Genomic DNA, 57671 nt, shown 5'->3' on the forward strand with positions numbered 1-57671 from the left:
CGGTTAAGCGGGGGGAGGTCAATCCCGCTGTGTCGTAATTTTTGTCGGCACCCACCGTAATCGGCCTATCGGCAAGGCGCGCCGCATCGGCGAGCATGTCGGCTGCTGCGTCGCGTTCGGCCGTACCGTTGGCCTGCGTCACCTGCGCGTTGACCACCAGTCCGTGCCGGTTGTCCGTAAGCACGTGCCCCATATAGCAAAGTATCGCGCCGGTGTTGCGACTCTTGCGGAACAACTTCGCCTGGCTATCGCTGCTCGATTCATGCGTCTCGTTGCTGCGCTTCTCGCCGTGCCAATCCTCGCGCTGGCGAACACCGCCCCCAGGCGGCGTATCGTCATCGGACTTGCTCTTTCGCACGAAGCTTTTATGGCCCGCCCACGCCTGAATCAACGTGCCGTCGACGCTGAAGTGCTCGCCCGAGAGATGACCGCGTGCATGCGCCGTCTCCACCGTCTCGTTGAACAAGCCCACGATGACATCGTGCACGAGCAGTCGGTCGCGGTTCTTGCTGAACGTCGAGTGGTCCCACACCGCATCGTCCATCGCCAAGCCGACAAACCAACGAAACAGCATGTTGTAGGAGATTTGCTCCATCAGCATGCGCTCGCTGCGAATCGAATACAGCACTTGCAGCAACAGCGCGCGAATCAGCTTCTCGGGCGCGATGCTCGGCCTGCCGCCTTTTGCATCGCTCTCGTACATGCGCGCAAACACGCCGTCCATGCGCTTGAGAGCGTCGTTCAACCAGAGGCGAATCGGTCGCAGCGGGTGATTGGCCGGCACGAAGTCGTCGAGCTTCGCCATCGTGAACATCGTCTCGGTGTAGCCGTCCGCTCCGCGCATCCCTTCGCTCTCAGTGTTGGTCGATTCCTTCGTTCAACGTATACCCCTCACGCTCCGATGACGTCTGCGGGAGGTATTTCAACAGCCTGCTAGACACTGAAGATGATGACCCCGGCCGAGGCTTTTGCTTTAGCCGCCTGACCTGAGCAAGTTCTGCTGGGTCATTACAGGATCATATTAGACTTGGCGGATGGTGACGCAGCCGGTCATTCGGTGGTTGCATCCATAAATTCCTTCATGGTGCGCTCGAAGACGGAAAGCACCTCCGACTCCACGTCATGCATCTCGGGGCTTCCATACTCACGTGGTCTTGGAAGGTCAATTTTTATAATCGACGCGATTCTAGTCGGTTTAGGCGTATAGACAACAATGCGGTCCGCCAGATAGCAAGCTTCGATGATGTCGTGGGTGACAAAGACGACTGTCCTGCGTCGCTTGGTCCACGTCGCAACTAGCTCGGCACGTAGCTTTCGCGCGGTAATTTCGTCGAGTGCCCCAAACGGTTCATCCATCAAAAGAAGGCCGGGGTCACGCACGTAAGCGCGTGCAATACCGACGCGATGTTGCATGCCACCAGAGATTTGGTGAGGATAGAAGCGTTCATAGCCAGTCAGATTGACCAACTCAAGTACGGAGTCGATCTTGAGTTGTTCGTCCGGCACTTCTCGTCCGGTCTCTGCTCGCAGCGCGAACCGCAGGTTGTCTTCCACCGTGCGCCAGGGCATTAGACGCGGCTGTTGGAATACATAGCCGTAGTTCGGCCTCTTCTTGGTGACGGGCATTCCGTCGACCATCACGTTTCCGTCCGTTGGCTTGAGGAAGCCGGAGATACAGTTAAGCGTGACAGATTTTCCGGAGCCGGATGGACCGAGCAGGCATATGAACTCCCCTTCGTTGATCGTCAGGTCAACGTTGTCGAGAATCGTAATGGGACCGCTCGGTGTTTCGAACGCCTTGGTCAGGCCGGAGATAATGATATTACTCATGGCGAAAGTTCACGATTTCTTCCAGCGGTTTGCCAGCCGTGCAATCGGCGCAATTACTAGCCAGTCGGTTAGCAGCATCAGGACTACAAGCCAGACAGTCCACGCGAAAACCTCATTTGTGCGGTTGAACTCCCACCCCACATAGAGGTTGTAGCCAATACCGCCGCCGCTAGCTCCTCCGGCGAACAACTCAGCCAGAACAACGATTTTCCAGCAAACAGCCACCATTGTTCTCGATCCGCTCACCAGATAGGGCGTAAGACTTGGCAGAGTAATATGTCGGAATGTCATGAACGAATTTGCTCGCACGGACACACCCATCTCGATCAGTTGCTGATCGACCTGCTGAAGTCCTGCGGCGACGTTGAACGCGATGATCGTGAACCCGGCAATGAAAATCGTGAAGATCACGGACGCTTGCGTGAGACCGAACCATATCATTGACATCAAGGCCCAGACGACGTACGGAACTGTCTGAGCGAAGTTCAACAACGGCCCGAAGAAGGATTCGTACTTTTTCAGAGCGAATCCTGCAAGGGTACCAATGACAAGGGAGGCGAAGGCACCGGCAGCGACGGACTTAACGGTAGCAAATGTCGCACTCCAAAGAATACCATCGCTTGCAAAACCAGCGATGTCTTGAAAGACGTGAGGGAGTGAAGGAAACACATACGCCGGTTGAGATAATGAGAAAAGCTGCCAACCGATCAGTAGAAAAGCAAATGCCGCTGCACTGGCGATAAGCCGGTTTCGTTGTGCGCGACGCAGACTGCGCCGATAGGATGCACTCGGTACGGCGGCCGGTGATATTGCCACTTTCATGATGATTCCCTCAGGGCATTATCCAAAAGTCAGATGCGTTGATCTGGCGTGGAACCTGCTTGATTTCGTAAAGATGATCGTAATAAACCTGCACCTGCTTGAGAAATACCGGGTCGTTCTGATCTGTGATGTAGTCGCCCGCGTACGGTTTAAGGAGCGCTTCAACCTGTGATGGCGACGCCTTCAATGCTGGGACGGATTCGGACAGCGCCGCCGAAGCGTAAGGAAGGTTAGTCGGGAGGTTGCGCGCCTCGGTTTCCAAGATGGTCAGGAATTTTTTGACAGCAGGTTTATTGGCCTCGTAGAAGTCTTTGCGTGCCGTCACGTTGAGCGCGAACAGCGTCGTGCCGTAGCGACGGCGGTAGAGAGAATCTGGACGAAAGAGTTCTTTTGCGGCGCCTGAGCTAATCGCCTGGCTGAGATACGGCTCATAAAGCGTTGCGCCCGCGATTGACCCGTTTTGTAGCGCTGCGATTAGCCCAGCTGGGGGCAGCACGGATACCTTAACGTCTCGCATCAGATCGACATTTTCGATCTTGAAGGCAAGGTAGGTCGCGCCGAAGTTCGTTCCTGCCAGGGAAACGACGCCGTAAGGCTTGCCTTTAAAGTCCGCCGGGCCTTGGGCTGTAGACGTTGGCTTGACTACCACCGCCCAAAAGTCAGCAGGTTGAATTGCCTTCAGAACAACGAGTGGAACACCGGCTGCAAACAGCTGTGCTGCTTCGACGCCACCGGCATTGATGTCAAGATCAATCGCTTTACCTTTGAAGGCATCATATTTCTGGCTCGATTGAACAAACGGCTGGGGTTGCACGTCGAGGCCGGCTTGCTTGAACAGCCCTTTTTTCTGAGCGCTGAAAAGCGCTGCAGAGGCGATATCTGTGGTTATCGTGTATCCCACGCGTATAGTTTGGTTCTCAGCAAACGCGCCGGGACTCGCACCCAGAACAGCTGTTACCAAAAGAAGCGCTCGAGCCCATCGCGGGCAGAAGGCTGAAGTTTTGCGCATCTGAGTCTCCGTGGTTGTATTCATTCGGCTTTTAGGTCTTTGTTGAAAAAATTAGACGTCTATCTATATCGTGGACTATAAATCAACTTGAGGCTAGTGCACGAAGGTCGGTACAAATACCTAGTAGTCCAGATCAGCTGGTGGATGTCGCTGATTCGGTCATGCCTCGGCTCATGGATGGGGCGTAGCCGGGAGCAACATAAACGTCGAGAAACACTGCGTGGCCGGCATTCACGTCCCGAACCGCCTGTTCGATGGCCAGCTCCAGCTGTTCCATCGCTTTTACCGGGCCTGATGCGATAAATCCTTGGGCGCGCGCTATCGCGGCGAGGTCGATCGGCGGCGAGCTGATGCGCTGGCCAATCCACTTGTTTTCGACGGGTCTGTCACGCTCGAGCGCAACTCGTTCCTGATGGACTTCGTCGTTGTAGAAGGACTGGTTGTTTGCGGCGATGATCAGCATCGGAACTTTCAGCTGGGCAGCGGACCAGAGGGCCGAGTTTCCCATCAGGAAGTCGCCGTCGCCGATGATGGCCACGGGAAGGCGTCCGGTGTCTGACAGCGCCAGCGCGGAACCGACTGCCATGCCGGGGCCCGAGCCGATGCCGGCGCCGCCGTCGTATCCGAGGTAGTCAAGCGGTGAGGTGAACTGCCAGAGCTCCCCGCTCCAGCCCAAAGGCAGGCGGATGAGGGTCACCTGCGAGTCGTCTGTTGCCCTGCGAAGGGCGGAGGCGAGTCCCGCCATTGAAATCGTCTGCGGGTCTTCTGTTGATGTGGCTTGAGCGGGCCGGGTCGTTGCAACGCGCTCTGCGGTCCGCTCATGTTGCAGATTGGCCAGCAGTTCCCGCACGACGACGCCGACATCCGATGCGATGGGCAGATCGACGGGCGGTAAGCCCTGGTGGTCATAGCTCCAGGAGTTGTGGAGTGTGTGGTCGAGCGACACGGAAATGACGGTGGCCTGTACCTGCCCATCAGGCCACGCAGCCTTGAGCGTTCCGCTCAGGTCGACCCAGTCGAGCGAGATGACCACGTCTGCGGCTCTCAATGCTTCGGCTGCAGGACCATTGACGAAGAAGGCGGGGGCGAAAGGGTGTTGTGCGTGATCGGTCGGGAAGCTCGCGGCCGTCTTCAGGTCGGTCAGGACGGTTGCGCCGAGCCGCTCTGCCAAGGCGATGCGTTCCTTCCACTCCACTGTGTCCCTGGAGACCCGGCCGACCAGCATGACAGGCTTCTGGGCGGACTCGAGTGCTTCGACGGCGCGCTCGATGTCCATCGGGCGAGGATGGGGTGCTCCAGGCGGTGCGAAGCGGCTGGCGTCCGGGACAAGCGGCGGTTTCGGCAGCCGAGCCTCCTGGACCGTGACATCGAGGCAGACATAGACAGGGGCGCAAGGGGCGGTGCGCGTGATCTGGAATGCCCGCAGGATGGCCTCGAAGCTGGCGTCGACAGAAAGCGGCTGATTGTCCCACTTCACGAAGGGCCTGACTAGTGCGCCGGTATCTTGCGAGGTGTGGATCCAGTCTATCCACGGTCGGCGTTTGGCGGCGTCGACGGGGCCGTGGGCGCCCAGAATGAGCATCGGCACGCGATCGCACCAGGCGTTGTAGATTGCCATGCTCGCGTGCATCAGTCCCACATTGCTGTGCAGGGCGACGGCGAGCGGGCGTCCTGTGACCTTCGCATATCCGTGCGCAATTGCCACTGCGTGTTCCTCGTGCAGGCAGAGCAGCATCTGCGGGGAGACATTCCCGGTGTGGTTAACGATGCTGTCATGCAGGCCGCGAAAGCTGGAGCCTGGATTGAGGCAGAGATAGGGGATGTGAAAGGCGCGGAGGAGTTCAGCAATACCGTCACTCCCCCAATATTTGTCGCTTTCATCGTGTTGCGGCATTTCTGAACGGTGGAGGGGCGCTTCGATAGCGTCTTTGGAAGTGTTCATCTGTGGTGATGTAGAGAATCAATCAGAGCTGGACATTGACGCTTTTAACGGCGGTGAAATCTAGTAATTCATCAAGGCATTCCTCACGGCCAAGCCCTGAGTTCTTCGCTCCGCCGAACGGCACGCCGAGGTAGTGGCGACTGGTCTGGTTGATCCAGATGTAGCCCGCCTGCACGCAGGATGCGCAGCGATGTGCAGTTTTGAGCGACTGCGTCCAGATTGAAGCCGTCAGGCCAAATTCGGTGCCATTGACAGCGTCGAGCAGAGCACTTTCGTCGTCCCATCGGAACACGGCCATGACCGGACCAAAGATCTCTTCCCGCGCGATGCGCATTGCGGGTGTCACTTCCGAGAAAATCGTTGGTTCGATGTAGAAGCCGGACTGCAGACGTGGATCGTCAGGCGCCTTTCCGCCGGTCACCAGCCGCGCGCCTTCGCGCTTCGCGGATTCGATGAAGGACATGACCTCGTCGCGGCGCGCAGCCGAAATCATGGGCCCCATCGTGGTCGCCGGATCAGTCGGTGGCCCGGGGATGTGGCGCTTGCGCAGTTCATCGGCCACCCGCTCGAGTATCTCGTCATGAATCGATGCATGGAGAAAGACGCGGCTGGTCGAGCCGCAGGACTGCCCGGCCCAGGTGAAATTCATGCCGCGCATGATTCCCGACACGAGCGCGTCGCGATCGGCATCCGGAAAGGCAATCAGCGCGTTCTTGCCTCCCAGTTCAAGCAATGCGGGCTTGATCGTTTCAGCGGCACTGCGCAGAATCGCACGACCGGTCGGGACGCTGCCAATGAGGGTGACTTTCTTGACCAGCGGGTGTGAAGCGAGCACCTGACCGCATTCCTTGCCACCGGGCAGGATGTTCAGAACCCCTGGCGGAAATACATCCTGGAGTACTTCAGCAAGCCGCAGGCAGGAAAGGGGGGCCTGCACGGGGGGCTTGACGATGACGGTGTTGCCTGCCGCGAGTGGGGCCGCAATCTTTCCCGCCGCGAACATCAGCGGATGGTTGTATGCGACGATTCTGGCGACGACGCCGATCGGTTCCCTGATGGTGTAGTGCAGACTGTCGTCGCTTACGGGAATCGTTTCTCCCTTGAGCATCGGGGCGATCCCGGCGAAGTAGTCGAGAGAGTCGGCCGCGACCTGTGCATCGACGAGCATCTCTGCGACGGGATTGCCGGTGTCGATAGCATCGATGAGGGCGAATTCGCGCGCATGAGCGCGCAACCTCCTCGCTGCCTCATGCATCATCGCTTGGCGTTGCTTCATTGGCAGACTGCGCCATGCCGGCCAGGCCGCGTGTGCTGCCTCGATGGCGGCCTCGGTATCTGTCCGCTGAGCCTGTGCGACCGTCGCGATACTGGTGCCGTTCGAAGGATCGATGGAGTCCTCGTATTGACCTTCAACTGGGCGATGCCACTCTCCACCATAGAACAGGTCCCGTGCCTTCGGTAGGGGAAGTGCTTCGGCTTCTTCGAGGCGCGCTGTATTGCAGTTGGACACTATCGTCTCCTATTTGGGGCGTGACTTGAGTGCTGAAATGCGGGGCTATCTTCAGCATCGTAGACAGCTCACGGTGCGATTCTCGTGACGCGTGGGGTCTCTGCGTCAAAACTAGAAGCGCTCTGTTCGGCGGAACGCCGCTTGTATTTTCCCGAACTGCTAGCCTCACAGCTGGGTCGTCTCGCGCCGTCGGACAATCGGCATGTGAATCTATGCCTGGACTGCTTACCGACTGCGTTGGATGTCATTAGAGGTCTAATTATTGATTAGAGTACGTGCGTTGCATTGAGTTGGCAACTACGGGTTTGTACCAGCCGCCTCAAAGGCAGAGATCGTCAGCTTTCGTGGTGTATCTAGTTGTCTGACGAGACAGGCATAATGGACCGGCCAGTCTTTCGTAGACATCTTCGAGCCATAATTTATGGCAACCGAGTAGGTCGGCATGAGTGGCAAGCGGTCCACGTACGCGTTCAAGATCGAGGAAGTCAAACCGGTAACCGAACGGGGGTCATTCCGTGGCGGATGTGGCGCAGCGGCAGGGCATCACGACCCACAGCCTTTTCGCCTGGAAACTGAAGTTCGGCAGGCCCGACGCTTTGCGGAAGGCGGAGCTGGATCAGAGCGCCGAGGTTCGGCGACTGAAGGCCGAGCTCAAGCGCATGACCGAGGAGCGCGACATTCTAAAAAAAGCCGCGGCGGATTCAACCGGTCGTTGCAACACCTGTAATCGAAGAGGTCGAGTGTTTATGAAACTCTGGCCGGTCCAATGTCCTGCGGTCATTCAAGTCGGTAACGGGCCAGAGTTCGTCCGCAAGGCGCTGGACGCCTGGGCCCACGAGCACGGCGTGCGGCTTCAGTTCATCCGTCCGGGAAAGCCAGTCGAGAATGCGCACATCGAGAGCTTCAACGGGCACTTGCGCGAAGAATGTTTGAATCAGCACGCGTTCCGAAGCCTTGACGACGCGCGCAAACGCATTGAGGCATAGCGCAACGATTACAACACTGTGCGCCCGCACAGCGCCCTCGGGCAACTGGCGCCGGACCAATTCCGGCAATTGCATCAACCTCAAATCAGCAACGTCACTAACTTACGATTGGTGTACTCCGCGGGGTAAGGTCATCACCGCCGATGCTGATACAACGGTCCTTCGATTCGCTCTACAAGCGACCGCGCTCCACTCTTGAGAATTTCCACGTGGTATTCACGATCATCGACTGAGACCATGCTCGTTGGGAACGCGTTACCGATCGCTGCTGCCACTTGGCCCGAGTGGGTGATGACAGGAACTGCAAGCGCGCCCATACCCGGTACCCGTTCGCCGTCCGACGACGCATACCCGCGTCTGAACACCTGTTCGAGTTCATGCCGAAGCTGTTCTCGATTGGTGATGGTCCGGCTCGTTATCCGCTCCAGTGTCGTTTCCTGCAGCATTCGCTCACGTACGTCAGGTGGAGCGAAAGCGGCAAGTACTTTCCCCGCAGCCGTTGCGTGAAATGGAAAGTACGAACCGAACGCTGAAGACAGGTCAACGGGGACCGGGCCAGCAATTCCGAGCAGATAAAGAGGCTTCAGATGATCAAGAATTGAAAGGGTGGTATTGAAACCGCTTCGATCAACGATACCTCGCAAAATCGGAATGGCATGCTTCGTCAGCGGATGGGACTGGACGAATCTGGACCCGACTACATAGGCGGGCAGGCCCACGGAGTACCTCCGGGTCTTGGGATCCTGGTAAAGCCATCCTGCTCGTCCAAACGTGCTCAAGATTCGGGACACTTGGCTTCGTGGAAGCTGGCAATGTTCCGCAATTTCGCTTACCGATCGCTGTCCCGCGCCGTCGGCGAACAGGTCCAGGATGCGCAGTGCTGTGGCTACCGTTTTCATGTCGTGTTGCAAATATTGCAATGATTGTCTATGCGGAGCCAATAATCTCCCAGAAAATCGGACAGTATGGGTCTCTGTTACGGGAAAATACCAATAGGAATCAATCAGATCGATTGCAAATAAAGCAACTTTTGAAATTCCCTCGCGCCAATTGCAGTTGCGATGCCAGAATCAACTCACTCGGTTTGACATGAATCAAATGTAAGGTGGCCTGAGCCGCATGGGATCGGCAGCTAGGCGACCGTCCGACATTAATAATTAGATTTCTAATAATAAATGCCTGCTTAATGGCATGCGGACCCTTCGGGGCGGTAGCCCATCAAATAAGTTCTGCTAACAGGAGACGATATGCAGATCACTACATCTTCAGCTGCGGCGCTTCCAACGCCTGAAACGCTGCAATCGATTGGTCGTCGTCACCAGCATGTTGCCCTTGGGTTGACGGTGCTGATGCTGACTGCTTACTTTATTTTTATCCTGTCAATCGCTTTTTTCAAGGATGCCCTGTCTGTACAGATTGTGCCTGGACTTTCGTTTGCCATTCTCGCTGGAGTAGCCGCCGTCGTGTTTGCTCTTGTTCTCACATTCGGCTATGTCACATGGGTTAACCGTGTACATGATGTGGCGGTGCACCGGTTGGCAAAAGGAGGCCGTTGAAATGCAAGCGAACTTTGCAGGCGGTCGCGCTAACGCAGTATCGGTTGTTCTCTTCGTTCTCTTTCTAGTCTCTACTCTCGCCATCACCTGGTGGGCATCGAGGCGCACCAGGACTGCAGAGCAGTTCTTTGCAGCAGGGCGAAGTATCGGACCATTTCAGAATGGAATTGCATTAGCTGGCGACTTCGTCGCTGCGGCAGGCTTTCTTGGAATATCCGGTCTTGTCTCCCTTGCTGGCTTTGATGGCCTCATTTATGCGATCGGCGGCGTCATGGGTTGGCCCGTCATGCTGTTCCTCTTTGGCGAGCCACTGCGCAATCTCGGAAAGTATTCGTTCGGAGACGTTCTCGCGTACCGCCTCGACTCGCCTAGGATCCGCATCATTACTGGCGTCACCACACTCGGAATTACCATTTGCTATCTGGTGATGCAGATGGTCGGCGCTGGAGATTTAATCCACCTCCTTTTTGGAATGGACTACGACATCGCGATCTGGATCATTGGTGGATTTATGCTTGTCTACGTCATCTTTGGTGGCATGCTGGCGACGACCTGGGTCCAGATTATCAAGGCAGTATTGATGTCGTTCGCTGCGGTCGGGATGACCGTCATGGCCCTTTCATATTTTGGCTTTAATCCAGTGAACCTTCTCGCGTCCGCCGGTGCACAGCACGGTGCTGCGGTCCTATCGCCGGGGCGGTTGATTTCAAACCCGCTGGACGCTGTATCGGTTGCCCTCGCACTTGCCTTGGGCGTGGCAAGTTTGCCCCATGTGCTCATGCGGTTCTTCACAGTCCCGGATGGGCGCGCCGCGCGCAAGTCTCTCGTCTACGCGACGACGATCATCAGCGTGTTTCTCATGTTGACGTTTATTCTCGGCTTTGCGGCAATGCAACTGGTGGGCGCGACCGCAATACGGGCCATGGACAAGGGGGGCAATATGGCTATACCGCTACTCGCCGAGAAGCTCGGCGGCGTCTCGTTCCTCGGCTTTGTCTCGGCGGTATCGTTTGCAACGATTCTGGCGGTCGTGTCGGGTTTGCTAATTACCGGGGCGACAGCAGTCGCCCATGATCTCTACGGTACGGTTGTCAGGAAGGGCCGCAGCACTCAGCGGGAAACCCTGCTGGTGGCACGTGTTTCTACCGTCTTACTTGCACTTGTCGCCATTGTGCTTGGTCTCGTACTGAGAGGCCAGAATGTGGCTTTCCTTGTCGGGCTCGCGACTGCGGTAGCGGCCGCTGCAAATTTCCCGGCGATCTTTCTGGCGATCTACTGGAAGCGCTACACGGCTGCGGGAGCTGTGTGCGGCATGCTGGTCGGCCTCGTGGCAAGCCTGCTATTTATCTATTTCTCGCCAACCATCCAGGTGGATGTGCTGAAGCACGCCACCGCACCTTTTGCAATGCGTAATCCGGCCCTCGTCTGCGTGCCGCTAAGTTTCCTGGTCAGTGTCGTTGTTTCGCTTATGACCCAGCATCAGAACGACCACGAGCGGTATGAAGAAATCGAAGAGCGCGTCCTTCTCGGTATCCGGGAGGCGTGAATGACAATTGACTCGATCGCATACGGAAAACGTGCCCGGCTAGGCGTGCTGTTGCCCTCGGGCAATATCGCGGCTGAAGCGGAACTCCGGGCAATTCTGCCCTATGACGTAGGTATCCACGTAACGCGGCTACCGCTCAAAGGTAGCAGCCGCGAAGAGTTGCTCGGGATGACAGAGGGGGTCGAGCACGCGGCGGCGTTGCTGGCTGACACGGAGCCGTCACTGATTGTATTCCATTGCACAGCTGTTTCCACCTGGGACCCAGCCATGGATAGCAGGCTGTGTCAGCGTATTGGCACTTGTACAGCAACGCAGGCGGCGACTACCGCACAAGCGATCATTAACGCGTTGCGTGCTCTGAATGCGAAAAAGGTGGTGCTGATTACGCCCTACGTGGATGAAATTAACGAGCGGGAAGTGCGGTTTCTCTCTCATTTCGGCATCGAGACTTTGTCAGTTCAGGCATTGGGTTTTTCCCATCCGCAGGAAATGTATGCCGTCGCGCCTGGCACATGGCTGGACTTGGCCATCAATGCGAAGCACGAGGATGCGGATGCATATTTCATCAGCTGTACAGCGATTCGTACGCTACCCGTTATTGCAGAAATTGAGCGGGTTCTCGCGCGACCTGTGATTACCAGCAACCAGGTAATGGCCTGGTACGCGCTGCGTCTATGTGGCATAGGCGACGGCCATGTTCGCGCGGGCCAGTTGTTTTCCTTATGACCGCATTCTGAGCGATCTCTCATCGGCAGACTCAGGATATTTACCCAGCTTTTTGAGGAGGACACATCATGTCAGCAGCAGTTTCAGGTGTGGAGTTTGCACCCATTGCCAATAGCGCGAAGGAATGGAGGGAGGCGATGGCGGAAATGGCCAAACGCAAGACGCCAAGCTTTTTCCATATCCGTGCAAAGCTTCCGCGGCAAGGGCGGACAAATCAGGTGCTGGGAGCTTCTCCGTACATGAACGTGGTTCTTAAGACCTATGCGAGCGGCGGCGAGAACGAAATTCACGCCCACACAAACGAAGATCACGTCTTCGTCGTGCTGCAGGGAGGTGCGACATTCTTTGGACCCCGTGGGGAAACAAAGCGTGTTGGGCGTAACGACTGCGTGCTCGTACCGGCAGGTGCTCTCTATTCGTTTCACGCCGACGAGGATGAGCCTCTTGTGATGCTGCGTGTAGGTGCAGCTATCGACCCTGAGTCGGACGTTCTCGCGCGAATCGATGAACACGGGCAGCCGTTCGATGGCTATTCGGAAAAAAACAAGGAGGTATCCGTCATTCTCGACGAGTCGCGAATTTTCGATTAGTGCGCAGGAAACAACCTTGTTCCTGTTGCATCCTGTCACCCGCAGTCTGCCTGCGGGTGCATTCCATGGAGACACCGCCAATGATTGAGCTTTGCCAGCCGCCGGATCCTTCGCCGCGCACGCCGGTACTGAAATGCCCCCCGGGAGCCACGGACTGCCATGTACATGTATATGGCCCTGTGGCCCGGTATCCAGTGGCGAGCACACGTGCGTTTGACGTTCCGGACGCGCTCCCGTCGACACTGAATGAACTCCTCGACACGTTGGGAATTGATCGAGTGGTCTTGGTTCAGCCCAGTGGGTACGGCACGGATAACCGGCGGCATCTTGATGCCTTGTCTGAGGCCGGGCGTCCGGCGCGAATGATCGCTTCGCTTAGAGCCGACGTCAGTGATGCGGAACTCGAGCGTCTAAACAGCGCAGGTGTAAGGGGAATACGCTACACAATCGGTCATGCGGGAGCCGCTCCGCTTGAGGAAATGCCCGAAATGGCTAGACGCATTGCCTCGCTGGGATGGCACGTCCAGCTGCACGTAATGAGTGATTGCGGACGCGACCCGTTGGCGGAAATGCAAGGCGCGCTTAGTTCGCTCCCGGTCGACGTGGTACTCGATCATGTCGGGTCGGTTCGACCGTCTGGAGGTATCAATCAGCCGACCTTCAAGGCGCTGCTTGGGTTGCTTGAGACCGGGCGTTGCTGGGTAAAACTCTCTGCGGCATATCGGGTAGCCGAGGCTCCGCCCTACGCGGAAATGAAGCCGTTTGTCGATGCAATGCTGGAGGTTAATCCGGACCGTCTGCTTTGGGGAAGCGACTGGCCGCACGTCGCGTTCAAAGGTAAGATGCCCAATACCGCCGACCTCCTTGATCAGATGTTGACGTGGGTGCCAGATGAATTGATGCGCACGCGGATTCTTGTCGAAAACCCGGCGCGCCTCTATGGGTTCGAAGAGGCTGCACGGTAATCCGCTAAGGCTTGGTCTACGGACGCCGCCAACCACGCGATTTACAGAAACCAGTGGAACCTATGACGGTGTTACCCGCACAGAGAAGGTGCTGATTTATTGAGCGGAAGTGCTGCCTTGCAGGATACGGATGGGGGAAGTCTTGCTGCCGCTATTGATGTTGTGAATATTGCATCTTTCCCCATCGAACGGACGTGGCGGCCACCGGCCATCGACAAAGTGGAATGATACGGTCGGGAGGTTCGGCTGGGTGACATCAGATCGGGGCATATCCGGAATCGTAGAGCCCCGTGATTGGACCAGTACGTTCAGTCGGCACTGTCTGCGTCTTCCTAAATCGTTGTCGACCATGGCATCTCAGGCTTATATGTCGCTCGCGCATTGGACCGTGAAGGTCATCGGAATAGGCGTCGAGGCCCCGAATTTTTCGGGAGGCGAGGTCGCCGCGTTCAGCGAATCCAGCAACGTCGTAAAGGACCGGGCGCAATGATCCATGCCCCTGCGGCTCGGGCAATAAGTTCAAGAAGTGTCACGGGCGATAGCGCTACTCGTCGCACCGACTGCTACGAGGCGCCTTCGCGGCCTCGTCACGGATGTGACCGGCCGATCTAATGGGGCGAATTCGACAACTCGGATGTTGCTGATGGGATGAAATCGGCCTTAGTGGGTTGAGGCAAAGCCGGCACAGAAGAGCTGGCGGGCCAGCCGGAATAGGCGACAGTGGCAATCCCTTTTTTGTCGGCCATGCGATCAAATAATTTCGGTACAAGCCCGGTACACCCATAACGTTCGCCGTCGTCCTGAAAATTACGCTAACTTATTGACACGTAAATACTTTTCGATGTTTCTGCTTACGGTTGCCTTCCCTTGATTTTCCTGGGCATCGACAGTTAGCTGCAAACTCATAATCCCTTGGTCGCTGGTTCGAACCCAGCACGGCCTACCAAAGAAGTAAAAAAGCCCCTGACGGTGACGTCAGGGGCTTTTTGTTTTGCGCGATGTCACTGCGATGCGCCCGCGGCGTAATCCCGGAAGATCCTACAGGGACAGGGACAGGGACAGTGACCGGTGGCGAAGGCATAGTTCTACGTGCCGACGTTCAATGCACGTATCGCACTACAACCTACCCCTCCATATCTGATCGTGCGCGAACGTCAAGCATGTAGCCTTCTCCGCGTATCGTCCGTAGCAACCTTGGCTCCTTGATGTCCTCTCGCAACTTTTGCCGCAGCCTTGATATCTGTACGTCGATGCTGCGATCAAATGCATCGATCGACTTCCCTCGGGCCGTATCCATCAAATACTCACGACTCAGCACGCGCCCGGGTGCGGAAAGAAATGCGTTCAGCAGTCTGAATTCCGCGTTCGAGAGCGGAATGACGGTGTTGTCGGGCGCAATGAGATGGCGACCGATCAAACTCAGGCGCCATCCCGCGAATCGCCGCTCGTCCTTTGGCTCAGGTGTCGACCTCGTTTGCGCTCGGGTACGACGAAGAATGGTTTGAATTCGTGCCACCAACTCGCGCGGCTCAAACGGCTTTACGACATAGTCATCGGCACCGAGTTCGAGGCCAACAATTCGGTCGGTCATTTCGCCGCGCGCGGTGAGCATGATGATGGGAATTTCCGACGACGTGCGCAATTCTCTGCATAGCGTAAGGCCGTCGCTGTCCGGAAGCATCAAATCGAGTACGACGATGTCGATATCGTTGTGCTCGAGCACGTCGTGCATCTCCTCGCCGCTGGCGGCCTGCATACAGGTCATGCCAAAGCCGGCAAGGCACTCGCAAAGCAGACTACGTATCTGTGCATCGTCGTCGACTACAAGTACGCGCGTTGCCATGGTCATGTTCCTCTCTTGGTCTCTCGCCAGGTCGAATCGAATCCCCCGATTTCCGGATTATCCGCGACAAACGTGCCGACAATCTTGCGCAATTGTTGCAGTCTCGAAACATTCAGTGCCCGTGCACCGCATCTCCTATGTATCAAACCCGATACAAAGTCGAGATGAAACAGAAATACCCGAGCCGTAACGTGACTCCACACAAGACATATGCAAGCAGGAGCCACGTAGTCCATGAATTACGCCCAACCCAAACCGCCCGCGCGGCGACTGCTCGGAATCGGCGTTGCACTGCTCGTGCACGCAGTCATTCTGTATGCCTTGCTCAGTGGGCTGGCAACCCGTGTCGCGACGATCATCCAGGCACCCATTGAGACACGAATCATCGAGGAGATCAAACCTCCCCCCCCTCCGCCACCGCCCCCTCCGGTAAAGAAGATCGCGCCGCCTCCACGCCCCGTGGTCCAACCGAAGGCTTACGTGCCGCCGCCTGAAGTTCAGGTACCGGCAGCGCCACAACCCAATGCGATTGCCGTTCAATCCGACAAGCCCGTCGCCACGACACCGGTGGCGCCACCTGCGCCTCCCGTAAGCAAGCCGGTGGCGGGCAACGTCGGCGTCGTTTGCCCGAACTCCGCGCAAGTCCGGGCCGCCATCCGGTACCCGCGCGAAGCGCTTCGCGACAACATCACGGGCAACGTGCTCGTCGAGTTTGTTGTCGGGACCGACGGGCAGATCAAACAGCTTCGTGTCGCCCGATCGGCTGCCCCGGCGCTGGACCGAGCGGCTGAGAACGCGGTCCGGCAGTTTCATTGCGTCGCGCAGGGCCAGGAGGTACGCGTTCAGGTTCCGTTCGATTTTCAACTCAATTGAGGCTGTCCTCGGCAGCCCATATGCAACCCTGCATTCACGTCAAGGAGACGATCATGTTTCAGTTCCAATCTCGTGCCAAAACGCGTGCGCGCGGCTCGGCGGTCTCGATGGCCGTCGTATCGATGATCGCGGCGTTCCCCTCGCTCAACGCCCATGCGGCCTCGACGGTGACCAACCCGTACGGGCTGCAAGCCCTGTGGGAAGGCGGCGATATGATCGCTCGCGGAACCCTGCTCATTCTCGTGGTCATGTCCATGGGGAGTTGGTACATCATCGTCGCCAAACTGCTCGAACAGGCGAAGGTCCTGCGTCGGGCGCGCGCCGCGGAAACGAAGTTCTGGAACGCCGCTTCCCTGTCCGAAGGCGTCCGGTCACTCGATGTGGAAAGCCCGTTTCGCTACATTGCCGAAACCGGACTATCGGCCCGTGATCATCACAAGGGGGCAATGCTTGACCAGGCCGATTTGAATACCTGGGTCGCGAGCGCCATCGAACGTGCCATGACCGGCGTATCGAATCGGCTCCAGGATGGGTTGTCCTTCTTGGGTACCGTCGGTTCGACGGCCCCCTTCGTCGGACTTTTCGGTACCGTTTGGGGCATTTATCACGCGCTTACCGCCATCGGTATCGCTGGGCAAGCGTCCATCGACAAGGTTGCAGGGCCTGTGGGCGAGGCGTTGATCATGACGGCCATCGGCCTGGCCGTCGCCGTGCCCGCCGTGCTCGGATACAACTGGCTTGTCCGTCGCAACAAGGCCGTCATGGAGCGCGTGCGTGATTTCGGAAGTGAACTGCACAACGTGCTGCTCACCGGAAAAACGACAGCGTCCGCCGTCGTGGCGACCCGCACCTCGCAAGTCGCTCGCGTGGGGTGATGCCATGGCAATGACCGTACCTGGCGGGAGTGGCGGGGCAGAGCACGACGAGGTCATGGCGACCATCAACACGACGCCGCTGGTCGACGTGATGCTGGTCCTACTCATCATCTTCCTGATCACCATTCCTGTGGTCTCGCACACCGTTCCCGTCACTCTGCCGAAGGAAGCGGTTCAACCCCTGCAGACCACGCCTCAGAACGTTGTCCTCGCCGTCACGCGAGACGGTGAGGTCTATTGGGACGAGCGACGCATTCCCGATGCGTCAACGTTGCTGGAGAAACTCAAGACGGTCGCCGTATTGACACCCCAACCCGAAGTGCAGATTCGCGGCGACCTCGATGCTCGCTACGCCGCGATCGGACGCGTTGTCCTGGCATGCCAGCGTGCAGGCATCGCCAAGGTCGACTTCATTACGGAAGCGCCACCGCGCCAATAGCGCTCGACGCGCACCACATCAGGAGACTGCCATGGCAATGACCATGCCATCGGGCGCTGGCGAGAACAGCGACATTTTGGTGGAGATCAACACGACACCACTCATCGACGTCATGTTGGTGCTTCTGATCATGTTGATTCTCACCATCCCGATCCAGACGCATGCCGTAAAACTCGACATGCCCACGCCCTCCAACGCCGCCCCCACGATCCCGCCGCTCGTCGTGCAGATCGACGTCGATGCGAGCGGTGTCGTCGCATGGAACGGCTTGCCGCTCAGCGACCGTGGTCAATTGGAAACCCATCTCACCGAAGCCGCGACGTCAACGCCGCCGACGGAGCTGCACCTGCGTGCCGACGCGCAAGCCCCCTATCGGTCGGTCGCCATGGTCATGGCGTCCGCGCAACGGCTGGGGGTGACACGCATTGGACTGGTTGGCAACGAGCGCTTCGCAAAATGACACCTTGTCTCCCTGCCAGTGTCCTCGCGCGCTGACGCACTAAAACTGGACTTCCAATGTTCGATTCGAATACCGAAATTCCGCCGTATGCAACGACGGCACGCCGCGAAGGATATGCGCGTGTCGGGGCGTGGCTAGGGCTTTTGGCCCTCGTCATCGTGACCTTCTTCGCCAACGTTGATCGCCAGATGCTGGTGCTGTTGGCCGAACTCATCCGCACAGAGTTCGGCCTTGCCGACATTCAGGTGGGGCTTTTGCAAGGTGCCGGTATCGCGCTGTTTGCCGGTGCGGCGGCCATACCGATCGGATGGCTCGCGGACCGAGTGGACCGCCGTGTCATTCTGGCGCTTTGCATCCTTCTCTGGAGCGCCGCGACTGCCGCTTGCGGTTTGGCGACCGGATTCTGGACACTCTTCATCGCATCGATCGGCCTGGGCATCGGCGAAGCGGGACTCATGCCGATTATCTACGGCTTGCTTCCCGACCTTTTCCCCGCACGTCAGCGCATCCTCGCCAACTCCGTCTTTGCCCTGGTCAATCTATTGAGCGCCGGTGCAGGCATGGCACTTGGCGGGTTGCTGATCCAGGGGATCGACACGATGCATGGCGCATTACCGTTCCATCTGGGAAGCGTGTCCACGTGGCGTATTGCATTCTTCGCCGTCGCGGTACCTGCGCCGTTGCTGGTGCTGATCGTCGCGCTGATCCGACCGCGCTACGCGCATTCGGACATCAAGGGCGCGACGGACAACGCGCTGGCACCCGGACTCGCGGCTCGGGAATACTTCCGCCGGGAGATGCCGATGATGATCCGCTTCTTTGGTGCGATCGCATTGGTCAACATGGCCTTCGCGGGCATTACGAGCTGGATGCCGGTCGTTGCCGTCCGCTTCTTTGGCGCAACGCCGGCAACGGCCGGCGCCGGACTGGGCGGCGCCGCGATGATCGGTAGCGTCATCGGATGCTTTCTCGGCTGGCTGCTCGCTCGCCGCCTTGGCACACGACTCGGCGTGCTCGCCCCGCTGCGCGTATGCGAGTGGGGCGCCCTCGGGGCCTGCGTCGTCAGCCTCGGCTATTTGATCGCGCCATCCGTGTCGTATGTCTACGTCCTGTTCGGCGCCCAGTTCATGTGCGTCGTGGCGGGCATGATCATGTTTCCCGGCTTGATGCAGAGCATTTGCCCGCCGTATCTGCGATCGAGAGTGGCGGCCATCGGGGTCCTGGCAACGGTGCTGATGCAGTCCGGCAGTCCTGTGGCCATCGGCCTGATATCGGATCACCTGCACCGCACCGCCTCTGGTCTGATATGGGCCATCGTTGCCGTGGCGCTGTCCGGATTCATCGTGGCCTGTCTCCTAATGCGCAGTGCGGCCAATGCCGTACGCCTTGCCATCGAACGCTACGCCTGAGATCAAATGACAATTCCCTGCACGCTTTCCGTTCTCATCGAACGGTGGCCGTTGGCCACCCCCTTTCACATCTCGGGTCACACCGTTGAAGCGGCCCGCGTTCTGGTCGTATCGTTGAGGTCCGGTCAGCACGAAGGTCGGGGAGAGGCCGCCGGCGTCTACTACCGGGCAGAAACGCCGGACAGTATGGCCGAGCAGCTTGCCGCCGTGCGTCCCGACATCGAGCGCGGCATCTCCCGGGAGGACCTCATCGAGCTGATGCCGGCAGGCGGTGCAAGAAATGCCGTCGATGCGGCGCTATGGTCTCTGGCCGCTCAGTGTTCCGGCATGACGGTCGCGCGATTGGCCGGACGCTCACGCCTGCGCCCGCTGCGGACCTCATTCACGGTCGGTGTGGATACAGCGCGAGCCATGGCCGAGGCGGCCCGCGGTTACGAGGGCGCCGTTGCATTGAAGATCAAACTGGACGGTAGCCCGCTCGACGCAGATCGACTCCTCGCGATTCGAGCGGCTTGCCCTGGCGTCGAACTGTCTGTCGACGCCAATCAGGGATGGACACAAGCCCACATGATGCAAATGCTGCCGGTCATGCAGCGAGTTGGCGTCGACCTGCTCGAACAACCCTTGCCGGTCGGCGAGGACGAATGCCTTGAATCGATGCAGTACCCGATTCGCATGGCCGCGGATGAATCGTTTCAGGATCTGGACGATCTTGCCACCGTCGCGCGCAGGTATGACGTTGTCAACGTCAAGCTCGACAAATGCGGTGGACTCACGCGAGCGCTTTCGCTGGTTACGCCCATTCGAGACCTCGGACTCTCGGTAATGGTTGGATGCATGCCCTGCACCTCGCTCGGCGTCGCCCCGGCCTACCTTCTGGGGCAGTTGTGTGACCGGGTCGATCTCGATGGGCCCTGCTTTCTGGCAGAAGATCGCACGCCCGCGTTCCAATACCGGAATGGGTATCTGCTAAGCCCCGATAGCCACTGGGGCCGCGAGGATGCGCAGCATGAGAAAAATTGATTCAGGCGGATATGCCGTGTCGACTCGGGAGCGATTTGACGGCGAAGCGCTGACGGCGCTGTTTGATCCGTTCAACCAAAGCGATGCGCCGGGCGTCGTCGTTGCCGCCGCGATTGACGGCGAGGTCGTGTTACGCCGTGCGTTCGGCATCGCGAACACGGGATTAGGGGTTGGATTGGATGTGCGAACCCGGCTGCGTATCGGATCGACGACCAAGCACATGACGTGCCTCGCCGCCTTGCTGCTCCAGGAAGCGAATGCGCTGGACATTGATGCACCGATCCGCCGCTATTTACCGGAACTGACAGGTATCGCTGGCGAGCCGTCCCTGCGCTCGCTCATGTTTCACACAAGCGGACAGCGTTGCGCGCTCGACATCTCGCTTCTCACCAACGGATTGGCGGCGCCGCAGGCCGGCTACATGCTTGACATTCAGCGCCGGCAGACAAGTGTCAACTTTCCAGCGGGCGAGCGGATGATGTACTGCAACGGCGGATATCACCTGATTTCGTTGGCGATTGAGCGTATCAGCGCGCAATCGTTCGCATCGTTCCTCGCTTCCGAAATCTTCGCACCGTTGGGCATGAACGATACGTTCTGCCTGTCCGACGATTTTCAGCTCCAAAGCCATATGGCCGCTAGCCACGTCAAAACCGGCGAACGATCTTACAACCGGGGAATATTTCCTTTGCGTGAGATTCTTGGCGAAGGCAGCGTCGTCTCGTGCGTGGACGACATGCTCAAATGGTGCGCCCATTTGCGCGGGGAAAAATTGGTGGGAAGCCGCGCCACTTGGGAAATGATGTTCTCGTCGCCAACGTTCTCCAGCGGCCTGCGCAGCGATTACATGATGGGATTGAAGCGCACGCAATATCGCGGGTGCGAACTGGTCCATCACGCAGGCGGTGTCGTCGGGGGAACATGCCAAATGCTGTGCGTTCCCGAGCACGGCGTCGATGTCGTTCTGCTTAGTAATGGAGCCGTCTCAGCGCCGACTACGCTCTCACTTCGCATACTGGATGTCTTGTTGGCCGACGAGATGAAGGGCGACGCCGCTCCGAAACCTGCCAGAATGGTTCCCGCACTCGGACGAGGCGGGACCTATCGCGAAGCGAGCGGGGACACCGTGTACGACATCACCGAGCGCGACGGAATCATGACGCTCAGCGGTCCGCTGGAACCGAGCGCTCCCACGCTATATGAACGCGATTCCACCGAAACCGATACGGGCGAATTTGCACTGGAGTCGAGCGGTGACGGCACATTCCTGTTCCACTGGGAACCCGCGATCGACCCGGACGAAGTAGGGCAGTTGTGCATCTCTCATTGCGGCCACGCGACACCCTATCGCCGCGTCGAGATGCCAGCGTCGGTGAGCATCGAGGACATCGACGTCCTAAGCGGCGCCTACGCCAGCGAAGAAGCAGATGCTCGCGCTACGCTACGCCGTTCGGAGGCGGGACAAGCTGTTCGCGGCGACGCTTGCGCGATCATGTCACTCGAGATCGTGGGCAGAGCGGGCAAATGCCATTACGACGTCTTTCCCGTGGACATCGATCTCTTCCGCTTTTCGCCACGAGGGCCGAACGCCATCACAGGGGGAACGATTTCTATCGTCAGGCGCCCAGGCACTCGGAATGTCGACGGATTTTCGATCAATACCCCCCGGACGCGAAACCTTCTATTCGCGAAATCCTGAGCGTAAGCGTCGCCCCGCCCGCCACGCATCGGCAGGCGGCGGGAACTCACGTTTAGAGTTCCCGCCGCACGGCGACGTTATCCGATACGAGAGAACTGCAGGGCCCGCGTGCGGGACGTGTAGAGGGAAAAAGCGGTAGCCTTGTCCTCGCGACGCTCAACAAGCGCAGTGCCCGAAGATAATGCCGAGGCATCGGCAGGCTCGAAGGTCCAGGCATCCCGGGTTAGCGGACTCAGGCGATAACGCGCACCTCCCGCAGCGCCACGAATGGACAGCGTCAGAAGCCCATCCTCAATCGAGACGACGGCATGCGCGTCGGCATCGTGGCTGAAGTATTGACCACAGAGCCCTTCCATCTCCAACCCAACCGGTGGGGCACCTTCATGGCGGCTCAGTGTGACGGCACATCCGCATTCGATGTAATCGATTGCCGTCACTTCGCCCGACGCCGCACGTGCATGGGGTATCACGCGAGTCTGCGCGCCTGCACCGTCTTCGATACAGTACCCACTCTCGAGCGCGATTAGCGGCTGAGGAGGATGTTGCTGGTTGTGCGTTACTGCGTGCAGACGCCCGTCCTGCTCAACGATATCCACCAACTGAAGGGGGGCGACGGACAGATACCTCCCGAGCAACCCGGGATTCTCCGAAGCCAGTTGCGCTACCGGTCGGGGCGACCCAAGCAATTCATCACCAAGGACGATATCCACAATCTCGGTCGCAAGCGCCGTGGGATCGACCGGTGCGCCGTTGCTCATCAGAATGATATCCAATGCGTGCGAGGGAACCGTCAGCATCTGGCATGTTCCGCCGAAAACGCCGCCCGCGTGATGAATGGTTTCGACATTACGATACCGTGAACGCATCAACCCCAGGGCGTAGACGCCGACTTCCCCGCTCGAATATTGAGGCATCGTCAGCATTTCACGCCACGTTTCGGGACTTCCCAGTTTGACCGGATGACGAAGATGGCCGGCCCACTTCAACATATCGTCGATCGTGGAAACGATACCGCCTTCGCCCAAGACATCGACGGTCGGAAACAACCCACGGATATACCCGCCAGCGCCGTCGGGAACATGCTGTGTGGCCATGCGCGGCCGGATTCGCAAGTCGTCGCTGACGGATTCGGTGTCGTTCATGCCCATGACGCGGAAGATCCGCTGCTCAAGAAACTGCTCGAACGACGTGCCGCTCACGCGCGCGATGATATGCGACAGCAGCTGATATCCACCGTTGCAATAGAGCATGCGCTCCCCGGGGGGGAAATTGACGTCTCGTTGCCGTAGCTCGACCGCCAGCGGCACGCCCGGCCCAATCATGGAAACGCCTTGCGTGATCACCGACAAATCCAGATAACAGCGATAGCCGCTGGTGTGCGTCATCAACTGGCGCAGCGTGGGTTCACCCGCCAACTCGGGCAGTTCCGGCATATACGTGCGAACACCCGCATCGATATCCAACTTGCCGTCCTCGGCAAGAAGCAGGGCGGCAAGGCAAGTGAAATGCTTGCTGGTCGAGCCAATCCGCATCCGGGTCGCCGGCGTGTTGGCGACGCCATGTTCGAGGCTCGTCATGCCGAACCCCTTGCGGTACAGTGCCCGTCCTTCACGGGCGACCCCGACCACGAGGCCCGGCGCGTCGCTCCGATTGAACCGCGCCAGATGCGCGTCGAGGCGAGCGTGCAAGTCTTTCTGCTGCAAAGTCATTTGAAGTTCTCCAATAGTCACTAACGCGTATCAGAACGGAACGGTGAGCACCGCGCCGATCGTGCGCGGCCGTTCCACGCTGACCAGTGCCGGCCCGCCAAGCGGCATCAACGCAGTCCCCGCGGCCAGAAGGGCGCGGCGGTCAAACAGATTGCGCACGTAGAAGTTCAGACTCGCCTTGCCGAAGTCGATCCCCGCCAGGAGGTCGGTCACTGCATAGCCAGGGAGCGGATAATCCGGCCGTCCGTTGCTGGTGCCGAACCCTGCGTGGCGACGGCCGACGAATCGTTGCGCAATACCCACGTATGAGGCATACGTGCCGAGCGAAAAGTGGTACGTCCCAGTTAGCGTGGCCGAGAACTTCGCGGAGTTCGGCAGGGGATCACCCGATTGCGTCCCGGTGGCAGCATTTCCCTGCGTCAACTTGGCGTCGATGTAGGAAAACCCCGCGCCAAAATCCCAATGCCGATCGGGACGGAAGCTACTTGCCAACTCGAACCCTTTGATGCGCGCGTCCCCCGCATTGATCACCTGATTGACACCTTCCAGAGCGCCAAGCTGCTGGATGTTTTTCCACTCGATGTCATAGGCGGTTGCAGACAACGAAAGCCGCTTATCGAACAAATCTGCCTTGTAGCCTGCCTCATAGGTCCAAAGCGTATCGGGCTGAAACGTCGCACTCCCATTGCCGGGGCGCCCCGTGATGGGACTGACGAGCAGCGCGTTCGGCCCGCCCGGTCGATAGCCGCTTGCCGCGCGGACGTAGACGTTGCTGTTATCGGTCAATCCATAGCTGGCGGTCAGCATGTAGGTCTTGCTGGTATCGGACGACGGTGCGGAAATCGATTGAGGCGGTCCGCCCAGAAGGCCCGATGTGCTTTGGTTGTAACTCTGTTGGTTGTGGGCGATGCGAATACCGCCCGTGAGCGCCAGACGCTGTGTCACGTGATAGGTCAGATCTCCATATGCGGCGTATTCGGTATAGGTGCTGGGCGCCGTCAGTGCAGAGAGCGAAGGCGTGGTCCCGTCGGCAAATGCACCCACAATGCCCTGATCCGCCTCACTGCGCTCTCGGGTAAAGAAAAGCCCCCCGAGCCATTCAAGACGGCGGTTCGCGGGTGACGTCATGCGAAATTCCTGCGTCACCTTGTTCGTTGTCGCCAGGTTCATCGCGACAACCGAGTTCAGATTGAGCCCTTGCGCGGCCAGCGCCGGCACGTAGACCACTGACAGATCCTGAGGCTGGTCTGTCTTCACCGACTGATACGATGTGATCGAGTTGAAGCGCGACCATCCGAAGTCGTACTCCAAGCCGAGCGAGTAAAGTTCGACGTTTTGATGGAACGGTTCCGGCGCATAAATTCGCGTTGTCAGATCGCCATCGACGGGTTGGCCGCTCTTGTCGTATGCAACGTAATTGGGGGCGTTTCGATTGATGTTTTGCGTGATCGCGCTCAGACGCACGGTGAACTGACTCGTCGGCGTCAAGAGCAACGACGCGCGCGCGCCGTAGGTATCGCCTCTGTCGATTCGGCTACCCGCCTGCGGTCCGATGGCATCGACGTAACCTGCGTCGTGTTGGCTGAAAGCCGAAACGCGCACGGCAGCCACATCGTTCTTGATGGGAATATTCAGAACCGCGCTGGCAGTATTGCCAATACCGCCGTGCTTGGTTGCCGACATTCCCGCGCTCGCCTGGCCGGAGAATTCCTCCGTATCCGGCTCGTTGGTGACGTACTTCAGCAATCCGCCCATCGCCCCTGCGCCGTATAGCGTGCCCTGCGGCCCACGCAGCACTTCGATGTGATTCAGATCGAGCAGGCTCATGTCCAGCGCGAACGTCGCGCCTTGCGAGAAGACCGTGCTCCCACCGAAGGCGACGTCATCGACATAGACACCCACGGTCGGACCGGTTTGCTCCCCGGTCGTCACGCCGCGCATGCTGATCTGTCCGGCGCCGCTTCCGCCTTGGGAATTGAGGTCCACCCCAGGTTCCGACGAAAGATAATCAGACATCGTTTTCGCGCCGCTCTTCTGCAATGCGTCAGCCGAAATGACATTGATCTGCATAGGCACTTCGCGCGCGGGTTCACGGCGACGTGTTGCGGTCACCACCACAGTGTTGAGTGTCGCGCCGTCTTTGCCTGACGCTGGCGTCATGGTTTGCGCGTTGCCGTTCGTTCCGGCATTAGTGTCAGCCGATGATTTGGCGCTCTCGGCCTCGGCACTCACCGCCGAAGCCGCACTGGGCAGTGCGACCGTTTGCGCATGTCCATAGGCTGACGCAAGCCCCAGCAGGGAACCCACCAACCAGGTGCCCCCGCTCGGCCTAAGCCTGAATCGGCGCATAGTGACTGCGGTTTGCCTGCGATGCTGTCTGATTGCCACTGTCGTCTCCTTCGAGATTTTCGCACGTCGGCCGTCACAATCGCCTTCGCGGTATGGATCGTGTAGCGAGGGATGTCCACGCTGATTCGAGTCTTAGCTCTGGCTTCAACGTTATTTGTGCGATATTTCTGGTTCATGTGGACTTTGTATCTCGCGTGAAACATAGACCCACCGGCCGTGGCTTTCCATTGCTGCACAATCCAGGTGAGCGGTGATCCCTCCCGGATGTTTCCGTCCTGAAACAATCTGTTGACGAAGCGGCTACATAGGCGCCGGATAATAGCGACCATGTTCGCGTTTTCTTTCACGGCACCCGCCGCAACCATCATGCAAAAGCCATCGTTCGATTCCGCGTTCTATCGGCTACTGTTTGTCATGCTCGTCATGGTGGCGCTGACACAGGCTGGCACCGCGATATTGATGTACACGGTGTACTCCGCAGCGGCGTTCAAGGCGCCCCCCGGCATGTCGACCGGACTGCAGTTGAGCATCGCCGCTGCCGTGCAGATTGTTCCGCTGCTCTTCTCTTCCTGGGTCGGTGCGCGAATGCTGTCGGTACCGTTCAAGTCGCTGGCCGCGGGGGCCGCAGCCTTGTCTCGCAATATGGACGCGCCACCGATCCCGGAAGCGGGCCCGATTGAAGCGCGGCAGGCGGCTCGTGTTTTCAACTCGATGCAGGCGGCCATACGGCGCCAGGTCAACGATCGCAATCGCTTCCTTGCCGCCGTCTCGCATGATCTGCGCACGCCGCTTACGCGAATGCGTCTGCGGCTACGGACGCTTGAGCCCTCGGAGTTCAGCGATCGATTGGTTGCCGATATCGACGAAATGACGCAGTTGCTCGACGCAACGCTCTCGTTTCTACGCAATGAGGCCGTGACCGAAGCGTTCAGTCCAATTGACATCGACGCGCTCATGGATGCCATCGCGGAAGACGCGATGGAGCGTGGGCAGAAGGTCTCCGTTCACGGGGCGATCGCGCCTATGCTTGCGCAGCCCTTGGCGTTGAAACGTTGCCTGACCAATCTGGTCGCCAATGCGATTCGCTATGGAAGCGAAGCGCATATTCAATTGGTCGATGGCGATGAGCAAGTGCAGATCAACATCGTCGATCGCGGGCCCGGCATCCCGGAACGAGATCTCGAACGGGTGCTGGAGCCGTTCTTTCGACTCGAACAATCCCGTAATCGGGAAACCGGTGGTACCGGACTCGGGCTGGCCATTGCAAACGATGTCGTCAAGCGACATGGAGGCACGTTGACATTGCTCAATGGCAGCGACGTTGGGCTGATTGCACGCGTCGTGTTGCCAAGGCGATAGCCGCGAGCGCTTCGCAGACAATGCACCCGCTTCTGTGTCAATGTGGATACACACTGCTCACAATCAGGCAACGAGGTCCAAATACAGTGTGAAGGACACGCTTCTTCACACATCTGGACTCACCATGAAGATTTTCGCGGCACAACTCGCTACAGAAACCAACACCTTCGCGCCGTGCCCCACCGGGTGGGGGGGATTTCAGGAAAATGGGATTTTCCGGGGCGACGCCAGCATTCGCGCGCCGGAAGGCGTGGGCTATCTGATGGCGGAACTTCGGCGACTCGCCCGTTCGGACGGAAACGAAATCGCCGAAGGGCTCAGCGCCGAGGCGCAGCCGTCGGGCCCCGTCATTCGAGAGGTCTATGAAACGCTGCGTGACGAGATCGTCGCCGGTGTGCGCGCAGCGCTACCGCTCGACGCTGTCGTCCTCATGCTCCACGGTGCCATGGTGGCGCAGAATCATGACGACTGCGAAGGCGACCTGCTCGCGTGCATTCGTGAAGTTGTCGGCCCCGAGGTACCGATTGCCGCGACGCTTGATCCGCATTGCCACTTCACTGAGCTGATGCAGTGCGCGGCCAACATTCTTATCGCCTATAAAGAGTATCCGCATACCGATGCGGTCGACCGATTGCGTGAAGTCTATCGACTTGTCACACAAGCCGCCGAGGGGGAGGTCACCCCGGTAACCGCCGTGCACGATTGCCGGATGGTGGGCGCTTGGCACACCACATCGGAACCCATGGCCGGCTTTGTGCGACGAATGCAGTCGTTCGAGGGGCGCGACGGCATTCTCTCCGTGTCGCTGGGCCATGGATTCCCCTGGGGCGATGTCCCCGAGGCCGGCGCAAAGCTTTGGGTGATTGCGGACGGTGACCCGGCGCGCGCCGGTGCGTTGGCGAAGCAACTCGGGAGTGAATTCTGGGCAATGCGACATGACGTCCAGCCCAAATGGTATGACCTGGATCAAGGGCTCGACGCCGCCTTGGCCGTCGGCCTCGGTCCGGTCGTCCTGGCAGATGTTGCCGACAACCCCGGTGGTGGCGCCCCTGGCGATAGCACCTTCATCCTTCGGCGAGTCGTCGAGCGATGCATTCCGGATGTTGCCCTGGGTTGCTTGTGGGATTTGGGGGCCATTCAAATCTGCGCGGACGCCGGCGTCGGCGCCACGCTGGATCTTCGCGTCGGTGGCAAATGCGGTGCCGCTTCAGGCGACCCCATTGACCTGCGCGTCACCGTTCGAGCCGTGCATGATACGCATTCCCAGAGCCTTGGCGGCATGTCGATTCCACTGGGCCGTTCGGTCTGGGTTGAAGGGCCAAACGGATTGGACATCGTGCTCGTTTCCGTACGAACCCAAGTCATTGGTGTGGACGCATTCACCGGCATAGGCGTTGCGATGGACGCGAAGCGACTTGTGATCGTGAAGTCGACACAGCACTTCCATGCCGAATTTGCCCCCCGGGCAAAAGCGATTCTTCACGTTGCAGCCCCTGGCGCACTGACCCCCGATTTCGCAAAACTCCCCTATCGACGCCGTAGCCTCGAGTACTGGCCTCGCGTCGAAAATCCGTTCGTCTGATCGGGTGGCGCCGCGACGCCACAGATCAATCCAATCGATCACGCGTAGGTTGACCCAATATTTTGCCGGGAATCGCCAAAACTCCGGCAAAGTTTGCCCTTCTTCTGGAAGGGCTTTTTTTCGACTGATGTGCCGCCTGGCGGCACATCTCGAGTGGGGCGGCGAAGCGATACCGAGTCAGAAGCGATCGGCACGAAATGGAGAAGGGTCGACCAACGTCGGCGCGCCAGTGAGCATCTCGGCAATCAGACGCCCGGTCACGGGGCCGAGCGTCAGACCGTGATGCGCGTGACCGAAGGCGAACCAAAGATCCCGATGCCGGGGGGCCGGGCCGATGATCGGCAGCATATCGGGCGTGCACGGTCGACAACCCATCCATGGCTCGGATTCAACCGCTTTTCCCAGCGGGAACAGCCGTCTCGCCAGAGGTTCAACGGCCGCAAGCTGAACGGGCGTCCGCGGTGCATCGCGTAACGCAAGTTCGACGCCCGTTGTCAGACGAATTCCCTGGTTCATCGGTGCCAGCAAAAAGCCGCTCTCGGCATCCAATACCGGTTGATTCAGTTTTGTACCGATGTCGGGCAGGAAGTGCCGGTGATAGCCGCGCTTGACCGCCAGCGGCAGCCGGTAACCCAGCGCACGCGTAATCGTGTCGGACCAAGGCCCCATGGCCACAACGGCGTGCCGACCTTCGATTTCCCCCTCGAGGGTCTGTACGCGCCAATGGGGCTTCAACGTGGTCGCATCACCGCGCATGATCTGCCCACCTATCGATGTGAAGTACTGCGCGTAGCGGGCAACCAATTCGCCGGGATCGCGAATCGAACTCGAAGCCGTATGGCGAATGGCGCCGATGAGCGTTGCCGAGAGCGACGGCTCATCCTTCTGAAGTTGCGCTGCATCGAGTCGCTCAAACGGTACGCCGTACTCACGTTGCCAGCGCTCGACATCGAGAAGCGCTGCGTCGAACGCATCACGCCGATGGAAGACCTTTAGCCACCCGCCTTCGCGTAGCAGATCATCCGCACCTGCACGTTTGATGAGTGCCTGGTGCTCGGTCAAGCAATGCTCGATCAGTGTGCTGTATTGACGGGCGATGCGGGCATGGCGTTGCGGCGCGGAGTGATGCCAATATCGTGCGAGAAATGGGGCGATGCTCGGCAGCGCCGACGGGTGATAGCGCACATCCGTGGATTGATTCCGCGCATAGTGAAGCAGCGTTCCGATGTCGCGAGGAAACGCGTACGGATACACGCCTTCACGCTGTATCAATCCGGCGTTGCCAAATGACGTTTCCCGACCGGGCGTGCTGCGGTCGACGAGCGCGGTCGAAAGGCCACGACTCTGCAAATGGATAGCCGTCGAGACGCCGACGATCCCGGCGCCGAGTACGAGAACATCGAATTTCATGATGGAGACACTGTCGTTATCCCATTGCTGTGGCTAGCCGCGTGGTCGCGTCGCAATGCCACAGTGGACGGTTTGAATAGGTCGACCGATTCGCAATGGCGTCGTGAACGCCAAATCGTGGATGTCGCCTGGCAAATGTCGCACGGCCTAGGCCAACGCCGTCACGGCAACTTCCACGTCGAAGCCGGCTCTCATCAACAGCGATTGAACACACGCGCGCGTTGGTGCATGTCCCTGCGGAATCCAGGCGTCCCATACGCGGTTGAATTCGTCAAAATAACGAGCATCGGAAAGCCAGATGTTCGCCGTCAGAAGACGTGTTTTGTCGATGCCCGCCTCGGCGAGTAGCCCATCGATTTGCGTCAAGACTTCGTTCGTCTGCTCGGGAATCGTGGCGTATTGCGTCATCGGCACTTGCCCGGCCAGATATACGACACCCCCCGCAATGACCACCTGACTCATGCGGACATTGGTATGCAAACGTGTGATTTCTTTGTTCATTTTTTGGGCTCGGAGAAGAATGACAATGCGTCGGTCAACGCAGACGCAAGGCGTCCGTGACTGTTCCGGTTATCATATATGAGAATTTAAGTTCTCGTATACGAGAAAATGTCAAAAAATCAACGCAATCGGTTTCATGTGTTCGGTTCGTATTGTCTGAACCGTACACGCTCAGTGAAAGTCCTATGACGCCATCTACACCAAAGAAGCCTGCGTCGTCAGGCAAGCAGAAGCGCGACGACGGCCAGGTCAGTCATGAAACGGTGGGCGCCCGGCTGCGAAGCGCGCGCAAGGAGAACGGGCTGACACTCAAGACGTTGAGCGAGCGCTCAGGCGTCGCTGTATCGACCATCTCAAAGGCGGAGCGCGGCGACATTGCGCTCACCTACGACAAGTTTGGCGCGCTTGCCCGTGCACTCGGCCTGGATTACTCGGCCATCTTCGGGCATGGCAACGCCGAACTCAGCGCAGGGATGAGTCCATCGTTCACTGAAGCGGGAAAGCAAACGATATACGAGACCCCCAACTATCGCTATGGCATGATCGCTTCCGACCTTGCCAATAAGCGCATGGTGCCGATGCGTGCACACATTCGCGCGCGCAAGCTGGAAGATTTTCCTGACTATATTCGCCACGCGGGCGAAGAGTTCGTGTTTGTTTTGTCAGGCAGTTTGTTGCTGCAGTTTGAAAATGGCAGCGAATTTCGGCTGGCGCCAGGCGATAGTCTTTATTTCGACAGTGGCGTGGGGCACGTCTATCTGAGCGAGCACGATGCTGGCGTCGACGCCATCGTCTGCTGTGTAGACATGCATGTTCCACCCGCAATGTCGCGCTCGCGATGAGGGTCGCCAGGGACTCGCCACCCGTTGTTGAATCGGACACGCCGGCCGGACTGAGCGAACCTTTTCCGGTGGATCTCCACGTTTTTGTGGACGCCTATCGTCGGGGGCCGATCATCTGGGACTTCTGAGTGCTCGGGTATCCAGGCGGTGAAACGAAGTCAGTGAGCCCGCGACGGTGGCGTCAAGGGCTTTTTGCTTTTTGACTCAATCCGCTGCGAAATCGAAATGCGGTCTAGCCGCGATTGTCGACCCAGTCGCGCGCCCACGTGGTGGCGTGTCCCAGCGCCTGCGTTTCGTTGTCGAAATAGTCGAGCGCGTAGAAATTGTACGAAACCGGATCGGCGTCCAGGGGGCCGCCTCTGACGAGCACGAGGTTGGCCGCAAACCAGCCGTCCGATAGTTGGTGCGCGGATGGGGAAATTGAGTAGCCGTTGTATTGGTGGTGATGTTCGATATTTTGCATTAGCGATTGTCGAGCGCACACATGGCATTCGCGCCATACAAGCAAGACAATTTGAAAGTTGGGGGGAGACGGATTGTGTCTAAACGACAAACGATGCGCGCGTTGAGGTGTGGCGATCGGATCGGGGGGAGCGTCGCTGCGCGAGGAAGCGCGCGCGTGAGGCAGACAAGCAAAGGGCCGGAAGACCGGCCCTTGAAATACGTTACAGCGGGGTGATATTCGAGGCTTGCATGCCCTTCGGGCCACGCTTCGTCTCGTAGCTTACCTTCTGGTTCTCCGCGAGCGTCTTGAATCCATCGCCGCGAACTTCCGAGAAGTGAGCGAAGAGATCATCGCCGCCAGCGTCAGGAGTAATGAAGCCAAAGCCCTTGCTATCGTTGAACCACTTAACAGTACCGGTATCCATATTGAATCCTTGAAATAAAAAAATACAGCTCCACCGCGGAGCGACAAAAACTTCAAGGAAGAGGAGAGGACAACGAGTACCGCGCAGACAAGGCGGAAAATGGTGATCAGCAATCGAGCTTCTTGAATATTTCGAGGCCCACAATACAGGGGCGGATCGGGAATGTCAAAGCATATCGTTATCCGCTCTCGCTATTGGGCAATACATTGTTTTGCGTAAGTCGTGCGCCAGAAAGGGGGGGGCGGGCATCCACCGGCACCACACACGCGCATTTGATTGCGCTGCCGGCGTCAACAAGGATCCCACGTCCCACCGCGCTCATACGCCGTAGAACCGCTCGCAAAACGCGGCACTCGCCCCGAGCTTCCGCGACAAATCGGCCGCGGCGCGCAATTGCGGGACCACCAGCTCGCCGGATTCATGCGCAGCATTCAGTCTCGAGGCCGGACCGGAGAGCGTGAGTGCCGCCATGAACTTGTCATCGGTACCGAACACCGGCGTCGCAAACGCCGCGGTATGCACGTCGCGCGCACCCGACGTGAAGATGGGGATCGTCGGCGGTTGCTCGTACAGCGGCTCGTTCAACCCCCAGAACCGAATGACCTGGCCGATGGCCGTGTCGTCCAGCGGCAGCGACGTGCCCGGAAGGCGCGTCTCGCGCAGCCCCTCGGACGGCTCAACCCGGAACAGGCAAAGCCGGTTGCCATTCTCGTGCACGTAGTACGATGCGCTTTCCTTCGCCAGCGCAGCCAGATCAAACAACACCGGCTCGACCACCGTCGACAGGTGAAACGATTGCTCGAACAGCTTGCCCAGATATAGCAGTCGATGGCCGAGCGCATAGTTGCCCGATGACGAGCGCACCACATAGCCCATTCGTTCAAGCGAGTTCATCAGTCGGTACACGGTCGTCTTGTGCATCCCGGTCGCCTGCGAAAGCGTACCGAGAGAATGCGATTCCGCACCCGGCTTGAAACAGTCGAGCAGCGATAGCGCTTTCTCGACTGCGGCGACCCCGTCGTTCCCCATCCCGTTCCCCTGTCAAATAGATGTCATTGTACATGGTACAGCGACAATTTACCCAGTAAAGGGGTAAACGCTAGTGCCGGTCATGCGTCGCCTGTCTTATAGTTATTTCACTCTGTACATTAGCTCTGTACATCGTACAGCGCATCATTTGAGGTCAAATTATGAGCACGACTCCCGCAGGCACTTCCATCCAACGAAACATCGAGCGCGTCTCGCCCGAACTTGTCGAGGCGGCAGCCAAGTATCAGGCCGCCATTCTTGCCGACGTCGCTGGCCGTCGCGGCACGGTGCACGGGCGGGTGAAACCGCTGTCCCCCAAGATGAAAGTCGCGGGTCCGGCCATTACTGTCGAAGTCCGCCAGGGCGATAATCTGGCTATCCATGCCGCGTTGGCGATCGCCCAGCCGGGCGACGTCATCGTGGTCGACGGCAAGGGCGACGTGAGCTGCGCGCTGCTGGGAGAAATCATGGCCACTCAGGCAAAGGCGACCGGCATCGCGGGCATCATCATCGACGCTGCCGTGCGCGACGCGCACGAACTTGCCAACGGCGACTACCCGATTTTCTCGGCAGGCCTGAATCCGTGCGGCCCGACCAAGAGCGTGGCCGGCCTGGTGAACTCGCCCATCTCGCTGGGCGGCACCGCGGTGAATCCTGGTGACCTCGTGGTCGGCGATGCCGATGGCGTCGTCGTCATTGCACGGCAGGACGTGGCGCGCATCATCGATCTGGCGCAAAAGAAGCTCGAAGCAGAAACGGCGCGCATCGACGGCATTCTGCGCGGCGAGCAGTTGCGTCCGGCGTGGGTCGAGAAGGAATTGCGGGCCGCCGGCATGCTGGCCGAAGGTGAGACGCTGTAATGACTGCCGTAACGCAAAAGCCGGTTCTGCTGGTCACCGCCGCTGACCTCGCCCCCGAAGCCATCGCCATGCTCGATGCCTTCGAGCTGATCTTCGCGGGCAAGCAGCCCACGGAAGACGACATCGTCGCCCTGTGTGAACACCACAAGCCCGTTGCCATCATCGTGCGCTACGGGAAGATCAACGCCCGGATCATGGACGCGGCAGCGAATCTGCGCGTGATCTCCAAGCACGGCAGCGGCATAGACGTCATCGACCAAGCGGCGGCAAAGGAGCGGGGTATCGCCGTGCTGGCCGCCGTCGGGGCGAACGCCGCCGCCGTCGCCGAGCATGCCTGGGCGCTCATCCTCGCTTGCGCCAAGGCGGTCCCCCATCTGGACGCTCGCCTGCGAGCTGGCCATTGGGACAAGGCCACGCACAAGTCGGTCGAACTGGAGGGCCGCACGCTCGGTCTCGTGGGCTTGGGGGCCATTGGGCGCAGGGTCGCCGCCGTGGGCTTGTCATTCGGGATGACGGTCGTGGCGTTCGACCCGTATGCGAAAGAGGCACCGCAAGGCGTCAAGCTCGTGTCGCTCGAGGCGCTGTATGCGGCGTCGGACGTCGTGTCGCTGCACTGTCCGCTCACCGCTGAGAACCGCCAGATGCTCAACCGCGAAACGCTCAGCTGCTTCAAGCCGGGTGCCATTCTCGTCAACACGGCGCGCGGTGGCCTCATCGACGAAGCGGCGCTCGCGCAGGCACTCGCCAGCGGGCAACTGCGTGCGGCGGGTCTCGATAGTTTCGATGTCGAGCCGATGACCATGCCCCATCTGTTCCAGGGCATTCCCAACGTCATCTTGTCCCCGCACATCGGCGGCGTGAGCGACGCGGCCTACGTGAACATGGGGAAGGGCGCTGCCGCCAACGTGCTTGCCGTCGTCAACGCACAGGCGCGCGACGCCGCCTAGCGTTCGAATCCGGAGGGCAGAGCATGTTCTTTCTCACAACACCCGAAGTGCGCGAAGCGGAAGTCTTCACGCGCATGCCGGTGCGGTTCCGCAAGCCCGATGTCCAGACCGACTGGGCGCTGGCGAATCGCGGCGGCATGGCCACCGACTCGTTCCTGGAAGGACCCGTCTGGGATCCGGCCGGCTACCTGTTCGTGACCGACATTCCGCACGGGCGCATTTTCCGTATTTCGTCCTCGGGCGAATGGGATCTCGTCGTGCAGTACGACGGTGAACCGAATGGGATGAAGCGTTTCGACGACGCGCATCTGCTCATCACCGACTATCGCAACGGCCTGATGCTGCTCGATATCGCGCGCGGTGAGGTTCGTCCGTACCTCGAGCGTCGCAATACCGAGCGCTTTCGCGGTGTGAATGATCTCACCTTCGATTCGCGCGGCAACCTGTACTTCACCGATCAGGGACAGACCGGCCTGCACGACCCCACGGGCCGCGTCTATCGCCTCTCGCCAGACGGCAAGCTGGACACGCTGCTGAGCCAGTGCCCGAGCCCCAACGGGCTGGTGCTCTCGCCGGACGAAAAGGTCCTCTTTGTCGCCATGACGCGGGGCAACTGCGTCTGGCGTGTGCCATTGCAGTCCGACGGCTCGGTCAGCAAGGTCGGCCAGTTCTTCACCTCTTACGGCCCCAGTGGGCCTGATGGCCTGACGGTCGACGTCAACGGGCGGCTCTTTATTGCGAATCCGGGCCTCGGTCGCGCATGGGGGCTCAACCACCGCGCCGAGCCGGAGGTCATACTCATCAGCCCGGAAGGGGCGTCGCTCACGAATCTGTGCTTCGGTGGCCCCGACATGCAAACGCTGTTCATGACGGAGTCGGTCACGGGCACCGTGCTGAAAGCCGAGATGACGATTCCCGGGCCGTTGCCCAAACAGGCGAAGACGAAGTCCTGACGTTTGATCACCGGGTGGTCTGCCCGGTGCCCCCTATATCGATATCGCACCATAAGTAGTGCGGTGGAGGAGCAAGCATGACCCTTTCGCAAACCATCACCGCCGCGCCCGCCGCCACCGGGTGCGACACGCCGCACAGTCAGCACTTCGCGAGCGACGAGTATGCCGCGAGCGAGCGAACGCTTGCCAAGGCGTTCTGGCGGATTCTGCCTTTCATCTTTCTCTGCTATGTCGTGAGCTACCTCGACAGAACCAACGTCGGCTTCGCCGCGTTAACGATGAACAAGGATCTGGGGCTGACCGCAGAACAGTTTGGCCTTGGCGCAGGGTTGTTCTTCATCGGGTATTTCCTCTTCGAAATCCCCAGCAATCTCATCATGCAGAAGGTCGGCGCGCGCGTGTGGATCGCGCGCATCATGATTACCTGGGGCTTGTTCTCGATGGCCACGGCCTTCGTCGTCGGCCCCAAGAGCTTCGCGGCCGCGCGCTTTCTTCTCGGCCTCGCCGAAGCGGGCTTCACGCCCGGCATTTATCTCTATTTCACGCACTGGTTCCCGGGGAAATGGCGCGCGAAGGTCACCGCCGCGTTCCTCGTCGGCATTCCCGTCGCGAACATGATCGGCTCGCCAATTTCGGGGGCGTTGCTGCAACTGGGCGGCCTGCACGGTCTGCGCAGTTGGCAATGGCTGCTGCTCATGGAAGGCCTGCCAGCGGTGGTCCTCGGTGTGGTTTGCCTCTTCGTGCTGGCCGACCGGCCGGCGAAAGCGAAGTGGCTGACGCAGGCCGAGCGAACGCTCCTGGAGCGGCGCATCGCGCACGAGCAGCGCGACATCGGGACCAAGCATGGCAGCAGCCTGCGTGACGCCATGACGAACTGGCGAGTCTACGTGCTGGCGTTCATCAACTTCTGCGGCATCGTGGGGTCGCTGGGTGTCGGCCTCTGGATGCCGCAGATCATCAAGCAGTTTGGCGTTGCGCACTCGGTGGTGGGCTGGCTGACCGCGATTCCGTACGCCATCGGTGCGGTCGTCATGATCGTGTGGGCGCGCGTCGCGAATCGTGCGAAGCACCGCATTCCGTATGTCGCTGGCGCCCTGGGCGTCGCGGCGGTGGCGCTTTGCATCAGCACGTTCGTCGACGCGCCGGTGCTCAAGCTGATTGCGCTGAGCTTTACCGTGAGCGGCATTCTCGCGTTCCAGGCGACTTACTGGGCCATTCCGTCTGGCTTCCTCACAGGACGCGCCGCCGCCGGTGGCCTCGCGCTGATCGTCTCGGTCGGCAATCTCGGTGGGTTTGTCGGACCCTCGATGATCGGTGCGCTCAAGCAGTTCTCGGGCGGCTTCACCGCACCGTTGATTGCTGTGTCGGCCTTCTTGCTGGTGGGCGCACTGACCACGGCATGGCTGGCCGACCCCGGGGCGAACGCAGGCGAAGCGGTGTCCGATCCCGGACACGATCCGGTCGACGCCGCAAACGGCATGCGCTCGAACGGCTGACGGGGACCGCGCCATGCAAATTGTCCATGCGCCTCACCTGACGGTTCGCGAAGCGTGGCTGGCCTTGCGCGAAGAAGCCGCGCTCGAACCGGCGCTGCCCATCGTCGACGCGCATCACCATCTCTGGGACCGTCAAACCGGGCGGTATCTCGCCGATGAATTCGGCAAGGATGTCGCGAGCGGGCACCGCATTGTGTCGACGGTCTATGTCCAGTGTCGATCGATGCTCCGACGCGATGGTCCGGAGCCGATGAAACCGCTCGGAGAAGTCGAGTTCGCCAACGGTGTCGCGGCCATGTTCGCCAGTGGGGCTTACGGGCCGACGAGGGTCTGCCAGGCCATCGTCGGGGGCGCGGACCTGACGCTGGGGTGGGATCTGGAGGGCGTACTCGAGGCCATGCTGCAGGTGTCCGGGGGCAGGCTGCGCGGGATTCGCAATCCGCTCGCGTGGCACGAGAGTCCTGCGGTCAGTTCCAGTCCCGTCACGCCGCCGCGCGACCTCATGGAAAACCCGGCGTTTCAGCAGGGCGTGCGAACCCTCGCGAAGTACGGCCTGTCGCTCGATGCCTGGGTTTATCACACGCAACTCGATCAGCTGTATGCGCTGGCGCTGAGTGCACCGGAGGTGACTGTCGTCATCGATCACTTTGGCGGCCCCCTGGGCGTCGGGCCTCACGCCAACACCGCAGAGGACGTTTGGGCGCGCTGGACGCGCGGGCTGGCGCGACTGGCCAGTCTGCCGAACACCGTGATCAAGTTGGGTGGTGCGGGCCTGAGCGTGTTCGGTTTCGGGTTTGCCGCAAACGAATTGCCCCCGTCGTCCGACATGCTCGCCGCCGCATGGCGGCCGTATTTCGACACCTGCCTCGACCTCTTCGGTGCGAACCGCTGCCTGTTCGAGAGCAATTTCCCCGTCGACAAGGGGATGTTCAGCTACGGCGTTCTGTGGAATGCCTTCAAAAGATTGGCGAGTGCGATGTCGGCCGATGAAAAGGCGGCGCTGTTCAGCCGCACGGCCGCGTCAGTTTATCGCTTGGATATGTCAGGAGACAAAGAATGAATACTAGTGCAAGCCTCTCCGAGGCAAGCCTCACCGATACGGGACACGGGAGCGGCTACAAGGCGATCACCAAGGGCGAATGGCGCTCGCTCTCGCTGGCTGGCCTGGGATGGACGTTCGAGAGCTACGACTCGTTCCTGCTCTCGCTTTTGCTGCCGACGCTGGCCCTTCAGTTTGGATTGAGCAAGGCGCAGCTCGGCCTGTTCACCAGCATCACGGCGGCCGGGCAGATCGTCGGCGGCATTCTCTTCGGCTACGTCTCCGATCGCTTGGGCCGCGTGCGCACGGCGCTGCTGTGCATTGGCATCTACTCACTGTTTTCCGGCTTGCTGGCGTTCGCGCCCAACGAGCATTGGTTTGCGACGCTGCGCTTTTTCGGGGCGTTGGGCATGGGCGGGACATGGACTGCCGGCGCAGCCCTCATTGCAGAGACCTGGCATGCGAGCCGTCGCGGCAAGGGTGGGGCGCTTATGCAGATGGGGCTGCCCATCGGCGCCATTCTCGCGATTGCGATTTCCGGCATCGTGAGCGCCGCGTACGGCGGTCTTGTCGACAGCGGTTGGCGTCTGCTTTTCCTGATTGGCGCGCTGCCGTTCTTCATCCTCTTCTGGGTGGCACGCAAGACGCCTGAGTCGCCCATCTGGCTCGAGCGGCGGCAGGCGAGCGCAACGCCCGCGAGCGGCACCCAGGCGGGCGACGAGAAGCTCAACGTTCGCGGTCTTCTGCTCGCGTTCACGTTCATCTTCTTCCTGCAATACCTCTACTGGGGTGTGTTCACCTGGACGCCGACATTCCTCGTCACGGTGAAACACATCGACTTCGTGCATAGCTTGAAGTTTGTGCTCGCGCTTCAGTTCGGCGCCATCACGGGGTTCCTGCTGTTCTCGGCCTTTGTCGACCGCCTTGGTCGCCGTCCGATGTTCCTGGCCTATCTGCTGGTGGGCGCGGGGGCTGTGCTCGTGTACATCCTGTCGTCGAACGCGATGCTGCTCATGGCGGCGATATTCCTCACGGGGTTCAGCGTCAACGGGATTTTTGCCGGCGCCGGGCCGTTCCTCGCAGAAATCATCGGAAACACCGCGAAGCGCGGTTTCTTCATGGGACTCGCCTACAACGGCGGACGACTTGGTGGCTTCATCGCACCGCTGGTCATCGGCGCGCTAGCGTCGACGTCGGGCGGCTTTGTCCTTGGGCTGTCCACGACGATCGTCGCCTTCATCGCCGCTGCGATTGTCGTCTTCTTCGCGCCGGAAACCCGCGGAACGACGCTTTCATAGCGGCGTCGGACGCGCCAGGCGTGGGGACACCCATCGCGGCGATGGCTGCCGTATGGGACACCGTACTGGCCGCCGCGGGCGTGTCCGCTATCGCCACGCAACGACTCAGACAATAGCGCTCCGGTGCACAATAAATTGGGAGACAACGATGCAACTCACGGGTGTTAGGGAGCAATCCGCCATCGAGCGCGAGACCGTACGGAAGGTCGTGTGGCGTCTCGTCCCGTTCTTGATGGTGTGTTACCTGCTCGCCTTCATCGACCGAGGCAACGTCGGCATGGCCTCGCTCCAGATGAATCACGATCTTGGCATGTCGGCGCGCGTGTTCGGATTCGGTAGCAGCCTGTTCTTCATCTCCTACTTCTTCTGTGAAGTGCCGAGCAATCTCGCGCTTCAGAAGTATGGCGCGCGACTCTGGATCGCTCGCATCATGATCACGTGGGGCATTGTGTCGGCGGCGATGGCGTTGGTGCACAACGCGACGAGTTTCTACGTTCTTCGATTCCTGCTGGGTGCGGCCGAAGCCGGCTTCTTCCCGGGGGTCCTGCTGTACCTCTCGTACTGGATTCCGGCGTCGTATCGCGCGCGTATCGTGGCAACGTTCATGGTGGCCATTCCGGCAGCAAGTTTCATCGGTTCGCCGATTTCCGCGCTACTGCTTCAGATGGACGGTATCGCCGGTCTGCGCGGTTGGCACTGGCTCTTTATTCTCGAGGGTGTGCCCACGATCCTGCTGGGCATTGCCTGCCTGTTCCTCCTGGCCAACAAGCCGAAAGACGCGAAATGGCTAAATGAGGACGAGCGGACATGGCTCGCGAGCACGCTCGCCGCCGAGCACAAGGCGCCAAAGAAGGTCTTGTCGATGCCGTTGACGAAGCTCTTCCGCAACCGTTACGTGCTGTGCCTGGCACTCGTCGACACCTGTGCCTCGGCGGCGGGCAGCACGTTGTCCGTCTGGCAGCCGCAGTTGCTGAAATCGTTCGGCCTCACCGTCATGCAGACCGGCCTGCTGAACTCCGTGCCTTACGCGCTCTCATCCGTGCTGATGGTGTATTGGGGCCGCCGTTCGGACCGGCTCGGCGAACGCCGTTGGCATACGGTCGTGCCGATGCTGCTGATCGGTCTCGGGTTGTTTGGCACTTCGTTGAGCGGAACGCTGGTGCCGACGCTCGGTATGCTCTGCGCGGTGTTGGTCGGTGCGTACTCGTTCAAAGGCCCGTTCTGGGCACTGGCGACCGACATGCTTTCGAACAGTGCGGTTGCGGCCGGTCTTGCCACCGTCAACGCCATCGCCAACCTGCTTGGCGGCGGATTGATGGTGAATGTCTACGGATGGGTGAAGGCCGCGACGGGCAGCTATTCGCTCGCGCTGATGCCGCTCGCCGTGTTGACCCTCATCAGCGTGACGACGCTGCTGTTGCTGACGCGCAAGGGCGATGAAACACAACTGACCGGAAAGGCCGAGGTGGCTTGAGCCTGACGCACGGACATCGGCGTTATCGGTTCGCGTGACGGAGCAGTCCCCGTCACGCGCGGGCTTGCGAGACAGGTCACGGGTAGAATGACGACACATCATTCGGAGATACCCCCCAATGCGCAAGCTCTCCTTTCTGCTCGTCGCTACCACGGTCCTGCTGGCAAGTTGCGCCGTCTATCTTCCTGACGATGGCGGTTATGGCGGGCGTGGCGGCCCGGGGAATGGCTTCTGTCCGCCGGGACAGGCGAAGAAGGGCAACTGCTAAATGGCGTGAAGCGCCCGCCCCCGCATCGGTGGGCGAGCGCTTCACGTCGAATCAGGCCGATGCGTCCTGGCATCGCGCCGCCCCCCTTCCGGTCCAGCCCTTGACCGCACCGGCACAGCATCGCCAACACGCGCCCACCGCAGTCGCCACCGCAGTCGCGACAAACATCAACGAATAGCCGTATCTGGCTGACAGCATGCCGACGAGTGTCGATTATATATAATGCATAATGCATATCGACTGAAATCAGATACCGATCCCCGATGCCCAATTCGCTTCCCGTGGTTGCCGTCGCCTCGCTTGGCGGCACGATCAGCATGACCCCCTCAGACGCCGCCGGTGGCGTCGTCCCCACGCTTGACGCCGCGCAACTGGCCCGCTCGGTGCCCGGATTGTCCGACGTGGCGATGATCACGACGGCATCGCTTCGACAACTGCCGAGCGCGTCGCTGCGCTATGACGACCTGATGGAGGCGCTCGCCTGGGCCGAGCAACAGGTCGCGGCAGGGGCAGTGGGCGTCGTGCTTACGCAGGGCACCGACACGCTCGAGGAAACGGCCTTCCTGCTGGATTTGTTCTGGACACTGCCCGCGCCGCTGATTCTCACGGGGGCGATGCGCGCGCCGCAGGCCGCAGGCGCGGACGGTCCTGCGAATCTGCTGGCGGCCGTCAGGGTAGCGGTGCATCCCGAGAGCGTCGAACGCGGCGTGCTCGTCGTGATGAACGACACGGCGCATTACGCGCGGTGGGTCAGCAAGGGCGATTCGCTCGCGGTGCAGGCGTTTGTGTCGCGCGACGGCGGCGTCGCCGCACGTCTCGTCGAAGGCGGCCCAGCGTTCTTTCATGCACGCCAGGCGCGCCCGCACGCCCTTACGCGACCCATGCGTGCGTGGCCGAAGGTCGCGCTGGTGGCAGCCGTGCTGGGCGATGACGGCGAACTGGCGGAGCTGGCGGTGAAGGGCGGCTACGAGGCCGTCGTGATTGCCGGGCAGGGCGCGGGACACGTCTCCTTTGGATTCGCGCAGCGCATCGGTGCGCTGGCCGAGCAAGTGCCGGTGGTGGTCGCCAGTCGCGCGGCGAGCGGGCCGACGGCGTGTGAAACCTATGGGTATGTCGGTGCTGAAATCGACCTGGTTCGGCGCGGCGCGCACATGGCCGGTTGGCTCTCGGCGCTCAAGGCCCGGCTTCTGGTGGCGGCGCTCATCGCGTCGGGCGTTGCGCCCGGCGCCGTTGGGGAAGCGCTGGCTAACTGGAGTACACTCGCGCGTCGATAATCCACACACGGCACTCCTTTGAAAAGCACGCCTTCTGCATCGGCCAGCGTGTCCGGCACACCGAGCCTATCGAGCGCATCGAGCGCATCGAGCGTCTCCGGCACGTCAGGCCGTCGCCGGCTCACGGCCTACCAATATGCCATCGAGACGTTGCGTGCCGAGATTCTGCAAGGCAAGTTGAAGGCGGGCGACCGGCTTCGGCAGGACGATCTCGCGCGCCGTCTGGAGATGTCGACGACGCCCGTGCGCGAAGCGCTGCGCACGCTGGTGTCCGAGGGGCTCGTGTTTTTCGACGTTCACCGTGGTGCCGTGGTACGCGGTCTTACGATCGACGACGTCAACGAGCTGTACCGTCTGCGCAAAACGCTCGAACCGATGATGGTCGAGCAAGCGATGGCCACGCTTCGGGAGGGGGACATCGCCAACGCCCAGGCGCTGCACACCGAGATGCTCGCGACGTCGGACGTCGCCAAATGGACCGAACTGAACCAGGCGTTTCACGCGGCGCTATGGGCGTCGCAGGACAACTCCCGACTGGCGCACCTGATCAAGACCCTGCGCGATGCGTCGGGCCCCTACATTGCGTTGTCGCTCCATATGCGTCCCGCGCATGTCGACGTGAGCAATGGGGAACACCAGACGATGCTCGACGAGTACCGCGCCCGCGACGTGGATGCGGCCCGGCGGCACATGCAATCACACCTCGACGCCACGCTGCGCATCATCGTCGAGGCCATCGAGCAGACTGAGGCCGAGGCGGCCAGCGAGTGACGGTCGCCGGTGGGACCTTCATGTGACGAAAGTGGCGACGCCGCGGAGAATTACCCACCCGCTGGATCGTTGAAGCAATGGCCGCTGCTTCTCGTTTCGATAACGACGCCACGCGCACACATATAAAAAGCGGCTCGCCTGCGCACGCCGGCGAGCCGCGAATGCCTGAACGCCCGCATCGGCGTTCGGCCCACAGGACCGCATGCGTCCCATGTTCTTCCCCGGCGTCGACAATGCGCGTCGGCGCCATCGCAATGGTTGAGCCCGTCGCATCCATCGCAACGGTCGTCGCATCCGGTCGCCCGCCCGTCGGCGTTGGCGACCGTCGGCGATGTCATCTGCCCGCCAGCATCGAGCCACGCTCGCGCAAGTTGACGTGCATGTCGAACGCGTGTTCCAGCGCGTGCGGCGTCTGCCCGCCATAGCGCAGGGCGTCGCGATAGTAGTCGCGCAACACTTCTCGGTAGCTCGGGTGCGCGCAATGATCGATCACCAGGTTCACGCGCTCGCGCGGGGCGAGCGTGCGCAGATCGGCCAGGCCTTGCTCCGTCACGAGGATGTCCACGTCGTGCTCGTTGTGGTCGACGTGCGGCACCATCGGCACGATGCTCGAGATCTTTCCGTCCTTTGCAATCGACTTGGTGGCGAAGATCGCCATGCGGGCGTTGCGAGCGAAGTCGCCCGAGCCGCCGATGCCGTTCATCATGTGCGTGCCACCGACGTGCGTGGAATTCACGTTGCCGTAAATGTCCGCTTCGAGCGCGGTGTTGAGTGCGATCAACCCCAGCCGTCGAATGACTTCAGGATGGTTGCTGACCTCCTGCGGACGCAGCACGAGCTTGTCGCGATAGCGCTCGAGATGCTTGAAAACACGATCCTGCACGGCTTGCGACACCGTGATCGACGACCCCGACGCGAACACCATCTTGCCCGCATCCATGAGTTCGAACGTCGAGTCCTGCAGCACCTCGGAGTACATCGTGAGGTTCTCGAACGGCGAGTCGATGAAGCCCGTGAGCACCGCATTGGCAATGGTGCCGATGCCCGACTGAATCGCAGGCAGCGTGCGCGGCAGGCGGCCGCGCGAGACTTCGTGCTGGAAAAATTCGATGAGGTGGCCGGCGATGTTCTGCGTGTCCGCATCGGGCGGCAGCGCGTTGGAGGCGCTGTCCGGCGTGTCGGTGATAACGATGGCGGCGATCTTCTCCGGCGCAATCTTCACCACGTTCGTGCCGACGCGATCGCGCACGTCGACGATGGGCAACGGTGCGCGATGCGGACGCTGACCCGGAATCCAGATGTCGTGCATGCCTTCGAAGGCGAGCGGCTGCGCGAGGTTGATCTCGACAATCACCTTGTCCGCGAGGATCGCAAAGCTCGCCGAATTGCCGACCGACGAACTCGGCACGAGCCCGCCGTCTTCCGTGATGGCGACCGCCTCGATCACGGCCACGTCGAGCGCGCCGAACTGTCCGGTGCGCAGGAATTCGACAGTCTCCGACAAATGCTGATCGACGAACATCACGTCGCCGCGATTGATCGCGCCGCGCAGCGTCGTGTCGACCTGGAACGGCAGACGCTTCGCCAGCACGCCCGCTTCGGTCAGCGTCTTGTCGGAATCGTGTCCGAGCGACGCCCCCGTGATCAGCGTGATCTTCATCGGGTGGGCCTTGGCCCGCTTGGCCAGCGCGATGGGCATGTCCTTGGCGTCGCCGGCGCGGGTGAACCCGCTCATGCCGACCACCATGCCGTCTCGCACCAACATTGCCGCTTCGTCGGCACTCATCACCCGGTCGCGCAGCGACGCCAGGCGGATGCGGTCTTCAAACATCTTCAGGCTCCTCGTCTCTCTTATTCGAATCCCTTGATCTTTCGGCGTGGCAGCTAAGGGCAAGCCTGTCCGCGCCTGATTCGCAGTGTATTGACCCATCGGTCACATTTCCAATATATTCAAGACGCTATTTGGATACCTTTTATGTATGAATGACGGGAACCCCAATGGGGCCGGGCAGACAGAGGAGCGGTCATGGAATTGCGACATTTGCAATATTTCATTGCGGTCGCCGAAGAACGCCACTTCACGCGGGCGGCGGCGCGTGTCGGCATTCAGCAACCGCCGTTGAGCTTGCAGATTCGGCAACTCGAGGCCGAATTGGGCGGGCCGTTGTTCGTGCGTCTGCCGCGCGATGTCGTCCTCACGGAGCTGGGGGAGGCGTTCCTGCCGGAAGCGCGGCAGGTGCTGGAGCGAGTAGAGCGCGTCAAGCGCCGGATGCAGCAGATCTCACGCGGCGAGGCGGGGCAGATCCGTATCGGGTTTGCGGGCGCGACCTACTTCGAGCCCCGCATTCCGGCGTGGATCCGTGACTTCCGCGCACGCTATCCGGACGTGCAACTGCATCCGCAACAGAGCAACACGGCCAGTCTGCTCACGGCGCTGGTCGACGAAGCGGTCGACGTGGCGTTTGTGCGCACGCCGTTCGAGGTGCCGCCCGGAATCGTCATGGTGCCGGTCGTCGACGAGCCGATGGTGCTGGTGTTGCCGCTCGGCCACGCGATGTGCGCGCGCAAGCGCGTGCCGCTGGCCGCGCTCGCCCGCGACGAGTTCATCCTGCTGCCGCGCGAGATCAGTCCCGCGCTGTATGACCGCACGATTGCGGCCTGCGAGTCGGCTGGATTTCACCCGAAGCTCGGGCAGGAGGCGCCGCAGATCACGTCGATCGTGCCCATGGTCGCGGCGGGGTTCGGGGTGTCGCTCGTGCCCGCGTCGGTCAGTCAGATCCGCACGCCCGGCATGGGGTTCTGGCCGATCGAGGGTGACGTGCCGCTCGCACCGATCAGCCTCGCTTATCGCGCCGAACACGCCTCGGCGGCGATCGATCGATTCATTGCAATGTCGCCGCAGGCCTCACCTGACACTGGCGACAGCGTAACGTCGCCCGTCTGATCGCCTCGGTGCTGTTCGGGCACGGCTTGTCGCGTTACGCCGACGACTCGCCATCGTTGGCGGCAGGGCGTGGCGTCGCGGGGAGGGGGTGGCCTGCGTCCGCGCGCCGGAGGGCCGGCGCATCGCCGTACACGTCGTAGCCGCGCTGGCGAGGGCTGGGCACGGCGTCGTCGCGCGTGGGCAGCCAGCCATTGGCGCGCAGCTTGCCGATGAGCAGCGGATGAATCATCAGCGAGTAGAGCAGGCAAGTGGCGGGCAGCGAAAACGCTAACGCCGATTCCTTCCAGATCAACGCGGGTCCGATGGCGAGGAGGGTCCAGGCGAGCGCATGCCACGTGAATCCGTAGGCCATGAGGTAAAGCGGACCGAGGAAGAAGGCGGCGACACACGACAGACGCGTGATCTCGACGACATCTCCGTTCGCCGGATTGCGAAATTTGAGCGTCATGGCGAGGTCGTGGGAAGGAGGACGGGGAGCCTAACGTTACCGTAGCGCCGACCCCATTTCGTCCCCCCCTGTTTTGCGGTATCGGCTTGCCGGATTGTCGAGTATCTGCGGGCGATGTTGGCCGATGCGTTCCCTTCCGAGGACACGACGAGCGAGCGTGGCAGTCTCGCTTCGAGAACGACGTCGCGATGTCGACGACGGACAAACTATTTACGCCGGATCCGGACAATTACCGAGAATAGCGACAGTGATTCGGGGCTAGAGTGGAGTTGCCGTGGCTCAGATGTGCCCCCGACCTCCACGGACTATCCGGCTCGCCGATCAGGCGGGCCGCTTTTTTTTCGACCGTTTGTCGAGATTCCTTAACATGCTAGGATTTCCTGAAAAACAGCATCGGTCGGCAGCGTGATCGCTGCCGCTGGATTGAAGGGGACTTGTGATGCAATCTTTTCGGTTTTCCTGGCACTACGTCAGCCACACGCCGCCGGGGCGCCCGTTCGACTTGGAGGGGGCGGTTACGCCGCGTACCGACGAACGTTTTGATGGTGCCGTCGATGCCTATTGTGAGGGGCACTACATCGGACGTTGCGAATTTTCGAGCATCGATGCCCATGATGCGTCCGAGGCCGCGGCAATGGTCCGAAAACGGATCGAGCGCCGCATCGAAGATCGCGTCGCGCACGAGAGTCAGACATCCCACTGAATGCCCCTAAGGGCAGGATCGGCGAGCAAAAAAAACGGCCAGCAAGTTGCTGGCCGTGAAATCCACCAGGAGGAGGTGGAGGAGACAGGTGTAACTATATCAGGGAAATCCCTAGACGGGTTAACCTTCGTAAGAAAATTTGTAGAAAAACGCCAACTGCGACAATTCGTCGCTTTTCGTCGCATCCATCGCCCAATTCCCCCGCCTGTATAGCCCACTGGCATTTTGCCAGGGCGGCTCCCATCGTTCCGATGGAGAAAAACCACAAAGCTGAACGCCGTGTCCGTGAGCCGAGGTTCCACCGATCTCGCTCGGATTCCCGCACCCGTCGCGTTTGCATGTCCTGAAAATCTCAGTGTTAACACTAAGCATTGATTTACGTTTGGCGATATAAACTTCCGCAAAGCGTAATTTCATGCGCGACGGAATTGGGTGGATTCGCCGTTCGATCCGGCGCATGACATGCCTTGTTTGCTGGATTCGGGCAACGAGGCGCCTGGGACGAGGCCGCGACGGGAATAGGCCGTCGCCAGCCCCTCGACCGGGAACGCAATGCCACGAAGTTGCGAAAAACGTTGGGAGACAAAATGAAAGCAGCAGAAGTGAATGTGGGCGCACTGATCGACGAGAGCCGTCTGGGCGCTTATCAGTGGTGGGTGATTGCATTGTGCGCGATGTGCCTGGTGGTCGATGGCTTCGATGTCCAGTCGATGGGGTATGTCGCGCCGGTGGTGATTCGGGAATGGGGCATTGCCAAGGAAACACTCTCGCCGGTATTCGGCGCGGGGCTGTTCGGCATGCTGGTCGGCTCGCTGACCTTTTCGGCGCTGGCCGACAAGCTGGGCCGTCGCCCGGTGCTCATTGGCGCGACCCTGTGCTTTTCGGCGTGCATGATCGTCACCGGTTTCGCCAACACGATTACGGAACTGGTCGTCTGGCGCTTTGCGGCCGGGCTGGGCCTGGGGTGCATCATGCCGAACGCGATGGCGCTTGCCGGCGAGTACAGCCCGCGCCGCATTCGCGTGTCGCTCATGATGATCGTGTCGTGCGGTTTCACGCTGGGCGGTGTGCTTGGCGGCCTCATCACGGCGGCGATCATTCCGAGCCTGGGCTGGCGCGCGGTGTTCTACATCGGTGGCGCCATTCCGTTGGTGCTCGGTGTGCTGATGTGGATCTCGCTGCCCGAGTCGATCCAGTTCCTGATGTTCGGCAAACGCGACAACGCACACATTCGCAAGCAACTGCTGCGCGTGGCACCCGGCGCCAACGTGCCGGTCGACGCCCGCTTCGTGCTCGATGAGCAAAAGGCGAAAGGCGTGCCGTTCGTCGAGCTGTTCAAAGATGGCCGCGCACGGGTGACGCTGCTGCTCTGGGTCGTGAACTTCGCGAACTTGCTCGACATGTACTTCCTGTCGAACTGGTTGCCGACGGTGATTCGCGATGCGGGCTATTCGACGCAGGTCGCCGTGATGGCGGGCACCGCGCTGTGGGCAGGCGGGGTGATCGGCACGCTACTCCTCGGCCGCGTGATCGATCGCGTCGGCTTCACGAGCGTGCTGGCCGTGACGTTCCTCATTGCGATGGCGGCGACGGCGGCGATCGGCAATCCGATGGTCATGGTGTCGATGGTCGCGGTGTTCATCGCCATATTCTTCGCGGGCTTCTCGATCATCGGCGGGCAACCGGCGCTCAACGCACTCGCCGCGACGTATTACCCCACCTCGTTGCGTTCCACCGGCATTGGCTGGAGCCTCGGTATCGGCCGCATCGGTTCAGTGCTCGGTCCGGTGCTGGGCGGCGCGCTGATGCATTGGCAATGGTCGTCGTCATCGCTGTTCCTGGCGGCGGCGGTGCCCGCGTGCGTTTCGTTGATCGGCGTGCTGGCGATTGCCCGCACGCAGCGCAGCGACGGCGGCAACCTGCAGGCGGCAACGGCCGGATGAGGTGGCGATGTCAAAAGATGCCGGACCCGAACGCTGCGCCATAAGCATTGGTTAGGGATCCGATAACCATCGAGTATGAAAGTGCGACGCCCGCCAGCGTTATCATGGCGGGCGTCGTTTTTTTGCGGCGTCTCCCGCGGCGCGACAGCCATTGCGCCGACTCATCAGAACGATCATGACATCGACGTCCGAACTCTCTCCTGCGTTGCCTTCCGAGCGTGTGTTGCTGGGCATTCTCGGCCTGTTCATGATGATCGCGCCCGCCTCCACGGACATGTATCTGCCGGGACTCGTGACGTTGCGCCACGAACTGGGTGCGAGTGTCGCGACCACGCAGCTCACGCTCTCCTACTTCTTCCTGGGGTTCGCCTTCGGGCAGCTCCTGTGGGGGCCGCTCGCGGACCGATTTGGGCGTCGTCGGCCGATGGCGGCGGGGATCGCGCTGTACATCTTCGGCAGCATCGGCTGTGCGTTTGCCGACACCATCGATCACATGATGGTGTGGCGCTTCGTGCAGGCGCTCGGTGGATGCGCCATGCCCGTGATTGCACAAGCCATCGTGCGTGACGTCTACGGGCCGCGCCACAGTGCGCGCGCCTTTTCGATCATGCTGCTGGTGATGAGCGTTGCGCCGATCGTGGCGCCGCTCGTTGGCGGACAGATGCTGCGCGTCACGACGTGGCGCGCGATCTTCGGCATTCTCGCGGTGTTCGGCGCGGTGGCGATGCTGGCCTTGTGGCGTTTGCCGGAGACCGGGGCGGTGCATGCGCGTCAGTCGGGTGGACCGCGTGCCGTCCTGATGTCCTATTGGCATCTGTTGCGCGACCCGCATTTCGTCGGCTACATGCTGGCGGGCGGCGCGGTCTTTGGCGCGTCGTTCACCTACATTACGGGCACGCCGCTGGTGTACATGGAGTACTTCCATGTGTCGCCGCAGTTTTTCGGGGTGCTCTTCGGCATCAATATCGTCGGCATGGCCGCGATGACCATGTTCAACTCGCGCCGTGTGGGGCAGTTGGGTGCAGATCGCCTGATGCGTGCCGGCATTGTGGGCTGTGCGATCGTCACGACCGTGTTGTGCGCGAGCGCGTGGCTGGGGGGCGCGCGGCTGCCGTTGATGGTGGCACTACTGTTTCTGTTCATGTCGCTGCGCGGCATCATCACGGCGAATTCGGTGGCGGGGGCGCTCGCCAATCACCCGACCCGCGCCGGCGCGGCGGCGGCGCTCGTGGGCAGTGTGCAGTATGGTTTCGGCTTCGCGGCGGGCGGGCTGCTCGGCGTGCTCAACGACGGCTCGCCGCGTCCGCTCGCAACGGTCATGTGCGGTTTTGCATGGCTCGCGCTCGTCGCGCTGTTGGCGATGCTGCGCAAGCCGCGGCACGCCCACTGAACCCATTGGGCGCGCCGGGCGCCGACGCGGCGACCTATAACGCCAGCACCAGCGATTTGCCGCAGGCGCGCGAGCAGCACGACATCATCTTCGTGTTCGCGTCGCGCTCGGCGCGTGTAAGCACCACATCGCGGTGATCCACGTCACCCTCCAGCACCTGCACCTCGCAGGAACCGCACAGTCCTTCCTCGCAGTCGCTCTGGACGTCGATGTTCGCCGCACGCAGCGCCGTGAGCAGCGTCTGATCGGCCGGCACCGTCACCGTAATGCCGGAATCCTTGAGCGTGACGTCGAACGCATGCTCCTTTGCGGGATCGAGCGTGCTCAGTTGCGACTGGAAGTGTTCGACGCGCAGCGTGTCGTCAGGCCAGGGCGCACAGCACTGTGCGAGGGCGTCGAGCATTCGCAGCGGGCCGCAGGCATAGACTTGCGTGCCGTCTTGCGGCGTGGCGAGCAGGCTGGCGTAGTCGGCGCGCTGGCCCTCGTCTTTCACCCACAAATGCAGGCGCTCGCCATGCAGCGCGTGGAGTTCGTCGATCAGCGCCATCGTGCGGCGGCTGCGGCCGCTGTAATGGATCACGTAGTCGATGCCCAGTGCTTTCGCGCGCCGCGCCATGGCGGCAATCGGCGTGACGCCGATGCCGCCCGCAACAAAGATGGCACGACGCGTCGTTTCATCGAGCCGGAAGTGATTGCGCGGACCGCGAATGCGCAGGCGGTCACCGACTTTCACTTGCGTATGAACCCAGTGCGAACCGCCACGGCCTTGCGGTTCGTGCAGGACGGCGATTTCCAGCGCGCCGGTGTCGGCCGGATCGCCGCACAGCGAATACTGACGCGACAGCCCCGTGTCGCCGCATTCGATGTCGATGTGCGAGCCCGGGGCCCAGCGCGGCATCGCGCGGCCGTCCGGGGCGACCAGGCGTAGCTTCACGATGCCGTCGGCCACCGGCAGCACGGACTCGACCACGACCGGACGCGTCACGCTGTGTCCCGAGGGTTCGCCAATGCGCACGGGCGAATGACGCGTGAGCACGGTGGGGTCGCGGCGCTCGGGGTTCTGCGCCGGATCCCACTCGACCCACACATGCTCCGGGCCGCGGAACGAGGTGTTCGGCACATACGTGAAGGTCTGCTTTGCCAGCGTCATGTGCGGCAGCCGGCGCGTGAATTCTTCGAGGAAGATCTGCATTTCCATGCGGGCGAGGTTCTTGCCCATGCATTGATGCGAGCCGTAGCCGAACGTCAACTGATCGCTCGCGTTTTCGCGGCGAATGTCGAACAGGTCGGCGTCGGCGAAGTGCGCTTCATCATGGTTGGCGGACGAGGTCACGATCAGCAGCTTCGCACCCGCGGCGATGTCGATGCCGCCAATGTTGACGTCCCGAGTGACCAGACGGCGCCATGCGGCGACCGAGCCGTTATGACGCAGACACTCTTCGACGGCGTTCGGAATCAGCGATGGGTCGTCGCAGATCTCGCGCCAGACGTCCGGATGCTGGAGCAGCAGCTTCATGGCGTTCGCGGTGGCGTTGGCCGTCGTCTCGTGCGCGGCCACGATGCCCGCCATCATCATCGAATGCAGGTACGAATCGGTGACGACGTCGGGATAATCCTTTTGCTTGCGAATGCCGTACTGCATCCAGCCCGACCCCTCGGGGTGCTGGCGCATCTTGTCGAGAATCTTGCCCGCCAGTTGCCAGAAATTGCCTACGGCGTGGGCCACGGCCACCTGCTCTTCGGGCTTGGGGCGTCCCCATGTGTTGACCGTGTGCGCGATGGAATACTCGCGCAGCTTGTCCATGTCTTCCTCCGGCACGCCGAGGAAGTGCAGCGCCACCGTGAGCGGCACTTCCCACAGCATCTGGTCGACGAGATCGGCGCGGCCGTCGTTGATGAAGCGATCCACGTAGTCGCGTGCGAGTTGGCGCACCAGCGGCTCGTGATGCTTGAGATGCTCGGGCGTGAACGGCTCCATCAACACGCGACGACGCGGCATGTGGGCGGGTTCGTCTTCGTTCACCAGCGTGCGGTTGAGCGCGAAGCCGTAGGAGGCGAGCACGGCATTCGCCTCCGGTCCGGTCGGCGTGATCTTTTCCAGCGCAATCGACGGGCTGAACGTGAGGTTGTCGCGGAAGATCGCCTTGATGTCGTCGTAGCGCGTGACAACCCAGTAGCCGAGCTTCGGGCTGTAGAACACCGGCTCTTGCTCGCGCGCCCAGCGCACGTACTCGGGCGGGTCTTGCTGGTAGCCGTCTTCGAACGGGTCGAAGTCCGCGGCACGGGCGCTCACAGGGCATCCGTTGGGGGCCGTGGCGGCAGGCGTCTGATGAAAGGGGCAGCCGCCGGCGGCGGCCGTGTCGGGGGTGGGGGCAATCGGTTGGCTCATCCGTTCACGCTCTCTGGGTCCGGTGTGACGAGCGCCGCGTTGGGCTCGCGACGACACGCGCAATATGGAACAAGTGTAGAGGAGCGATCACGCGATCGGGCGGTGCGCCTCTCCTCCCTGGAATTTATTAAGCGTAAATATAATACGCATTGCGTAATTTGGTGGACTGGGGTTAACCTCTAGCCTTGCCGATGCCGGACAATATCGCTTTGCATCATAAAATCTCGGCGATGACGACAAGCAAACGACCCACCGCAGACCTCCCGCGCAGCGCCGATACGCCTGTACGCGCGACGACCGGCCTCACGCCATCGCGCACCGATGCCCATCATGACGACGATGTTACCGACGCACCGCGCGAGCGCGGGCGCCGTCAACGCGTGCAATCGGCCGAGACCGGCATGGTCGTGCTCAAGGGGCTGGCCCGGCTGGGCGGTCGCGCGAGCCTGACCGCGCTCGCCCAGCATGTACAGCAAAGTCCGGCCAAAGTGCATCGGTATCTAATGAGTCTCGTGGAGGAGGGCCTCGCCGCGCAGGACACCGACTCGCAGCACTACCATCTCGGACTCGAAGCGATGCTCATCGGCGTGGCGGCCATGCGGCAGGCCGACCCGGTGCGTGCGGCCGAACCGGCGCTCGTGCGCTTGCGCGAAGCCTTCGATGTCACCTGCTTCATCGCCGTCATGGGCAACAAGGGACCGACCATCGTGCGTTTCGAGGAGCCGGGCCTGCCCGTGACGATCAACGTGCGCATCGGGTCGGTAATGTCGATGCTCTGGTCGGCCGCCGGCCGTGTTTTTCTCGGATGCCTGGACGATCCGCAAGTGATGGCGATGGCCGAAGCCGAGTTGGCCCATGCCTCGCCGGAGCAACGCGCACAGCTCGATGCGTCCGATCCCATCGGCGCGCTGCGTGCCGAGGTGCGCGCCGCGCAGGGGGCAAGCGTTCGCGACACCAACCTGACGGGGATCAGCGCGCTGGCCGCGCCGGTCTTCAACTACGACGGCCGCTTGGTCGGCGTCGTCACGGCGCTGGGTGCCACGGGCGGGTTCGACGCGCGCATGGACGGCCCGATTGGCGAGGCGGTGCGCCGCGAAGCCTTGTCCGCAAGCCATGCGCTGGGCTATCGTCCGACGCTGCCGTCCGGCGCCTGATGGGGCGGCGTTTCGCAGAACTGACGATCGGTTTCAGGATTCGGGACAGCGAGTGTCGGCGCGGACCTCAACGCAAGGGCGATTGGCCTGAATTTGCGCTATTCTGACCCGCTGTTTTTCACCGTCATCGACTTCCTGGAGGAGACACCCATGCGTCGTCGCTCGCGCCGTATTTTCGCTGCCGCTCTGACGGCCCTGTCGCTGCCGATGGTGCCGCTCGCCGCGCATGCCAAGGCGCTCACCGTATGCACCGAAGCCAGCCCCGAAGGCTTCGACGTCGTGCGCTACAACTCGTTGACGACGACCAATGCGTCGGCCGACCCGGTGTTCAATCGTCTGGTCGAGTTCGATGCGTCGCAACGCAAGGTCGTGCCCAGCCTGGCGACCCAGTGGAGCGTCAGCCCCGACGGCCTGACCTACACGTTCACGCTGCGCCCGAACGTGAGCTTCCACAGCAACAGCCTGTTCAAGCCGACCCGCGCGTTCAATGCCAACGACGTCGTCTTCACGTTCGAGCGCATGCTCGACGACAAGGCGCCGTGGCACAAGCTCACGCCGTCGGGCTTCCCGCATGCGCAATCGCTCTCGCTGGGCAAGCTGATCAAATCGGTGCAGAAGGTCGACGACCATACCGTTCGCTTCACGCTGTCCGAGCCGGATGCCGTGTTCCTGTCGATGCTCTCGATGGGCTTCGCGTCGATTTATTCGGCCGAGTACGCCGACAAGCTCATCGCGATCAACAAGCCGGGCGAGATGAACGCGCGGCCCATCGGCACGGGCCCGTTTGTCTTCCGTAGCTATCAGAAGGACAGCGTCGTGCGGTACGACGCCAACAAATCGTACTTCGGCGGCGCGCCGGCCTCGGATCGTCTCATCTACACGATTGTGCCGGACGCAGCCGTGCGCGCGCAGAAGGTGAAGGTGGGCGAGTGCCAGATCGCGCTCTCGCCCAAACCGGTCGACGTGCAGGCAGCGCGCAGCGACAAGGCGCTCCGGGTGGTCGAGACACCGGCATTCATGACGGCGTTCGTCGCGATCAACACCCAGCACAAGCCGCTCGACGATAAGCGAGTCCGTCAGGCGCTGAACATGGCGTTCGACCGCGCGAACTACGTCAAGCAGGTGTTCGAAGGGGCCGCAACGCCAGCCACCAACGTGTATCCGCCCAATACGTGGAGCTTCGCGAGGAATGTGGCCGCGTATCCGCTGGACATCGCCAAAGCGAAGCAGTTGCTCGCCGACGCGGGCTTCCCGCAAGGGTTCGAGACGACGATCTGGACGCGCCCGACGGGCAGTCTGTTGAACCCGAACCCACGTCTGAGCGCCGAGATGCTGCAAAGCGATCTCGCCAGGATTGGTGTTCGGGCGCGGATCAAGACCGTGGAGTGGGGCGAGCTGATTCGTCGCGGCAAGGCGGGAGAACATGATTTGCTCTTCATGGGCTGGTCGGGCGACAACGGCGACCCCGATAACTTTCTGACGCCGCAGTTCAGTTGCGCGGCCGTGCAATCAGGCACCAATTTCGCGCGCTTTTGCGACAAAGACCTTGACCAGTTGATCAGCGAAGGCAAACGCTCTCATGATCTCGCCGCGCGAACCGTGAAGTATCAGGTCGCGCAGCGCATGATCAAGGACGATGCGCTCTGGATTCCATTGGCGCACCCGATTGCAGCGGTCATCACGCGCGCGGACGTGACCGGATACGAGGTGAGTCCGTTCGGCCGACAGGACTTCTCCGCCGTGCAAGTCAAGTAAGCCCCACGCCGATGGTTCGACCATGCCCGCCGTCGGGGCATGGTCGAGCCGTTGGGTCCTTAAGGGCATTGTCGCGGCATCCCCCCCTCTGGCGAGCGCTCTGCTTCGCCAAACTGCACATCTGAAACCTTTCTGAATTCCACCATTTCGCGTTGAACGGCTACCGGGCGTTCTGTGACGCGAGCCGCTCATCATGCGCGCCTCATGCACCGCTCAACCTTGCCTCATGAACCGGTCGTCCGTGCGGTGGATTGCCACAATGATGGGGCGTGTTGTAGGCGTTTCAGGAACGAAACGTTTTCGGCGCACCGCTTCACGATGTCTCGCAAATTAAGGTATTAATTTGTTTTAAATCAATAATTTACAGTGATTGGCACGGAAATCGCGTATATGAATCGCGTATGGCGAAGCGCCAACCCGAACTTCCAGCAGGCTGTTGGCGAGGTACTCCTGTGCTCGCGTGCATGGGACGGCCAGCTATTGCCCGCGATTTTCGCTGACGTGCTCGCGCCGTAACGCAGCCTATGTTGGCCGAGGGGTGCGTGTGTCGAAGTGAGTGTGCGCGGGGAGGGAACCATGAACGGGTTCAAGGCGACTTTGGTGACGGCAGCCGCAGCGGTTGTGCTGTGCGGCATTTCGATCAACGCATTACATGCGGCGGGAGGCGGTGGGCACGGTGGTGGCGGTGGCATGGGCTTTGGTGGCGGCAGTAGCGGCGGGCTGGGTGCCTTTGGTGGCCCCGGAGGATTTGGGAATGGCTTTGGCGCCGGTGCCGGCATAGGTGGCGCAGGCGGCTGCGGTTGCGGCGGTCA

The 57671-nt window shown here is 60.9% G+C and carries 49 protein-coding genes and 5 pseudogenes (1 of these 54 running past the window's edge); 34 read left to right on the forward strand and 20 right to left on the reverse strand.

What is annotated here, in order from left to right; all coding sequences use genetic code 11:
* From A985_RS0102825 to A985_RS0102850, 6 genes are all read right to left on the reverse strand, one after another.
* A partial coding sequence (locus A985_RS0102825) for an IS5 family transposase (RefSeq protein WP_017231915.1) occupies window positions 1-844 on the reverse strand: 844 nt, incomplete at its 3' end.
* 206 nt (window positions 845-1050) lie between these two features.
* Window positions 1051-1830 (reverse strand): ABC transporter ATP-binding protein, encoded by a 780-nt coding sequence (locus A985_RS0102830; RefSeq protein WP_017231916.1) that lies wholly within the window; start codon window positions 1828-1830, stop codon window positions 1051-1053.
* Between the two features lie 9 nt (window positions 1831-1839).
* Complete coding sequence (locus tag A985_RS0102835; RefSeq protein WP_026131595.1) at window positions 1840-2652, reverse strand: ABC transporter permease; 813 nt, start codon at window positions 2650-2652, stop codon at window positions 1840-1842.
* Between the two features lie 10 nt (window positions 2653-2662).
* Window positions 2663-3661 carry an ABC transporter substrate-binding protein gene (locus A985_RS0102840; RefSeq protein WP_017231918.1) on the reverse strand — a complete coding sequence of 333 codons (999 nt, stop codon included), beginning with the start codon at window positions 3659-3661 and terminating at the stop codon, window positions 2663-2665.
* 133 nt (window positions 3662-3794) lie between these two features.
* Entirely contained in the window at window positions 3795-5603 is a 1809-nt protein-coding gene (locus A985_RS0102845) for a thiamine pyrophosphate-binding protein (RefSeq protein WP_017231919.1), read from the reverse strand.
* A 22-nt stretch (window positions 5604-5625) separates the two neighbouring features.
* Complete coding sequence (locus A985_RS0102850) at window positions 5626-7113, reverse strand: aldehyde dehydrogenase family protein (RefSeq protein WP_017231920.1); 1488 nt, start codon at window positions 7111-7113, stop codon at window positions 5626-5628.
* A gap of 442 nt (window positions 7114-7555) precedes the next feature.
* Between A985_RS0102850 and A985_RS23935 the strand changes: the two are divergent.
* Window positions 7556-7802 (forward strand): annotated as a pseudogene (locus tag A985_RS23935) (transposase); the annotation flags it as partial.
* A gap of 81 nt (window positions 7803-7883) precedes the next feature.
* Window positions 7884-8228: pseudogene (locus A985_RS28860) on the forward strand (transposase); the annotation flags it as partial.
* A gap of 5 nt (window positions 8229-8233) precedes the next feature.
* Here A985_RS28860 and A985_RS27310 read toward each other — a convergent pair.
* Entirely contained in the window at window positions 8234-8818 is a 585-nt protein-coding gene (locus A985_RS27310; protein WP_232424497.1) for an IclR family transcriptional regulator, read from the reverse strand.
* 30 nt (window positions 8819-8848) lie between these two features.
* Window positions 8849-8998, reverse strand: a pseudogene (locus A985_RS29750) (helix-turn-helix domain-containing protein); the annotation flags it as partial.
* Window positions 8999-9346: 348 nt separating this feature from the next.
* On the opposite strand from A985_RS29750, the gene A985_RS23945 reads away from it, so the two are divergent.
* The 6 genes and pseudogenes from A985_RS23945 to A985_RS29755 all read left to right on the forward strand — a co-directional run.
* Window positions 9347-9655, forward strand: a complete 309-nt coding sequence (locus tag A985_RS23945; protein WP_017231923.1) for a DUF485 domain-containing protein — start codon at window positions 9347-9349, stop codon at window positions 9653-9655.
* 1 nt (window position 9656) lies between these two features.
* Window positions 9657-11201, forward strand: coding sequence for a cation acetate symporter (locus A985_RS0102870; protein WP_017231924.1), 1545 nt, complete (start codon window positions 9657-9659; stop codon window positions 11199-11201).
* Window positions 11202-11927 (forward strand): hypothetical protein, encoded by a 726-nt coding sequence (locus A985_RS0102875; RefSeq protein WP_017231925.1) that lies wholly within the window; start codon window positions 11202-11204, stop codon window positions 11925-11927. It abuts the gene before it with no gap.
* A 68-nt stretch (window positions 11928-11995) separates the two neighbouring features.
* Window positions 11996-12517: a cupin domain-containing protein gene (locus A985_RS0102880; RefSeq protein WP_026131596.1), complete on the forward strand. Its 522-nt coding sequence runs from the start codon at window positions 11996-11998 to the stop codon at window positions 12515-12517.
* 80 nt (window positions 12518-12597) lie between these two features.
* The gene (locus A985_RS0102885; protein ID WP_026131597.1) at window positions 12598-13482 is read left to right on the forward strand and encodes an amidohydrolase family protein; all 885 of its coding nucleotides are present in this window, start codon (window positions 12598-12600) and stop codon (window positions 13480-13482) included.
* 482 nt (window positions 13483-13964) lie between these two features.
* Window positions 13965-14024: pseudogene (locus A985_RS29755) on the forward strand (SEC-C metal-binding domain-containing protein); the annotation flags it as partial.
* Window positions 14025-14605: 581 nt separating this feature from the next.
* Here A985_RS29755 and A985_RS0102895 read toward each other — a convergent pair.
* Window positions 14606-15325 carry a response regulator gene (locus A985_RS0102895; protein WP_017231929.1) on the reverse strand — a complete coding sequence of 240 codons (720 nt, stop codon included), beginning with the start codon at window positions 15323-15325 and terminating at the stop codon, window positions 14606-14608.
* A 234-nt stretch (window positions 15326-15559) separates the two neighbouring features.
* On the opposite strand from A985_RS0102895, the gene A985_RS0102900 reads away from it, so the two are divergent.
* Genes A985_RS0102900 through A985_RS0102930 form a run of 7 tightly spaced genes read left to right on the forward strand, consistent with a single transcriptional unit; the run spans window position 15560 to window position 22103 of the window.
* Window positions 15560-16198: an energy transducer TonB gene (locus A985_RS0102900; protein WP_017231930.1), complete on the forward strand. Its 639-nt coding sequence runs from the start codon at window positions 15560-15562 to the stop codon at window positions 16196-16198.
* Window positions 16199-16251: 53 nt separating this feature from the next.
* The gene (locus A985_RS0102905; RefSeq protein ID WP_039829778.1) at window positions 16252-17073 is read left to right on the forward strand and encodes a MotA/TolQ/ExbB proton channel family protein; all 822 of its coding nucleotides are present in this window, start codon (window positions 16252-16254) and stop codon (window positions 17071-17073) included.
* Between the two features lie 4 nt (window positions 17074-17077).
* A complete protein-coding gene (locus A985_RS0102910) occupies window positions 17078-17512 on the forward strand; it encodes a biopolymer transporter ExbD (RefSeq protein ID WP_026131600.1) in 435 nt (144 codons plus the stop codon).
* Between the two features lie 31 nt (window positions 17513-17543).
* Complete coding sequence (locus tag A985_RS0102915) at window positions 17544-17972, forward strand: biopolymer transporter ExbD (RefSeq protein ID WP_017231933.1); 429 nt, start codon at window positions 17544-17546, stop codon at window positions 17970-17972.
* A gap of 56 nt (window positions 17973-18028) precedes the next feature.
* Window positions 18029-19381, forward strand: a complete 1353-nt coding sequence (locus A985_RS0102920; protein WP_017231934.1) for an MFS transporter — start codon at window positions 18029-18031, stop codon at window positions 19379-19381.
* Window positions 19382-19387: 6 nt separating this feature from the next.
* A complete protein-coding gene (locus tag A985_RS0102925) occupies window positions 19388-20404 on the forward strand; it encodes a dipeptide epimerase (protein WP_017231935.1) in 1017 nt (338 codons plus the stop codon).
* Window positions 20391-22103 (forward strand): serine hydrolase, encoded by a 1713-nt coding sequence (locus A985_RS0102930; RefSeq protein ID WP_157211333.1) that lies wholly within the window; start codon window positions 20391-20393, stop codon window positions 22101-22103. Before A985_RS0102925 ends, A985_RS0102930 begins: the two co-directional genes overlap by 14 nt.
* A gap of 77 nt (window positions 22104-22180) precedes the next feature.
* Here the strand turns inward: A985_RS0102930 and A985_RS0102935 are convergent, their stop codons facing one another.
* Window positions 22181-23812 carry a serine hydrolase gene (locus A985_RS0102935; protein WP_017231937.1) on the reverse strand — a complete coding sequence of 544 codons (1632 nt, stop codon included), beginning with the start codon at window positions 23810-23812 and terminating at the stop codon, window positions 22181-22183.
* Between the two features lie 30 nt (window positions 23813-23842).
* Window positions 23843-25972, reverse strand: a complete 2130-nt coding sequence (locus tag A985_RS0102940) for a TonB-dependent receptor (protein WP_017231938.1) — start codon at window positions 25970-25972, stop codon at window positions 23843-23845.
* A 516-nt stretch (window positions 25973-26488) separates the two neighbouring features.
* Here A985_RS0102940 and A985_RS0102945 point away from each other — a divergent pair.
* Window positions 26489-27520 carry an ATP-binding protein gene (locus A985_RS0102945; protein ID WP_017231939.1) on the forward strand — a complete coding sequence of 344 codons (1032 nt, stop codon included), beginning with the start codon at window positions 26489-26491 and terminating at the stop codon, window positions 27518-27520.
* A 124-nt stretch (window positions 27521-27644) separates the two neighbouring features.
* Window positions 27645-29102: a M81 family metallopeptidase gene (locus tag A985_RS0102950; RefSeq protein WP_017231940.1), complete on the forward strand. Its 1458-nt coding sequence runs from the start codon at window positions 27645-27647 to the stop codon at window positions 29100-29102.
* 177 nt (window positions 29103-29279) lie between these two features.
* Here A985_RS0102950 and A985_RS0102955 read toward each other — a convergent pair whose 3' ends face one another.
* Window positions 29280-30512 carry an FAD-binding oxidoreductase gene (locus A985_RS0102955; RefSeq protein ID WP_017231941.1) on the reverse strand — a complete coding sequence of 411 codons (1233 nt, stop codon included), beginning with the start codon at window positions 30510-30512 and terminating at the stop codon, window positions 29280-29282.
* Between the two features lie 147 nt (window positions 30513-30659).
* Window positions 30660-31013, reverse strand: coding sequence for a RidA family protein (locus A985_RS0102960; protein ID WP_017231942.1), 354 nt, complete (start codon window positions 31011-31013; stop codon window positions 30660-30662).
* Between the two features lie 185 nt (window positions 31014-31198).
* On the opposite strand from A985_RS0102960, the gene A985_RS0102965 reads away from it, so the two are divergent.
* Window positions 31199-31855 (forward strand): helix-turn-helix domain-containing protein, encoded by a 657-nt coding sequence (locus A985_RS0102965; RefSeq protein ID WP_017231943.1) that lies wholly within the window; start codon window positions 31199-31201, stop codon window positions 31853-31855.
* 232 nt (window positions 31856-32087) lie between these two features.
* Here A985_RS0102965 and A985_RS0102970 read toward each other — a convergent pair whose 3' ends face one another.
* From A985_RS0102970 to A985_RS0102980, 3 genes are all read right to left on the reverse strand, one after another.
* Window positions 32088-32318, reverse strand: coding sequence for a hypothetical protein (locus A985_RS0102970; protein ID WP_017231944.1), 231 nt, complete (start codon window positions 32316-32318; stop codon window positions 32088-32090).
* 202 nt (window positions 32319-32520) lie between these two features.
* Window positions 32521-32724: a cold-shock protein gene (locus A985_RS0102975; RefSeq protein ID WP_017231945.1), complete on the reverse strand. Its 204-nt coding sequence runs from the start codon at window positions 32722-32724 to the stop codon at window positions 32521-32523.
* 318 nt (window positions 32725-33042) lie between these two features.
* The gene (locus A985_RS0102980; RefSeq protein ID WP_017231946.1) at window positions 33043-33753 is read right to left on the reverse strand and encodes an IclR family transcriptional regulator; all 711 of its coding nucleotides are present in this window, start codon (window positions 33751-33753) and stop codon (window positions 33043-33045) included.
* Window positions 33754-33914: 161 nt separating this feature from the next.
* On the opposite strand from A985_RS0102980, the gene A985_RS0102985 reads away from it, so the two are divergent.
* The 10 genes from A985_RS0102985 to A985_RS0103030 all read left to right on the forward strand — a co-directional run bounded on the left by A985_RS0102985 (window position 33915) and on the right by A985_RS0103030 (window position 44133).
* Window positions 33915-34613, forward strand: coding sequence for an RraA family protein (locus A985_RS0102985; RefSeq protein WP_017231947.1), 699 nt, complete (start codon window positions 33915-33917; stop codon window positions 34611-34613).
* Window positions 34613-35560, forward strand: coding sequence for an NAD(P)-dependent oxidoreductase (locus A985_RS0102990; RefSeq protein WP_017231948.1), 948 nt, complete (start codon window positions 34613-34615; stop codon window positions 35558-35560). Before A985_RS0102985 ends, A985_RS0102990 begins: the two co-directional genes overlap by 1 nt.
* 23 nt (window positions 35561-35583) lie before the next feature.
* Entirely contained in the window at window positions 35584-36513 is a 930-nt protein-coding gene (locus A985_RS0102995; RefSeq protein WP_017231949.1) for an SMP-30/gluconolactonase/LRE family protein, read from the forward strand.
* A 77-nt stretch (window positions 36514-36590) separates the two neighbouring features.
* Entirely contained in the window at window positions 36591-38009 is a 1419-nt protein-coding gene (locus A985_RS0103000; protein WP_017231950.1) for an MFS transporter, read from the forward strand.
* 13 nt (window positions 38010-38022) lie between these two features.
* A complete protein-coding gene (locus tag A985_RS0103005; protein ID WP_017231951.1) occupies window positions 38023-39069 on the forward strand; it encodes an amidohydrolase in 1047 nt (348 codons plus the stop codon).
* Window positions 39066-40346: an MFS transporter gene (locus A985_RS0103010; protein WP_017231952.1), complete on the forward strand. Its 1281-nt coding sequence runs from the start codon at window positions 39066-39068 to the stop codon at window positions 40344-40346. The genes A985_RS0103005 and A985_RS0103010 overlap by 4 nt, the downstream gene beginning before the upstream one ends.
* 148 nt (window positions 40347-40494) lie before the next feature.
* On the forward strand, window positions 40495-41820 hold the full coding sequence (locus A985_RS0103015; protein WP_017231953.1) for an MFS transporter: 1326 nt from the start codon (window positions 40495-40497) through the stop codon (window positions 41818-41820).
* A 118-nt stretch (window positions 41821-41938) separates the two neighbouring features.
* A complete protein-coding gene (locus tag A985_RS28400; RefSeq protein ID WP_017231954.1) occupies window positions 41939-42088 on the forward strand; it encodes a hypothetical protein in 150 nt (49 codons plus the stop codon).
* A gap of 263 nt (window positions 42089-42351) precedes the next feature.
* Window positions 42352-43362 (forward strand): asparaginase, encoded by a 1011-nt coding sequence (locus A985_RS23950; protein ID WP_017231955.1) that lies wholly within the window; start codon window positions 42352-42354, stop codon window positions 43360-43362.
* A gap of 18 nt (window positions 43363-43380) precedes the next feature.
* A complete protein-coding gene (locus A985_RS0103030; RefSeq protein WP_083902174.1) occupies window positions 43381-44133 on the forward strand; it encodes a GntR family transcriptional regulator in 753 nt (250 codons plus the stop codon).
* Window positions 44134-44467: 334 nt separating this feature from the next.
* Here A985_RS0103030 and A985_RS0103035 read toward each other — a convergent pair whose 3' ends face one another.
* On the reverse strand, window positions 44468-45964 hold the full coding sequence (locus A985_RS0103035) for an acetyl-CoA hydrolase/transferase family protein (protein WP_017231957.1): 1497 nt from the start codon (window positions 45962-45964) through the stop codon (window positions 44468-44470).
* Between the two features lie 195 nt (window positions 45965-46159).
* Between A985_RS0103035 and A985_RS0103040 the strand changes: the two genes are divergently transcribed.
* Window positions 46160-47077 carry a LysR family transcriptional regulator gene (locus A985_RS0103040; protein ID WP_017231958.1) on the forward strand — a complete coding sequence of 306 codons (918 nt, stop codon included), beginning with the start codon at window positions 46160-46162 and terminating at the stop codon, window positions 47075-47077.
* Window positions 47078-47111: 34 nt separating this feature from the next.
* Here the strand turns inward: A985_RS0103040 and A985_RS23955 are convergent, their stop codons facing one another.
* Window positions 47112-47525, reverse strand: coding sequence for a hypothetical protein (locus tag A985_RS23955; RefSeq protein ID WP_017231959.1), 414 nt, complete (start codon window positions 47523-47525; stop codon window positions 47112-47114).
* Window positions 47526-48815: 1290 nt separating this feature from the next.
* On the opposite strand from A985_RS23955, the gene A985_RS0103055 reads away from it, so the two are divergent.
* Together A985_RS0103055 and A985_RS0103060 are read left to right on the forward strand one after the other, a co-directional pair.
* On the forward strand, window positions 48816-50171 hold the full coding sequence (locus A985_RS0103055; protein WP_017231961.1) for an MFS transporter: 1356 nt from the start codon (window positions 48816-48818) through the stop codon (window positions 50169-50171).
* Between the two features lie 175 nt (window positions 50172-50346).
* Window positions 50347-51561 carry a multidrug effflux MFS transporter gene (locus A985_RS0103060; RefSeq protein ID WP_083902175.1) on the forward strand — a complete coding sequence of 405 codons (1215 nt, stop codon included), beginning with the start codon at window positions 50347-50349 and terminating at the stop codon, window positions 51559-51561.
* A gap of 34 nt (window positions 51562-51595) precedes the next feature.
* Here the strand turns inward: A985_RS0103060 and A985_RS0103065 are convergent, their stop codons facing one another.
* A complete protein-coding gene (locus A985_RS0103065; RefSeq protein ID WP_017231963.1) occupies window positions 51596-53950 on the reverse strand; it encodes a cytochrome P450/oxidoreductase in 2355 nt (784 codons plus the stop codon).
* Between the two features lie 230 nt (window positions 53951-54180).
* Here A985_RS0103065 and A985_RS0103070 point away from each other — a divergent pair, with 230 nt between their 5' ends.
* The 3 genes from A985_RS0103070 (at window position 54181) to A985_RS29635 (ending at window position 57375) form a co-directional block, all read left to right on the forward strand.
* Window positions 54181-55104, forward strand: a complete 924-nt coding sequence (locus tag A985_RS0103070) for an IclR family transcriptional regulator (RefSeq protein ID WP_232424498.1) — start codon at window positions 54181-54183, stop codon at window positions 55102-55104.
* Window positions 55105-55254: 150 nt separating this feature from the next.
* Window positions 55255-56859 carry an ABC transporter substrate-binding protein gene (locus A985_RS0103075; RefSeq protein WP_017231965.1) on the forward strand — a complete coding sequence of 535 codons (1605 nt, stop codon included), beginning with the start codon at window positions 55255-55257 and terminating at the stop codon, window positions 56857-56859.
* A 390-nt stretch (window positions 56860-57249) separates the two neighbouring features.
* Entirely contained in the window at window positions 57250-57375 is a 126-nt protein-coding gene (locus tag A985_RS29635; protein WP_017231966.1) for a hypothetical protein, read from the forward strand.
* 132 nt (window positions 57376-57507) lie between these two features.
* Here the strand turns inward: A985_RS29635 and A985_RS28030 are convergent.
* Window positions 57508-57671, reverse strand: a pseudogene (locus A985_RS28030) (hypothetical protein); its annotated part runs 43 nt beyond the window's last position; the annotation flags it as partial.

Source organism: Pandoraea sp. B-6, from assembly GCF_000282835.1.
In the GTDB taxonomy this organism is placed as follows: Bacteria; Pseudomonadota; Gammaproteobacteria; order Burkholderiales; family Burkholderiaceae; genus Pandoraea; species Pandoraea cepalis.

Coding starts and splice junctions, on each gene's coding strand:
- A985_RS0102935 (WP_017231937.1), bottom strand. CDS start 23,812: ATGACTTTGCAGCAGAAAGACTTGCACGCTCGCCTCGACGCGCATCTG.
- A985_RS23955 (WP_017231959.1), bottom strand. CDS start 47,525: ATGACGCTCAAATTTCGCAATCCGGCGAACGGAGATGTCGTCGAGATC.
- A985_RS0102905 (WP_039829778.1), top strand. CDS start 16,252: ATGTTTCAGTTCCAATCTCGTGCCAAAACGCGTGCGCGCGGCTCGGCG.
- A985_RS0103005 (WP_017231951.1), top strand. CDS start 38,023: ATGCAAATTGTCCATGCGCCTCACCTGACGGTTCGCGAAGCGTGGCTG.
- A985_RS0102940 (WP_017231938.1), bottom strand. CDS start 25,972: ATGACGCCAGCGTCAGGCAAAGACGGCGCGACACTCAACACTGTGGTG.
- A985_RS0102910 (WP_026131600.1), top strand. CDS start 17,078: ATGGCAATGACCGTACCTGGCGGGAGTGGCGGGGCAGAGCACGACGAG.
- A985_RS29635 (WP_017231966.1), top strand. CDS start 57,250: ATGAATCGCGTATGGCGAAGCGCCAACCCGAACTTCCAGCAGGCTGTT.
- A985_RS0102955 (WP_017231941.1), bottom strand. CDS start 30,512: ATGAAATTCGATGTTCTCGTACTCGGCGCCGGGATCGTCGGCGTCTCG.
- A985_RS0102995 (WP_017231949.1), top strand. CDS start 35,584: ATGTTCTTTCTCACAACACCCGAAGTGCGCGAAGCGGAAGTCTTCACG.
- A985_RS0102895 (WP_017231929.1), bottom strand. CDS start 15,325: ATGGCAACGCGCGTACTTGTAGTCGACGACGATGCACAGATACGTAGT.
- A985_RS0102920 (WP_017231934.1), top strand. CDS start 18,029: ATGTTCGATTCGAATACCGAAATTCCGCCGTATGCAACGACGGCACGC.
- A985_RS0102885 (WP_026131597.1), top strand. CDS start 12,598: ATGATTGAGCTTTGCCAGCCGCCGGATCCTTCGCCGCGCACGCCGGTA.
- A985_RS0102975 (WP_017231945.1), bottom strand. CDS start 32,724: ATGGATACCGGTACTGTTAAGTGGTTCAACGATAGCAAGGGCTTTGGC.
- A985_RS0102835 (WP_026131595.1), bottom strand. CDS start 2,652: ATGAAAGTGGCAATATCACCGGCCGCCGTACCGAGTGCATCCTATCGG.
- A985_RS0103075 (WP_017231965.1), top strand. CDS start 55,255: ATGCGTCGTCGCTCGCGCCGTATTTTCGCTGCCGCTCTGACGGCCCTG.
- A985_RS0102930 (WP_157211333.1), top strand. CDS start 20,391: ATGAGAAAAATTGATTCAGGCGGATATGCCGTGTCGACTCGGGAGCGA.
- A985_RS0103010 (WP_017231952.1), top strand. CDS start 39,066: ATGAATACTAGTGCAAGCCTCTCCGAGGCAAGCCTCACCGATACGGGA.
- A985_RS0102960 (WP_017231942.1), bottom strand. CDS start 31,013: ATGAACAAAGAAATCACACGTTTGCATACCAATGTCCGCATGAGTCAG.
- A985_RS0102915 (WP_017231933.1), top strand. CDS start 17,544: ATGGCAATGACCATGCCATCGGGCGCTGGCGAGAACAGCGACATTTTG.
- A985_RS0102830 (WP_017231916.1), bottom strand. CDS start 1,830: ATGAGTAATATCATTATCTCCGGCCTGACCAAGGCGTTCGAAACACCG.
- A985_RS0102900 (WP_017231930.1), top strand. CDS start 15,560: ATGAATTACGCCCAACCCAAACCGCCCGCGCGGCGACTGCTCGGAATC.
- A985_RS0103000 (WP_017231950.1), top strand. CDS start 36,591: ATGACCCTTTCGCAAACCATCACCGCCGCGCCCGCCGCCACCGGGTGC.
- A985_RS0103065 (WP_017231963.1), bottom strand. CDS start 53,950: ATGAGCCAACCGATTGCCCCCACCCCCGACACGGCCGCCGCCGGCGGC.
- A985_RS0103040 (WP_017231958.1), top strand. CDS start 46,160: ATGGAATTGCGACATTTGCAATATTTCATTGCGGTCGCCGAAGAACGC.
- A985_RS23950 (WP_017231955.1), top strand. CDS start 42,352: ATGCCCAATTCGCTTCCCGTGGTTGCCGTCGCCTCGCTTGGCGGCACG.
- A985_RS0102875 (WP_017231925.1), top strand. CDS start 11,202: ATGACAATTGACTCGATCGCATACGGAAAACGTGCCCGGCTAGGCGTG.
- A985_RS0102980 (WP_017231946.1), bottom strand. CDS start 33,753: ATGGGGAACGACGGGGTCGCCGCAGTCGAGAAAGCGCTATCGCTGCTC.
- A985_RS0102970 (WP_017231944.1), bottom strand. CDS start 32,318: ATGCAAAATATCGAACATCACCACCAATACAACGGCTACTCAATTTCC.
- A985_RS0103015 (WP_017231953.1), top strand. CDS start 40,495: ATGCAACTCACGGGTGTTAGGGAGCAATCCGCCATCGAGCGCGAGACC.
- A985_RS0102880 (WP_026131596.1), top strand. CDS start 11,996: ATGTCAGCAGCAGTTTCAGGTGTGGAGTTTGCACCCATTGCCAATAGC.
- A985_RS0103070 (WP_232424498.1), top strand. CDS start 54,181: ATGACGACAAGCAAACGACCCACCGCAGACCTCCCGCGCAGCGCCGAT.
- A985_RS0103055 (WP_017231961.1), top strand. CDS start 48,816: ATGAAAGCAGCAGAAGTGAATGTGGGCGCACTGATCGACGAGAGCCGT.
- A985_RS0103035 (WP_017231957.1), bottom strand. CDS start 45,964: ATGTTTGAAGACCGCATCCGCCTGGCGTCGCTGCGCGACCGGGTGATG.
- A985_RS0102985 (WP_017231947.1), top strand. CDS start 33,915: ATGAGCACGACTCCCGCAGGCACTTCCATCCAACGAAACATCGAGCGC.
- A985_RS0102965 (WP_017231943.1), top strand. CDS start 31,199: ATGACGCCATCTACACCAAAGAAGCCTGCGTCGTCAGGCAAGCAGAAG.
- A985_RS0102845 (WP_017231919.1), bottom strand. CDS start 5,603: ATGAACACTTCCAAAGACGCTATCGAAGCGCCCCTCCACCGTTCAGAA.
- A985_RS0102870 (WP_017231924.1), top strand. CDS start 9,657: ATGCAAGCGAACTTTGCAGGCGGTCGCGCTAACGCAGTATCGGTTGTT.
- A985_RS23945 (WP_017231923.1), top strand. CDS start 9,347: ATGCAGATCACTACATCTTCAGCTGCGGCGCTTCCAACGCCTGAAACG.
- A985_RS0102925 (WP_017231935.1), top strand. CDS start 19,388: ATGACAATTCCCTGCACGCTTTCCGTTCTCATCGAACGGTGGCCGTTG.
- A985_RS0102840 (WP_017231918.1), bottom strand. CDS start 3,661: ATGCGCAAAACTTCAGCCTTCTGCCCGCGATGGGCTCGAGCGCTTCTT.
- A985_RS28400 (WP_017231954.1), top strand. CDS start 41,939: ATGCGCAAGCTCTCCTTTCTGCTCGTCGCTACCACGGTCCTGCTGGCA.
- A985_RS0103060 (WP_083902175.1), top strand. CDS start 50,347: ATGACATCGACGTCCGAACTCTCTCCTGCGTTGCCTTCCGAGCGTGTG.
- A985_RS0102990 (WP_017231948.1), top strand. CDS start 34,613: ATGACTGCCGTAACGCAAAAGCCGGTTCTGCTGGTCACCGCCGCTGAC.
- A985_RS0102945 (WP_017231939.1), top strand. CDS start 26,489: ATGTTCGCGTTTTCTTTCACGGCACCCGCCGCAACCATCATGCAAAAG.
- A985_RS0102950 (WP_017231940.1), top strand. CDS start 27,645: ATGAAGATTTTCGCGGCACAACTCGCTACAGAAACCAACACCTTCGCG.